The organism is Actinomadura chibensis NBRC 106107 (assembly GCF_001552135.1).
In the GTDB taxonomy this organism is placed as follows: Bacteria; Actinomycetota; Actinomycetes; order Streptosporangiales; family Streptosporangiaceae; genus Spirillospora; species Spirillospora chibensis.
On sequence record NZ_BCQP01000011.1, the window covers coordinates 1 to 56550 of the forward strand.

Annotated in this window: 54 protein-coding genes (1 of these 54 only partly in view); 23 read left to right on the forward strand and 31 right to left on the reverse strand. The window is 74.1% G+C overall.

Features of this window, described 5'->3' with window-relative positions:
* The 3 genes from ACH01S_RS44990 to ACH01S_RS06990 all read left to right on the forward strand — a co-directional run.
* Positions 1–385: hypothetical protein (locus ACH01S_RS44990; protein WP_218010173.1), on the forward strand; the 385-nt coding region annotated here is incomplete at its 5' end.
* A gap of 141 nt (positions 386–526) precedes the next feature.
* Positions 527–1429 carry a hypothetical protein gene (locus tag ACH01S_RS06985; protein WP_148344715.1) on the forward strand — a complete coding sequence of 301 codons (903 nt, stop codon included), beginning with the start codon at positions 527–529 and terminating at the stop codon, positions 1427–1429.
* Positions 1430–1435: 6 nt separating this feature from the next.
* Positions 1436–2341 (forward strand): hypothetical protein, encoded by a 906-nt coding sequence (locus ACH01S_RS06990; protein WP_083980410.1) that lies wholly within the window; start codon positions 1436–1438, stop codon positions 2339–2341.
* 4 nt (positions 2342–2345) lie between these two features.
* Here the strand turns inward: ACH01S_RS06990 and ACH01S_RS06995 are convergent, their stop codons facing one another.
* Together ACH01S_RS06995 and kdd are read right to left on the reverse strand one after the other, a co-directional pair.
* On the reverse strand, positions 2346–3677 hold the full coding sequence (locus ACH01S_RS06995; RefSeq protein ID WP_067886738.1) for a DUF2252 domain-containing protein: 1332 nt from the start codon (positions 3675–3677) through the stop codon (positions 2346–2348).
* Between the two features lie 53 nt (positions 3678–3730).
* Complete coding sequence (gene kdd, locus ACH01S_RS07000; protein ID WP_174564863.1) at positions 3731–4804, reverse strand: L-erythro-3,5-diaminohexanoate dehydrogenase; 1074 nt, start codon at positions 4802–4804, stop codon at positions 3731–3733.
* Between the two features lie 136 nt (positions 4805–4940).
* Between kdd and ACH01S_RS07005 the strand changes: the two genes are divergently transcribed.
* The 12 genes from ACH01S_RS07005 to ACH01S_RS07060 all read left to right on the forward strand — a co-directional run bounded on the left by ACH01S_RS07005 (position 4941) and on the right by ACH01S_RS07060 (position 18489).
* Entirely contained in the window at positions 4941–6326 is a 1386-nt protein-coding gene (locus tag ACH01S_RS07005) for a KamA family radical SAM protein (protein ID WP_067886653.1), read from the forward strand.
* 64 nt (positions 6327–6390) lie between these two features.
* Positions 6391–7575 (forward strand): cytochrome P450, encoded by a 1185-nt coding sequence (locus ACH01S_RS07010; RefSeq protein WP_067886743.1) that lies wholly within the window; start codon positions 6391–6393, stop codon positions 7573–7575.
* Positions 7576–7600: 25 nt separating this feature from the next.
* On the forward strand, positions 7601–8680 hold the full coding sequence (locus ACH01S_RS07015; protein WP_067886655.1) for a DUF3616 domain-containing protein: 1080 nt from the start codon (positions 7601–7603) through the stop codon (positions 8678–8680).
* Positions 8681–8742: 62 nt separating this feature from the next.
* Complete coding sequence (locus ACH01S_RS07020; protein ID WP_067886657.1) at positions 8743–9939, forward strand: acyl-CoA dehydrogenase family protein; 1197 nt, start codon at positions 8743–8745, stop codon at positions 9937–9939.
* Positions 9940–10118: 179 nt separating this feature from the next.
* Positions 10119–10658, forward strand: coding sequence for an FHA domain-containing protein (locus tag ACH01S_RS07025; RefSeq protein ID WP_067886659.1), 540 nt, complete (start codon positions 10119–10121; stop codon positions 10656–10658).
* Positions 10659–10787: 129 nt separating this feature from the next.
* On the forward strand, positions 10788–12014 hold the full coding sequence (locus tag ACH01S_RS07030) for an ROK family transcriptional regulator (protein WP_067886662.1): 1227 nt from the start codon (positions 10788–10790) through the stop codon (positions 12012–12014).
* 40 nt (positions 12015–12054) lie between these two features.
* Entirely contained in the window at positions 12055–13383 is a 1329-nt protein-coding gene (locus ACH01S_RS07035; protein WP_067886664.1) for an ABC transporter substrate-binding protein, read from the forward strand.
* A gap of 3 nt (positions 13384–13386) precedes the next feature.
* Entirely contained in the window at positions 13387–14364 is a 978-nt protein-coding gene (locus tag ACH01S_RS07040; RefSeq protein ID WP_246237146.1) for a carbohydrate ABC transporter permease, read from the forward strand.
* Positions 14361–15221, forward strand: coding sequence for a carbohydrate ABC transporter permease (locus tag ACH01S_RS07045; RefSeq protein ID WP_067886666.1), 861 nt, complete (start codon positions 14361–14363; stop codon positions 15219–15221). Before ACH01S_RS07040 ends, ACH01S_RS07045 begins: the two co-directional genes overlap by 4 nt.
* Positions 15218–16474 (forward strand): 6-phospho-beta-glucosidase, encoded by a 1257-nt coding sequence (locus tag ACH01S_RS07050; protein WP_067886668.1) that lies wholly within the window; start codon positions 15218–15220, stop codon positions 16472–16474. The genes ACH01S_RS07045 and ACH01S_RS07050 overlap by 4 nt, the downstream gene beginning before the upstream one ends.
* The gene (locus ACH01S_RS07055) at positions 16474–17481 is read left to right on the forward strand and encodes an N-acetylglucosamine kinase (protein WP_067886670.1); all 1008 of its coding nucleotides are present in this window, start codon (positions 16474–16476) and stop codon (positions 17479–17481) included. The genes ACH01S_RS07050 and ACH01S_RS07055 overlap by 1 nt, the downstream gene beginning before the upstream one ends.
* A gap of 99 nt (positions 17482–17580) precedes the next feature.
* Positions 17581–18489: a TIGR03619 family F420-dependent LLM class oxidoreductase gene (locus tag ACH01S_RS07060; protein WP_067886672.1), complete on the forward strand. Its 909-nt coding sequence runs from the start codon at positions 17581–17583 to the stop codon at positions 18487–18489.
* 36 nt (positions 18490–18525) lie between these two features.
* Here the strand turns inward: ACH01S_RS07060 and ACH01S_RS07065 are convergent, their stop codons facing one another.
* Positions 18526–18966 carry an Lrp/AsnC family transcriptional regulator gene (locus ACH01S_RS07065; protein ID WP_083980411.1) on the reverse strand — a complete coding sequence of 147 codons (441 nt, stop codon included), beginning with the start codon at positions 18964–18966 and terminating at the stop codon, positions 18526–18528.
* A gap of 97 nt (positions 18967–19063) precedes the next feature.
* A complete protein-coding gene (locus ACH01S_RS07070) occupies positions 19064–20086 on the reverse strand; it encodes a LacI family DNA-binding transcriptional regulator (protein WP_067886674.1) in 1023 nt (340 codons plus the stop codon).
* Positions 20087–20231: 145 nt separating this feature from the next.
* On the opposite strand from ACH01S_RS07070, the gene ACH01S_RS07075 reads away from it, so the two are divergent.
* Complete coding sequence (locus ACH01S_RS07075; protein ID WP_067886677.1) at positions 20232–21425, forward strand: ABC transporter ATP-binding protein; 1194 nt, start codon at positions 20232–20234, stop codon at positions 21423–21425.
* 48 nt (positions 21426–21473) lie between these two features.
* Here ACH01S_RS07075 and ACH01S_RS07080 read toward each other — a convergent pair whose 3' ends face one another.
* The 5 genes from ACH01S_RS07080 to ACH01S_RS07100 form a co-directional block, all read right to left on the reverse strand.
* Positions 21474–22394 carry a carbohydrate ABC transporter permease gene (locus ACH01S_RS07080; RefSeq protein ID WP_067886679.1) on the reverse strand — a complete coding sequence of 307 codons (921 nt, stop codon included), beginning with the start codon at positions 22392–22394 and terminating at the stop codon, positions 21474–21476.
* Positions 22391–23761, reverse strand: a complete 1371-nt coding sequence (locus ACH01S_RS07085; RefSeq protein ID WP_067886680.1) for a carbohydrate ABC transporter permease — start codon at positions 23759–23761, stop codon at positions 22391–22393. The genes ACH01S_RS07080 and ACH01S_RS07085 overlap by 4 nt, the downstream gene beginning before the upstream one ends.
* A 10-nt stretch (positions 23762–23771) precedes the next feature.
* The gene (locus ACH01S_RS07090; protein WP_067886682.1) at positions 23772–25097 is read right to left on the reverse strand and encodes an ABC transporter substrate-binding protein; all 1326 of its coding nucleotides are present in this window, start codon (positions 25095–25097) and stop codon (positions 23772–23774) included.
* Positions 25084–26322: an ABC transporter ATP-binding protein gene (locus ACH01S_RS07095; RefSeq protein ID WP_067886684.1), complete on the reverse strand. Its 1239-nt coding sequence runs from the start codon at positions 26320–26322 to the stop codon at positions 25084–25086. Before ACH01S_RS07095 ends, ACH01S_RS07090 begins: the two co-directional genes overlap by 14 nt.
* A gap of 312 nt (positions 26323–26634) precedes the next feature.
* Positions 26635–27744 (reverse strand): M24 family metallopeptidase, encoded by a 1110-nt coding sequence (locus ACH01S_RS07100; RefSeq protein ID WP_246237147.1) that lies wholly within the window; start codon positions 27742–27744, stop codon positions 26635–26637.
* Positions 27745–27854: 110 nt separating this feature from the next.
* On the opposite strand from ACH01S_RS07100, the gene ACH01S_RS07105 reads away from it, so the two are divergent.
* Positions 27855–28775 (forward strand): 5'-3' exonuclease, encoded by a 921-nt coding sequence (locus tag ACH01S_RS07105; protein WP_083980412.1) that lies wholly within the window; start codon positions 27855–27857, stop codon positions 28773–28775.
* Between the two features lie 258 nt (positions 28776–29033).
* A complete protein-coding gene (locus tag ACH01S_RS07110) occupies positions 29034–29822 on the forward strand; it encodes a Crp/Fnr family transcriptional regulator (RefSeq protein ID WP_067886690.1) in 789 nt (262 codons plus the stop codon).
* Positions 29823–29841: 19 nt separating this feature from the next.
* On the opposite strand, the gene ACH01S_RS07115 is transcribed toward ACH01S_RS07110, so the two are convergent.
* Together ACH01S_RS07115 and ACH01S_RS07120 are read right to left on the reverse strand one after the other, a co-directional pair.
* Entirely contained in the window at positions 29842–30501 is a 660-nt protein-coding gene (locus ACH01S_RS07115) for a biliverdin-producing heme oxygenase (RefSeq protein WP_067886692.1), read from the reverse strand.
* A 122-nt stretch (positions 30502–30623) separates the two neighbouring features.
* Entirely contained in the window at positions 30624–30917 is a 294-nt protein-coding gene (locus tag ACH01S_RS07120) for a DUF2470 domain-containing protein (protein ID WP_067886694.1), read from the reverse strand.
* Between the two features lie 150 nt (positions 30918–31067).
* Here ACH01S_RS07120 and ACH01S_RS07125 point away from each other — a divergent pair, with 150 nt between their 5' ends.
* A complete protein-coding gene (locus ACH01S_RS07125) occupies positions 31068–31925 on the forward strand; it encodes an NAD-dependent protein deacetylase (RefSeq protein ID WP_246237148.1) in 858 nt (285 codons plus the stop codon).
* A 14-nt stretch (positions 31926–31939) separates the two neighbouring features.
* On the opposite strand, the gene ACH01S_RS07130 is transcribed toward ACH01S_RS07125, so the two are convergent.
* Positions 31940–32671, reverse strand: a complete 732-nt coding sequence (locus tag ACH01S_RS07130) for a DUF4142 domain-containing protein (RefSeq protein WP_083980413.1) — start codon at positions 32669–32671, stop codon at positions 31940–31942.
* A 105-nt stretch (positions 32672–32776) separates the two neighbouring features.
* Entirely contained in the window at positions 32777–33283 is a 507-nt protein-coding gene (locus ACH01S_RS07135; protein WP_067886698.1) for a MarR family winged helix-turn-helix transcriptional regulator, read from the reverse strand.
* A gap of 166 nt (positions 33284–33449) precedes the next feature.
* On the opposite strand from ACH01S_RS07135, the gene ACH01S_RS07140 reads away from it, so the two are divergent.
* Positions 33450–35084, forward strand: a complete 1635-nt coding sequence (locus ACH01S_RS07140) for an MFS transporter (RefSeq protein WP_067886700.1) — start codon at positions 33450–33452, stop codon at positions 35082–35084.
* A 9-nt stretch (positions 35085–35093) separates the two neighbouring features.
* Here the strand turns inward: ACH01S_RS07140 and ACH01S_RS07145 are convergent, their stop codons facing one another.
* The 3 genes from ACH01S_RS07145 to ACH01S_RS07155 are packed head-to-tail and all read right to left on the reverse strand — an operon-like array spanning position 35094 to position 38816.
* A complete protein-coding gene (locus ACH01S_RS07145) occupies positions 35094–37463 on the reverse strand; it encodes an ABC transporter permease (RefSeq protein ID WP_083980415.1) in 2370 nt (789 codons plus the stop codon).
* Entirely contained in the window at positions 37460–38215 is a 756-nt protein-coding gene (locus ACH01S_RS07150; protein WP_246237149.1) for an ABC transporter ATP-binding protein, read from the reverse strand. Before ACH01S_RS07150 ends, ACH01S_RS07145 begins: the two co-directional genes overlap by 4 nt.
* Positions 38193–38816: a TetR/AcrR family transcriptional regulator gene (locus ACH01S_RS07155; protein ID WP_067886702.1), complete on the reverse strand. Its 624-nt coding sequence runs from the start codon at positions 38814–38816 to the stop codon at positions 38193–38195. The genes ACH01S_RS07150 and ACH01S_RS07155 overlap by 23 nt, the downstream gene beginning before the upstream one ends.
* Positions 38817–38953: 137 nt before the next feature.
* Between ACH01S_RS07155 and ACH01S_RS07160 the strand changes: the two genes are divergently transcribed.
* Positions 38954–39700, forward strand: coding sequence for a class I SAM-dependent methyltransferase (locus ACH01S_RS07160; RefSeq protein ID WP_246237150.1), 747 nt, complete (start codon positions 38954–38956; stop codon positions 39698–39700).
* A 70-nt stretch (positions 39701–39770) separates the two neighbouring features.
* Here the strand turns inward: ACH01S_RS07160 and ACH01S_RS07165 are convergent, their stop codons facing one another.
* From ACH01S_RS07165 to ACH01S_RS07175, 3 genes are all read right to left on the reverse strand, one after another.
* Positions 39771–40613, reverse strand: a complete 843-nt coding sequence (locus ACH01S_RS07165; protein WP_067886704.1) for an ABC transporter permease — start codon at positions 40611–40613, stop codon at positions 39771–39773.
* A complete protein-coding gene (locus ACH01S_RS07170; protein WP_067886706.1) occupies positions 40610–41617 on the reverse strand; it encodes an ABC transporter ATP-binding protein in 1008 nt (335 codons plus the stop codon). The genes ACH01S_RS07165 and ACH01S_RS07170 overlap by 4 nt, the downstream gene beginning before the upstream one ends.
* 191 nt (positions 41618–41808) lie before the next feature.
* Positions 41809–42168, reverse strand: coding sequence for a hypothetical protein (locus ACH01S_RS07175; RefSeq protein WP_067886709.1), 360 nt, complete (start codon positions 42166–42168; stop codon positions 41809–41811).
* Between the two features lie 249 nt (positions 42169–42417).
* Here ACH01S_RS07175 and ACH01S_RS07180 point away from each other — a divergent pair, with 249 nt between their 5' ends.
* Complete coding sequence (locus ACH01S_RS07180) at positions 42418–43329, forward strand: oxygenase MpaB family protein (RefSeq protein ID WP_169809219.1); 912 nt, start codon at positions 42418–42420, stop codon at positions 43327–43329.
* Here ACH01S_RS07180 and ACH01S_RS07185 read toward each other — a convergent pair.
* The 6 genes from ACH01S_RS07185 to ACH01S_RS44335 form a co-directional block, all read right to left on the reverse strand.
* A complete protein-coding gene (locus tag ACH01S_RS07185) occupies positions 43311–46103 on the reverse strand; it encodes a DEAD/DEAH box helicase (RefSeq protein WP_067886711.1) in 2793 nt (930 codons plus the stop codon). The two genes, ACH01S_RS07180 and ACH01S_RS07185, sit on opposite strands and share 19 nt — an antisense overlap.
* Before the next feature lie 84 nt (positions 46104–46187).
* A complete protein-coding gene (gene tatC, locus ACH01S_RS07190; protein WP_083980416.1) occupies positions 46188–47048 on the reverse strand; it encodes a twin-arginine translocase subunit TatC in 861 nt (286 codons plus the stop codon).
* 62 nt (positions 47049–47110) lie between these two features.
* Positions 47111–47476: a Sec-independent protein translocase subunit TatA gene (gene tatA, locus ACH01S_RS07195; protein WP_067886715.1), complete on the reverse strand. Its 366-nt coding sequence runs from the start codon at positions 47474–47476 to the stop codon at positions 47111–47113.
* 25 nt (positions 47477–47501) lie between these two features.
* The gene (locus ACH01S_RS41910) at positions 47502–47723 is read right to left on the reverse strand and encodes a hypothetical protein (RefSeq protein WP_083980417.1); all 222 of its coding nucleotides are present in this window, start codon (positions 47721–47723) and stop codon (positions 47502–47504) included.
* A gap of 96 nt (positions 47724–47819) precedes the next feature.
* A complete protein-coding gene (locus ACH01S_RS44330; RefSeq protein WP_083980418.1) occupies positions 47820–48857 on the reverse strand; it encodes a helix-turn-helix transcriptional regulator in 1038 nt (345 codons plus the stop codon).
* The gene (locus ACH01S_RS44335; protein WP_067886717.1) at positions 48854–49864 is read right to left on the reverse strand and encodes a helix-turn-helix transcriptional regulator; all 1011 of its coding nucleotides are present in this window, start codon (positions 49862–49864) and stop codon (positions 48854–48856) included. Before ACH01S_RS44335 ends, ACH01S_RS44330 begins: the two co-directional genes overlap by 4 nt.
* Positions 49865–49978: 114 nt before the next feature.
* On the opposite strand from ACH01S_RS44335, the gene ACH01S_RS07210 reads away from it, so the two are divergent.
* Entirely contained in the window at positions 49979–51091 is a 1113-nt protein-coding gene (locus tag ACH01S_RS07210) for a DUF3866 family protein (protein WP_083980419.1), read from the forward strand.
* Positions 51092–51102: 11 nt separating this feature from the next.
* Here the strand turns inward: ACH01S_RS07210 and ACH01S_RS07215 are convergent, their stop codons facing one another.
* The 6 genes from ACH01S_RS07215 to prcB all read right to left on the reverse strand — a co-directional run.
* Positions 51103–51618: a DUF3291 domain-containing protein gene (locus ACH01S_RS07215; RefSeq protein WP_067886719.1), complete on the reverse strand. Its 516-nt coding sequence runs from the start codon at positions 51616–51618 to the stop codon at positions 51103–51105.
* 32 nt (positions 51619–51650) lie between these two features.
* Entirely contained in the window at positions 51651–52325 is a 675-nt protein-coding gene (locus tag ACH01S_RS07220) for a helix-turn-helix transcriptional regulator (protein WP_067886721.1), read from the reverse strand.
* 63 nt (positions 52326–52388) lie between these two features.
* Positions 52389–53303 (reverse strand): FKBP-type peptidyl-prolyl cis-trans isomerase, encoded by a 915-nt coding sequence (locus ACH01S_RS07225; RefSeq protein WP_067886723.1) that lies wholly within the window; start codon positions 53301–53303, stop codon positions 52389–52391.
* A gap of 190 nt (positions 53304–53493) precedes the next feature.
* On the reverse strand, positions 53494–54852 hold the full coding sequence (gene pafA / locus ACH01S_RS07230; protein ID WP_021593623.1) for a Pup--protein ligase: 1359 nt from the start codon (positions 54850–54852) through the stop codon (positions 53494–53496).
* Between the two features lie 155 nt (positions 54853–55007).
* The gene (prcA, locus tag ACH01S_RS07235; RefSeq protein ID WP_067886725.1) at positions 55008–55778 is read right to left on the reverse strand and encodes a proteasome subunit alpha; all 771 of its coding nucleotides are present in this window, start codon (positions 55776–55778) and stop codon (positions 55008–55010) included.
* 21 nt (positions 55779–55799) lie between these two features.
* A protein-coding gene (prcB, locus tag ACH01S_RS07240; RefSeq protein WP_067886727.1) for a proteasome subunit beta crosses the window boundary here: on the reverse strand, positions 55800–56550 show its 3' portion. The gene runs 95 nt beyond the window's last position; 751 of the gene's 846 nt are visible here — the last part of the coding sequence; the start codon falls outside the window, past its right edge — the gene reads right to left on this strand; its stop codon occupies positions 55800–55802.

Genomic DNA, 56550 nt, shown 5'->3' on the forward strand with positions numbered 1-56550 from the left:
CCCGCCGCATCCCATCCCGCCGCACCCGATCCCCCCGCACCCGATCCCCCCGCACCCCACCCCGCCCGTGCCGACGCCGCCCCCGCCCACGGTCAAGCCGCCGCCCCCGCCGACCGTCGCGCCGCCCAAGCCGCCACCGCCGCCCGCGACGCCGCCACCCGCCAAACCCCGTCCCCAGACCGCGGCGCCCGTCCCGCCACCACCGCGCACACCGCCGCCGTCCAAACCGCGCCCGCCCGCGAAGGCCGCACCCGCCCCGGTCCACACGGCGGCCCGAGCGGTCCGCAAACCGCCCGAGCGCCCCGACCCGCTGAGCACCTCACTGGTCATCGCGGTCATCGCCGTCGTGATCAGCGCGGGCGCGGCGATCGCCTTCGCCCGCTGACCCCGTCCACCCCGTCCACCCCGTCCGCGCGGCGGCGTTTGCGCGTCGCGCGTGGCCGGGGCGACCGGAGGCGGACAAGACCGAGGACGGAACGGCCGCCGCTGTTACCGTACGGTCAACGAGGGATCACTCTGGGAGATCATGGTGCCGCATTTCCCGCGCCGATTAGGAATGGCGGCCGGAGCGCTCGCGATCGTCTCGGCGGCGGGTTTCGGCGCCGTCCATCTGACCGGTCTGGCAGGCAAGACCGGGAGCAGCGGGACGGAACGCGGCCGCCCCGCCCCCACGCGCAGCTCACCCACCGCGACGCCCGGCGGCCGCGCCCCCGAGCCCGGGTCCACGGGGCGGGCCAGGCCGACCGGCGCCGCGACCAAGAGCGGCACCCCCACGGGCAAGCCCAAGCACGGGACCGGCGGCGGACGGGGAGTACCGAGCCCGACGACGTCGGCGACCGGGTCGCCGCCGCCGCCCGAGATCGACCTCGGCTGGGGCGGGCCGTCGCTCGGCAACGCCAATCCCGACGCGGGCGGCTGCAAACTGTTCTGGGTGCGCGGGCGGGGAATCCGCGCGACGATCCAGTCGATCGGCTCCACGACCCGGTTCCAGCCGAGCGAAACCGAATCCGGGGACGGCCCGCCGGTCAACCCCCTCATCCCGAGACCCGCCTGCCTGCGGCCCCAGGCGGACGGCAGACCGCCCTCCTGGAGTTTCGACGGCGACGGCGACGGCGTGCCCGAGAAGCACAGCGCGTCCGGCCCCTGCGAACCCGCCGCCGTGGTGTCGGCGCAGCGCTGGTGCGGCGTCATCGTCAAGCCCGACCTGCCATCGCGTCCCGGCCACTACGGCGGACGGGTCACCTGGCGGCTGTCCACCTCCTGCGAGTCCCGCGACCAGGACCCGTGCTCGCGGCTCTCCGGCCGGAACCGGCCGTCGGCCGAGCGGCCCGTGAAGGTCATGTGGACGATGCCCTGCGACGTCTCCTTCGACGTCCGCCGCTCCGACGACGGCGCCTACTACCTCAGCGGCTACCGGCTGTCCTGCTGACCGCCGATGACCGAGCAGCCCGGCGGGGACGGCGGGGACGGCGGGGACGGTGGCCGGGAGGCCGCGCAGCCGCCGCCGCTCAGCGAACGCCTCGGGCTCCTCACCGTCATCGGCCCGCCGACCACGGTGATCGCGGCCGTCCTGTTCTGGTACGGCTACGTCGCCACCTACCAGCGGTTCCGCTACTTCGGCGTCTACCTCGAACTGGCCGACCTTTCCAACCAGGACCTGCTGCTCTACGGCACCGAGACGATGCTCCCGTTCGGCGCCGTCCTGCTCGGGTTCCTGCTCGCCCTGCTCGGCGCGCACCTCGGCGTCACCCGGCTGAGGACGGCGCGCCGCGCCTGGATCCCGCGCGCCGTGCTCGCCGCCTGCGCCCTCGCCGGCGTCTACCTGGCGTTCCGCGCGCTCGTCGGGATCCTCGTGTCCCGCGTGTCGGAGGAGGAGACGCCCGGCGTCACACCGCTGTCGCTGACGCTCGGCCCCTCGCTCCTCGTCTACGCGCTCTACCAGCGCGTCCGCCTGCACGGCCCGCGGCCCGCGCGGACCCGGCCCGAGATCGCCGCCATCGCGCTGGCCGCCGGGATCGCGGTCATCGGCCTGTTCTGGGCCGCCACCAGCTTCGCCGGCGCCTACGGCGAGAGCCGCGGCTACCGCGACGCGCTGCAACTGTCGCGGCGGCCCGAGGTCGTGCTGCGCGCCAAGACCCCGATCCTCGGACTGCAGGCCGAGGACCGGGGGAAGCGCGAGACGTTCCGCTACGAGTACCGGGACCTGCGCCTGCTCCTTGAGTCCAACGGGCGGCTGTTCCTCATCCCCGCCCGCTGGACGGCCGGCTCCAGCACGGTGATCGTGCCCTACGACGCGAACGTCCAGGTGCAGCTCATCCCCGCGCACCGGCCGCCGCGCTGACCGCCTACAGCCCCGGGATCTGGTGGTTGCGGAACGCGTCCACGAAGTACTCGTGGTCGTCGCGGACGATCTCGGCGTAGCTCGTCCCGAACGCGACCATCGCCTCGACGAACGCCGACTCGTCCGGGCCGATCACCGCGTCGATGGCGTCCTCGACCTGGAAGCCGACCAGGGTGTGGTCGGAGTCGGTGTCGGACACGCAGTGCACCTTCGCCGTGGCGCGGCCGAGGTCGTCCAGGACCGACAGCATCTCCTCCGGCTCGGTGAGGCCGCTCCAGTCCAGGTCCTCCTCGTAGGGCGACAGCTCCTGGACGACGAACCCCACCCCGTCGATCTGGGTGTGCCCGAGCCACGGGTCGCTGTTGGCCTGCAGCGCCCGCCGCGACACCGCCGTCCGGTGCCCGTGGTGCTTGAAGTACTCGCGGATCCGCGCGTCGTCGACGACGCGGCTCGGCGCGGCCACGTTGCCCTGCTTCATCGACAGGACGACGTCGTTCTCCAGCGCCTGCGTGTTGCCCTCGACCAGGATGTTGTACGCCGACAGCCCCGCCGACCCGATCCCGAACCCGGACGCGCCGACGATGTCCTTGACCTCGTAGGTGAGGCTGCCGAACCGCTTCTCCGCCGGGATCGTCGTCAGGTACTCGCGGTAGGCGGCCTCGACCTTGGCGCGCTCGGCCTCGTCCAGGCGGCGGACGCCGGAGCGGTCGCGGAACCGGCGCTCGGCGCCGTCCACGACCGTCATGCCCTGCAGCAGGCCGATGCGGGTGCCGCCCATCGCGGCGACCAGCACGTCCCGGACGTACCCGTCGGTCGTGTCGAGCGTCAGCGCGAACCGCTCGTCCCCGTCGTGCGCGGCGAACTTGCGGACCTGGTCGACGTAGGCGCGCACGTAGGTCTCGATCAGCCGCCGGATGTCGGCGTCGGAGATCGCCTTCTGCCAGGCCAGCAGCGCCAGGCTCGCGACGAGGCGCTTGACGTCCCAGGTGAAGTGCCCGACGTAGGCCTCGTCGTAGTCGTTGACGTCGAACACGAACACGCCGTCGTCGTTCATGTAGGTGCCGAAGTTCTGCGCGTGCAGGTCGCCCTGGATCCACACGCGGGACGTGCGCTCGTCGGCCCACGGGTCGTCGTCGTGGACGATGTCGGCGTAGAACAGGCACGCGCTGCCCCGGTAGAACGCGAACGGGTCGGAGGCCATCTTGCGGAACCGGCGGCGGAACTCGGCGGGGCTGCGCTCCATCAGGTCCGAGAACGCGTCGACCAGCACGTCGACGATCTGCGCCTGGCGTTCCTTCGCGTCCCGCCCGCGCAGCTCCTCGGTGATGCTCCCCATGCCGTCTCCCTCGATGTCCGGGTGCTCCCCGCCCGCTTCCGGGGCGTTCCCGGTCATTGTGCCGAATCGGCCCCCGTCCTGGCGGTGAACAGCGCGCGAATCGCGGGTTCGGAGCGCACCAGGTCGAGCGCCGCCTCGGCGTGGCCGGGCACGTACCCGTTCCCGATGAGCATCGTGACGTCCGCGGCGAGGCCCTCGGCGCCGAGCGCGGCGGCGGGGAACGACGTCGCCATCGAGAAGAACACCACGACGCCGCCCGGCGCGGTCGCGAGGATCGCGCCGTGCTCGCAGCCGGGGACGTCCACGCACACGACGGTGACGTCCACCGGCTCCCCGACGGCCGCGGCGACCGCGACGGGGTCGCGGGCGTCGGCGCGGACGACGGCGTCGGCGAGGCCGGTCCCGGCCAGCAGCTCCTCCTCCGCCCCGGTCGGCACCAGCCCGACCACCCGGGACGCCCCGGCCCGCCGCGCCGCCGCCAGCGCCAGGCTGCCGCTCTTCCCGGCCGCGCCGAGCACCGCCACCGCCGGCGCGCGCTCCCGCGACGCGACGACCCGGGCGGTCAGGGCCGGCGCGCCGCACACGTCCATGACGGCGAGGGCCAGCGGGACGGGCAGGTCGTCCGGCAGCACGGCGGCGATCGACCGGGCGAACAGGATCGCGTGCCCCTCGGCGGGCACCTGCTCCGACAGCCCGTCCCAGCGGGCGAGCCCGTCGGTGATCGCCAGCGGGGTCAGCGTGAGCGACACGAGCGTCGCGATCCGGTCGCCGGGCCTCAGCCCGAGCGGCGACTCCGGGCCCGCCTCGGCGACCGTGCCGACCAGCATGCCGCCCGACCCGGTGACCGGGTTGTGCATCTTGCCGCGCTCGGCGACGATCCGCAGCACCTCGGCGCGGACCGCGTCCGGGTCGCCGCCGTGCGCGGTCCGCAGCTGCCGGAAGGACGCGGCGTCCAGGTTGAGCCGCTCGACGGCGACGCGCACCTCGTCCGGGCGGATCCGCGGGTCGGCGTCCAGCCGCAGCGCCGCCTGCGGCAGCACCCCCGCGGGCTCCAGCACCCGGTGCAGCCCCACCGCCGTCCCCACGCCCGCGCCCGTGCCCGTGCCCGTCCCGTCGCCGTCGCTCATCGCGCCTCCCGCCCTCGAACGCATGTGTTTCCGGAAGATGTACCGGGTACCACTGGTTTCATCGAAAGTCTTCCCGTAACGTCGGCCCCGTACAAGAGTTTTATGCGAACACCGTGAGGCGAGGAGGCGGTCGACGATGACCACTGCCCTGCATCCGGAGCCGGGCCGCGGGCCCCGGTCCGCCGAGACCGCCCAGCCGTACGAGTACCGGCGCCGGCCCCTGGAGGAGCCGGACTGGCGGCGCCTGCCCGGCTGGCGCGACGTCACCCGCGCCGAGTGGGAGTCCGCGCAGTGGCAGCGCGCCCACTGCGTGAAGAACCTGCGCCAGCTCCGCTCCCTCATGGGCGACCTGCTGGACGAGTCCTTCTACGCCGACCTGGAACGCGACCAGGCCGAGCGCGCCACGATGTCGATGCTGCTGCCCCCGCAGATGCTCAACACGATGGACACCTCGTCCACCGAAGCCTTCTACGCCGACCCCGTGCGCCGCTACATGCTCCCGGTCTTCAGCGACCGGCGCGCCGACTGGCCGTCCCACCCGCTCGCCGAGCGCGACTCGCTGCACGAGGCCGAGATGTGGGCCGTCGAGGGCCTCACGCACCGCTACCCCACCAAGGTCCTGGCCGAGATCCTGCCGACCTGCCCGCAGTACTGCGGCCACTGCACCCGCATGGACCTCGTCGGCAACTCCACCCCGAACGTCGACAAGCACAAGTTCACCGTCAAGCCGCCGGACCGGCTCGGCGCCATGCTCGACTACCTGCGCCGCACGCCCGGCGTCCGCGACGTGGTCGTCTCCGGCGGCGACGTCGCCAACATGCCCTGGCCGAGGCTGGAGTCGTTCGTCGGCGACCTGCTCGACATCGACAACATCCGCGACATCCGCCTCGCCAGCAAGGCGCTCATGGGCCTGCCGCAGCACTGGCTCCAGGACGACGTCCGCGCGGGCATGGAGCGCCTCGCCGCCAAGGCCCGCGAGCGCGGCGCGCAGATCGCGATCCACACCCACGTCAACGCCGCCCGGTCGGTGACGCCGCTCGTCGCCAAGGCCGCGCGCGCGATGCTCGACACCGGCGTCCGCGACGTCCGCAACCAGGGCGTGCTGCTGCGCGGGGTGAACGACTCCCCCGCCGCGCTGCTCGACCTGTCGTTCGCGCTGCTCGACGAGGCCGGGATCATGCCCTACTACCTGTACATGTGCGACATGATCCCCTACAGCGAGCACTGGCGCCTCGCCGTCTGGGAGGCGCAGGACCTGCAGCACGCGATCATGGGCTACCTCCCCGGCTTCGCCACCCCGCGGATCGTCTGCGACGTCCCCTACGTCGGCAAGCGCTGGGTCCACCAGCTCGCCGACTACGACCGCGAGCGCGGGATCTCCTACTGGACGAAGAACTACCGCACCGCCCTGGAGGCGTCCGACCCCGACGCGCTGACCCGCCGGTACGAGTACCACGATCCGATCTACACGCTGCCGGAGCGGGGCCGGGAGTGGTGGCGGCGGCAGGCCGACGCCGCCTGACCGGTCGCACCGCCCACCGCCTTTACGTTGTAGATCATTAGCTCGGCGATCTATGCTCGGACGGATGACGACCGACCTGACCTCCCGTTTCCCGCTCGGCGCCGCCGTCACGACGGCGGAACTGGACGACGACCCGCACCCGGTCCTCGCGCGGCTGCGCGAGCGCGAGCCCGTCTCCTGGCTGCCCGCGCTCGGCGGCTGGCTGGTCACCGCCCGCGACCCGGCGCAGCGGGTGCTGCGCGACGCCGCCGCGTTCACCGTGGACGACCCGCGCTTCTCCACCGCGCAGGTCGTCGGGCCGAGCATGCTGTCGCTGGACGGCCCCGTCCACACCCGGCACCGCGACCCGTTCGCCCGGCCGTTCCGGCCCGCGCCGACGCGGGAGCGGTTCACCGCGTTCGTCGCGGCCGAGGTCGACCGGCTCGTCGCCGCGATCGCGCCCGCCGGGCGGGCCGAGCTGCGCGGCGACGTCGCCGGTCCGCTCGCCGTCGCGGTCGTCGCCGAGGCCCTCGGGCTGGACGGCGTGGACGCGGCGACCGTCCGCTCCTGGTACGGCGCGTTCGTCGACGCCGTGTCCGCGATCACGGCGGGCGGCGCCGCGCCGCCCGCGGCGGGCGAGGCCTACCGGCTGCTCACGGCGGCGGTCGAGGACGCGATCCGAGCGTCGCGGCCCGGCTCGCTGCTCGCCGGGGCCGCGCGGGACGAGGCCGGGCTCAGCACCGCCGAGGTCGTCGCGAACGCCGCGATCCTGATGTTCGGCGGCATCGACACCACCGAGGGCATGATCGCCAACGCGGCGCTGCACCTGCTCGGGCACCCCGACCAGCTCGCGCTCGTCCGCGCGGACCCCGGGCTGCTGGACGCCGCGATCGAGGAGTCGCTCCGGCTGGAGCCGTCCGCGTCGGTCGTCGACCGGTACGCCACCCGCGACACCGTCCTCGAAGCGGCGCGGATCCGCGAGGGCGACCTGGTGCGGGTGTCGATCGCGGGGGCCAACCGCGACCCGGCCGCCTTCCCCGACCCCGACCGCTTCGACGTGCGGCGGGGCAACGCCGCCGACCACCTGGCGTTCGCGCGCGGCCCGCACTTCTGCTTCGGCGCCCACCTCGCCCGGCTGGAGGCGCGCACCGCGCTCGCCGCGCTGCTGGAGCGGCTGCCGGGGCTGCGGCTCGACCCGTCGCGCCCCGCCCGGCCGCGCGGGCTCGTGTTCCGCAAGCCGTCCCGCCTGCACGTCCGGTGGGACGCCTGACCCCGGCATATGGGAACATCTCCCAATGATCGTGGAACGCGGGGTCGAGCTGCGCTTCGGGCGGGAGAGCCGTGAGGCCGAGACGCACACCAACCTGTCCGCCGTCCGCCAGGACGGACGCTGCCTGTGGGTCGCGGGGGACGAGACCGCCACCATCGAGCGGCTCACCGCGGAGCTCGACGGCGACGGCCGGGTGACCGGCTACGCGGCGCAGGAGACCGTCGCGCTCGCCGACCTCGTCCCGCTGCCCGCCGGGCCGGACGAGGAGGCCGACATCGAGGGCCTCGCCCGCGCCAACGGCTGGCTGTGGGCGATCGGCTCGCACAGCCTCAAGCGCAAGAAGATCAAGCCGGGGCAGCGCGACGCGAAGGCGCGCAAGCGGCTCGCGACCGTCGTCCGCGAGGACAACCGCTTCGTCCTCGTGCGGCTGCCGCTGGCGACCGGCCCGGACGGGCTGCCGCACGTCGTCCGCGCGGACGGCGGGCGCACCGCCGCCGTCCTCGGCCTCGACAAGGACTCGATCACCGACCTGCTCGCCGACGACCCGCACCTCGCGCCGTTCCTGTCCATCCCGAGCAAGGACAACGGCGTCGACATCGAGGGCGTCGCCGCGCACGGCGACCGGCTCTACATCGGGCTGCGCGGACCGGTGCTGCGCGGCTGGGCGGTGCTGGTCGAGATCCGCCCGGACACCCACCCCGACGACCCGCGCCGGCTGCGGCTGCTGCCCGTCGGCGACGGCGGCGACCGGTACCGCACCCACTTCCTCGACCTCGGCGGCCTCGGCATCCGCGACCTGTGCCCGCACGGCGAGGACCTGCTCGTCCTCACCGGGCCGAGCATGGACCTGGACGGCCCGGTGCGGCTCGTCCGCTGGCCGGGCGCGGCGAGGGCGGACGCGGCGGAGATCGTCACCGCGGACGAGCTGGAGGTGCTCGGCGAACTCCCCTACGGCGACGGCGACGACCACGCCGAGGGCATCGCCGTCCTGGACGAGCCCGGCGCGCCCGGCACCCGCCTGCTCGTCGTGTACGACAGCCCGTCCCCCGACCGGCTCACCGACCGGGGCGGGGTCGTCGCCGACGTCGTCCGGCTCCCCGAGTAAGCGCTCGCTTTCGTCTTCTGCTTGGATGGTCCCGCAGGCATCCGGCGGAGGGCGGGACGAGCATGATCGAGTGGTCCGACGAAGACCTGATGATCCGGGACGCGGTGCGCGGCTGGATCGACGCCCGGGTCAGGCCGAACCTGGACGCGCTGGAGTCCGGCGACCTTCCCCCGTACGGCCTGCTGCGCGACCTCTACACGACGTTCGGGATGGACGAGCTGGCCCGCTCGTCCTTCCGCGCCCGCACGCGCAAGGACGAGGACGCCGGCGCCGGGGACCGGCCCGGCGGCGGCAGCGCGGCGATGACGATGATCCCCGTCATCGAGCTGTGCCGGGTCGCGCCGGGGCTGGTCGCGGCAATGGGCGTCGGCCTCGGCCTCGCCGCCGGGACGATCATGAAGCGCGGCACGCCCGAGCAGAAGGAGCGCTGGGCGCTCCCGCTGCTCACCATGGAGAAGATCGGCGCGTGGGCGATCACCGAGCCGGACTCCGGGTCGGACGCCTTCGGCGGCATGCGGGCCACCGCGCGCAAGGACGGCGACGAGTACGTCATCAACGGCGCCAAGACGTTCATCACCAACGGCCCCTACGCCGACACCATCGTCTTCTACTGCAAGCTCGACGACGGGCGCGACCCGCGCGACCGGGAGATCCTCACCTTCGTCCTGGACAAGGGCATGCCCGGCCTGGAGCAGAGCGGGCCGCTGCGCAAGATGGGCCTGCACTCCTCCCCCACCGGCGAGCTGTCGCTCACCGACGTCCGCGCGGGCGCCGACCGGCTCCTCGCGGCGGGCGAGGGCGGCGGCCGGGAGTCGGCGCGGCAGAACTTCGTCACCGAGCGCGCGGGCGTCGCGGCGATGGCGCTCGGCGTCATCGAGGAGTGCCTGCACCTGTCGGTCGAGTACGCGAAGGCGCGGGAGCTGTGGGGGCGGCGGATCGGCGACTTCCAGCTCATCCAGCTCAAGCTCGCCAAGATGGAGGTCGCGCGGCTGAACGTCCAGAACCTCGTGTTCCGGCACATCGAGATGCAGCGGGCCGGGCGGACGCCCACGCTCGCCGAGGCGTCGGCGATGAAGCTGTACGCGGCGCAGGCCGCTAGCGAGGTCGCGCAGGAGGCCGTGCAGCTGTTCGGCGGCAACGGCTACATGAGCGAGTTCCGGGTCGAGCAGCTCGCCCGGGACGCGAAGTCGTTCCAGATCTACGCGGGCACCGACGAGATCCAGGTCACCCATATCGCCCGTGACCTGCTGTCGCGCTGAACCGTCCGGGAGCCGGATCCAGGAGCGCCGTCCGGGCGGGCGTTTCGCGGCGAACACGCCGCGAACTTCCGGCGGACGGACCGCATCGAAGAGGGGGAGGGTGGGTGAGGGCGATCGCCCACCCTCGCCTGACGGCCACCGATGGACAAGCCGACGATGGGGACTGGATACTCAACGACATGGACGGTCAGCCCTCATTCCCGGTGAGAGCGTCCGACACCGAGCGGGACCGCGTGCTGCGGGCCCTGAGCGACCGCGTGGCCGAGGGCCGCATGTCGCACGAGACCTTCGAGCGGCGCGTCGACCAGGTGCTGCGCGCGCGCAGCCGGGCCGAGCTGGCCGACATCGTGCACGACCTGCCGTCCGGGAACCGGGTGCTGAACCGGCTGACCGGCATCGTCTCCTCGGTCTCGCAGGCCACCGCGCGGTTCGAGGCGGCCTGGCGGGCGCCGCGGCTGCCGCGCTTCACGCTGCCGCCGAAGGACCTCGGGCGCATCGTCGTCGGCCGCGCCCCGGCCTGCCAGTTCATCCTCACCGACCTGACCGTGTCGCGGTTCCACGCCGAGATCTACCGCGCGGACGAGGGCTGGATGATCTCCGACCTCGGCTCCATGAACGGGACGCGGGTGAACGGCTGGCGGCTCACCGGGCCCGCCCGCGTCCGTCCGGGCGACGAGGTCGGCTTCGGCAACTCCAGCTTCATCGTCGCCGCCCCCTGAGAACCACCCCCTGAGACCCCCCGCGAACCGCTTCCTGCGAATCGCGCCCCCAGAGGTCTTGACGCATTCGTTAAGAGTCCTTACTTTCTCCTCCAAGTTAGGAAACCTTCTTAACGCGGAGGCGCCGCCGTGTCCACGCCCGTGCCCGGGACCCCGAGCCTGCTGCGGGCGATCAACGACCGCGCGGCGCTGGAGGCACTGCTCGACCGGGGGCCGCTGACCCGGCCGCAGATCTCCGACCTCACCGGCATCTCCAAGCCGACCGCGTCGCAGCTGCTCGCCCGGCTGGAGGACGCCGGGCTCGTCGTCCGGGACGGCATCCGCGAGGGCCTGCCGGGACGCACCGCCGAGCTGTACCGGATCAACGGGTCCGCCGCGCACGTCGCGGGCGCCGACGTCACCCCCGCCCGGATCCGGGTCAGCGTCGCCGACCTCGCCGGGACGGTCGTCGGCGAGCACACCCTCCCGACGCCCGCCCGCACCGGCGTCGACGTCGTCGCCCGCATGGCCGCCGCCCTCGACGGCGCCGCCGCGGCCGCCGGGCTGGACCGCGGCGCGCTCGGCCGCGCCGTCATCGGCATCCAGGGCGCCGTCGACCCCGCCACCGGGCGGCTCGGCTACGCCTCCCACATCCCCGGCTGGCACATCCCCGACCTCGTCGCGACGCTGAGCGACGGGCTCGGCGTGCGGGTCGCGATCGAGAACGACGTCAACCTCGCCGCGCTCGCCGAGCGCGCCGGCGGGCAGGCCGCGGGCGCGGGCGACTTCGTGCTGCTGTGGGTCGCCGACGGCGTCGGCATGGCCGTCGTGCTGAACGGCGCGCTGCACCGCGGCGCGACCGGCGGCGCCGGCGAGATCGGCTACATGCCCGCGGTCGGCGCGCCGCTGATGCGGGACGTGCGCCGCACCCACACCGGCGGCGTGCACAGCCTCGTCGGCGGCCTCGCCGTGCTGAAGCTGATGCGCGAGCACGGCTTCCGCGGCCGCGACGCCGTCACCGCGCTCGGCCGCGCCGCCGCCGACGTCGGCGCCGCGCGCACCGCCGGGTCCCGCAGCGCGACCGACGCGGGCGCCCGCGCCGAACGCGCCCTGACCGAGCTCGCGTCCCGGCTCGGCGTCACGCTCGCCACCGTGGTGGGCGTCCTCGACCCCGCCCTCGTCGTCCTGAACGGCGAGGTGCTGCGCGCCGGCGGGGAGCCGCTGCGCGCCCGCGTCGAGCAGCACCTGCACAGCCTGACGATCCCCCGTCCCGAGGTGCGGCTCAGCACCGTCGAGGGGAACCCGGTCCTGGCCGGGGCGCTCCAGCAGGCCCTCCGGGAGACCCGCGACGAGGTCTTCTCCAGCACCGTCCCCTGACGACCCCCGGAAACCCCCACCCCCCATAAGGAGAACCGGAGTGGCCACCATCATCAGCACGCGCCGGCTCGTGGCGGCCCTGACCGCCGCCGGGCTCGGCCTCACCGCCGCCTGCACGGCCGGCGGAGACAAGAGCGACGACGGCCCGAAGGCCGACGAGAAGCAGACGATCCAGGTCTGGCACGGGTGGAACGCCCCGCACGAGGTGAAGGCGTTCCAGGACGCCGTCGCCGGGTTCAACAAGCAGCACCCGAACATCACCGTCAAGCTCGTCGGGGGGCAGACCGACGACCGGATCACCAACGCCATCCGGGGCGGGAACCCGCCGGACGTGGTGTCGTCCTTCACCACCGACAGCGTCGGGCAGTGGTGCCAGAGCGGCGCCTGGCAGAACCTGTCGCCCTACATCACGAAGTCGAAGCTGGACCTGAACCAGTTCCCCGCGGCGGTCCGCAAGTACACCGAGTTCAAGGGCGTCCGCTGCGCGATGCCGCTGCTCGCCGACGCCTACGGCCTCTACTACAACAAGAAGCTGATGAAGGGCGAGCAGCCGCCGAAGACGATGAGCGAGCTGACCGCGCTCGCCAAGAAGCTCACCGTCCGCGACCCCGACGGCACCATCAAGGTCGCCGGGTTCATGCCGTCCGCGCAGTACTACGAGCACCAGGTGCAGCACCTCGCGCCGCAGTTCGGCGTGACATGGCTGACCGACGGCGGAAAGGCCAACTTCGCGGGCGACCCGCGGTTCCAGGCGTACCTGAAATGGAACAAAGAGCTGATCGACTGGTACGGCTACGACAACGTGAAGAAGTTCCTGCGGTCGCTCGGGCAGGAATTCGAGTCGTCCAACCCCTTCCAGAAGGGGAAGGTCGCGATGGCCATCGACGGTGAATGGCGCACCAAGTTCATCCAGGAGGAGGCGTCCGGCCTCGACTACGGCACCGCGCCCGCGCCGGTCTCCGACGACCGCGCGTCCTCCTACGGCGGCGGGTTCGTCACCGGCACCGTCATCGGCATCCCGCGCGGCGCCAAGCACGCGCAGGCCGCGTGGGAGTTCGTCCAGTACCTCACCACGAACACCGAGGCGCTGGTCACGTTCGCCAACGCGCTCGGCAACGTGCCGTCCACCATCCCGTCGCTGTCGTCGACGAGACTGACGCTGCCGCCGCAGTTCCGCACGTTCCTGGACGTCTTCAAGAACCCGGCCAGCAGCACCACGCCGCCCACCCCGAACGGCAACGACTACGTCGTCCGGTTCCAGAAGTTCGTGCAGGAGGAGTGGGAGCCCGGCAAGGTCCGCGACCCCGGCGCGGCGCTGAAGAAGCTCGACGGCGAGGTCGACGGCGCGCTGAAGCTCGCCGGAGGCTGACCCGTGGCACCCGGTTCACTGCGCGTCCCCTTCACCGGGGCGCGGACCGGGACGGCGGCGGCGCGGGCGCGCCGCCGCCGGCGCCTCCGGGTCCTCGCGTTCCTGTCCCCGTGGCTGGTCGGCTTCGCGCTGTTCTTCGCCTACCCCCTCGCCGCGACCGTCTACTTCTCCTTCACCCGCTACAACCTGTTCACGCTGGAGTACATCGGCCTGGACAACTACAAGTACCTGCTGCACGACGGCGAGGCGTGGACGGCCATGCGCAACACGCTGTGGCTGGTCGCCGTCCTCGTGCCGCTGAAGGTGCTGTTCGGGCTCGGCGCCGCCCAGCTCCTCACCAAGATCAAGCGGGGCGGGGGCGTGCTGCGGTCCGTCCTGTACGTGCCGTACCTGATCCCGCCGGTGTCGGCGACGGTCGCGTTCGTGTTCCTGATGAACCCGGGCACCGGGCCGTTCCACACCATCACCGACCGGCTCGGCTTCCCGCTGCCGGACTTCTTCAACGACGCCCCCTGGGCCAAGCCGGGACTGACCCTGCTCGGCCTGTGGGCGGTCGGCGACGTCATGATCATCATGCTGGCGGCGCTGCTGAACGTGCCGCAGTCGCTGTACGAGGCCGCCGCGATCGACGGCGCCGGGGCGTGGTCGCGGTTCCGGCACATCACGCTGCCGACGATCTCGCCCGTCCTCGCCTTCTCCGCCGTCACCGGGGTCATCGAGACGCTCCAGTACTTCACGCAGCCGATGGTGGCGGGAAAGGTCGCGTCCGGACGGGCCGACCTGCCCGGCACGCAGTACTCCCCCGGCTATCCCGACGGCTCCACGCTGACCTTCCCCCAATGGCTCTACGACCAGGGGTTCCGCCAGTTCAACATGGGATACGCCTGCGTCCTCGCGCTGGTCATGTTCGCCACCGCGATGGTGTTCACCCTGTTCCTGCTGCGCCAGTTCAAGGCGTTCGCCGGTGAGGAGGCGTCATGACGGCGGCCACTACGTCCCGGCGGATGCCGAAGTCCGGGAGCAGGGCGCGGCGGGCGCTGCTGTGGGTGGCGGTGCACGCGACCGCCGTCGCGATCGGCGTGATGTTCCTCGCGCCGCTGGCGTTCATGGCGCTGACCGCCGTGATGACCGACCGGCAGGCCCTCACCGGCGACCTGTGGCCGACGGACTGGGAGTTCGGCAACTTCGTGGACGTGTTCAGCGGCGACATGGTCCGCTGGACGGTCAACAGCGTCGTCTACGCGTCCCTGTCGACGGTGTTCATGCTGGTGTCGAGCGTCCCCGCGGCGTACGCGCTCGCCCGGTTCCGGTTCCGCGGCCGCAACGCCGCGCTGATCGTCGTGATCTCCGCAATGATGCTGCCGCCGCAGGTCACGATGGTGCCGCTGTACATCGTCTGGTCCCGGTTCGAGCTGACCGGGACGCTGTGGCCGCTGATCATCCCGCAGCTGTTCGGGGACGCGTTCTCCATCTTCCTGCTCCGCCAGTTCCTCGTGACGATCCCCCGCGAGTACGCCGACGCGGCCCGCGTCGACGGCTGCGGGGAACTGCGCACCATGCTGCGGGTCGTCCTGCCGATGGCGAAGCCGGCGCTGGCCGCGGTCGCGCTGTTCCAGTTCTTCTACTGCTGGAACGACTACTTCCGGCCGCTCGTCTACGCCGACCCCGACCACTGGACGCTCGCCATCGGCGTCGCCACGTTCCGCCAGGCGCACCGCGTCGAGTGGAACCTCACCATGGCGGCGACGCTGCTGACGATCCTGCCCGTGCTCATCGTGTTCTTCCTCGCCCAGCGCGTGTTCATCCAGGGTGTGACCTTGACGGGAGTGAAGGGTTGAAGCTGACTGTCATCGGGGGTGGGTCCACCTACACCCCGGAACTCGTCGACGGCCTCGCGCGGGCCCACGGCGCGCTGCCGGTGTCCGAGCTCGTCCTGCACGACCCGGACGCCGAGCGGCTCGACCTCGTCGGCGGGCTCGCCGCGCGGATGCTGTCGCGCGCCGGGCACCCCGCCACCGTGACGACGACCGCCGACCTCGACAAGGCGGTCGCCGACGCGACCGTCGTCCTGCTGCAGCTGCGCGTCGGCGGCCAGGCCGCGCGGCACCTCGACGAGACGATCCCGCTGGAGTGCGGCTGCGTCGGCCAGGAGACGACCGGCGCGGGCGGGCTCGCGAAGGCGCTGCGGACCGTCCCCGTCGTGCTGGACATCGCCGCCCGCGTCGCCGACCTCGCGCCCAACGCGTGGATCGTCGACTTCACCAACCCGGTCGGCATCGTCACCCGCGCGCTGCTGGACGCCGGGCACCGCGCCGTCGGCCTGTGCAACGTCGCGATCGGGGTGCAGCGGCGCGCCGCCGCGCTGCTGGACGTCCCGCCCGACCGGATCAGCCTCGGCCACGCCGGGCTGAACCACCTCACCTGGGTGCGGTCGGTGCTGCTGGACGGCCAGGAGGTGCTCCCCCGCCTGCTCGACGAGCACCCCGACGAGCTGGCGAAGGCGTCCGGGCTCCCGGCGTCGTTCGTCCGGCGGCTCGGCGCCGTCCCGTCGTACTACCTGCGGTACTTCTACCAGCACGACCGGGTCGTCGAGGAGCTGCGCGGGGCGGAGACCAGGGCGGAGCAGGTCGCGGCGCTCGAACGCGACCTCCTCGACCTCTACGCCGACCCGACGCTGGACACCAAGCCCGCCCGGCTGGAGGAGCGCGGCGGCGCGTTCTACTCCGAGGCCGCCGTGCAACTCGCCGCGTCGCTGCTGACCGGGCGCGGCGACGCGCAGGTCGTGAACGTCCGCAACCACGGCACGCTGCCGTTCCTGGACGACCGCGCCGTCATCGAGGTCCCCGCGCGGATCACCTCGGCGGGCGCGGTGCCGCTGCCCGTCCCGGCGTTCGAGCCGCTGTTCGCCGGGCTGATCGCGCACGTGTCCGCCTACGAGGAGCTCGCCCTCGACGCCGCGCTGCGCGGCGGCGTGGACCGCGTCGCGACCGCGCTGCTCGCCCACCCCCTGGTCGGGCAGGCCGACATCGCCGACCGGCTCGCCCGCGACCTGGTGGCCGCCAACCGCGCCCACCTCCCCTGGGCCGCGTGATGGCCGCTCCCGGGAACGTCCCCGCGCGGGAGGGCGGCCTGCTCGTCGCCGTCGACGGCGGCAACAGCAAGATCGACGCGGCCGTCGTCGGGACCGGCGGCGAGCTGCTCGCCACGGTCCGCGGCGACGGGTTCCGCCCGCACGCCGTGGGGCTGGACGCGGCCGTCGACTCCCTCACCGCCGTGATCGCCGAGGCGCTGCGCGGCGCGGGCGCCGCGCCCGGCCCGGTCGCCCACCTCGCCGTCTACACCGCCAACGTGGACCTGCCCGGCGAGGAGGAGCGGCTGGAGAAGCTCCTGCTCAACCGGGGCACGGCGGCGAGCGTCACCGCCGGGAACGACACGTTCGCGCTGCTGCGCAGCGCCGTCACCGCCGGGTGGGGCGTCGCCGTCGTGTGCGGCGCGGGCATCAACTGCGCGGGCGTCGGCCCGGACGGGCGGACCGCGCGGTTCCCCTCCCTCGGCCCCCACACCGGCGACTGGGGCGGCGGCTCCTCGCTCGGCCGCTCGGCGCTGTGGCACGGCATCCGCGGCGAGGACGGCCGGGGCCCCGAGACCGCGCTGTCGGCCGCGGTCGCCGCCCACTTCGGCGTGGCGCGGGCCCTGGACGTCGGCCTCGGCATCCACCACGGCGAGTTCTCCAAGGGCGACCTCACCGCGCTCGCGCCCGTCCTGCTGGACGTCGCGGAGGCGGGCGACGAGGTGGCCCGCGAGGTCGTGGCCCGGCTGGCGGAGGAGGTCGCGCTGCTCGGCTCGGTGGCGCTGCGCCGCCTCGACCTGCTGGACGCGCCCGCCGACGTCGTCCTCGGCGGCGGCGTGCTCGCCGCCCGGCGCCCCCTCCTCATGGACGCCGTCGCCGAACGCTACGCCGCGCTCGCCCCGCACGCGCGGCTCATCGTCCCCGAGGACCCGCCACTGCTCGGCGCCGCGCTGCTCGGGCTCGACCACCTCGGCGTCCCGGCCGCCGCCCACGACACCCTGCGCGCCGCGTTCCGCCGCCCCCGCTGACCGCTCCCGGCGGCGGATGGTTGGATGGATCATGGGGCGGCCGGCCGCCGGCCCTGACGTTGTAAGGTCGCGCTGGTCCGGGCCGGGAGGGAGCGGGCCGTGGAGATCGGGTTCGGCGTTCCGACGACGGGCGCGTGGGCGACCCCGGAGGCGCAGGCGCTCGTCGCGCGCCGCGCCGAGGAGCTCGGCTACCACTCGCTGTGGACGCTGCAGCGCGTCCTGAACCCGGCGGGGTCGTCCGACGCGACGTACCGCAGCGTCACCGACCCGTTCGTCACGCTCGCCTACCTCGCCGCGCACACCTCGCGCGCGCGGCTCGGCGTCGCCGTGGTCAACCTGCCGTTCTACGCGCCGCCGATCCTCGCCAAGCAGGCCGCCGCCCTGGACCGCGTCAGCGGCGGGCGGTTCGACCTCGGGCTCGGCCTCGGCTGGATGCGCGAGGAGTTCGCGGCGGTCGGCGCGCCGATGGAGCGGCGCGGGGCCCGGGCGGAGGAGTTCCTCGCCGTGCTGCGCGCGCTCTGGAGCGGCGGGCCCGCCGAGTTCCACGGCGAGTTCTACGACGTCCCGCCGGTCGTCATGGAGCCGCGGCCGGTGCGGGCGCCGGGGCCGCCGGTCCTGCTCGGCGGCGGCGCGGAGCCCGCGCTGCGCCGCGCCGGGCGGCTCGCCGACGGCTGGGTCAGCTCCAGCCGCGCCGACCTCGCCGCCATCGGGCGGTCGATCGGGATCGTCCGGGACGCGGCCGAGCGGGCCGGGCGCGACCCGGACGCGCTCCGGTTCGTGTGCCGGGGCGCCGTGCGCGTCAGGCCCGCCGGGGCGGCGGGGCGCCGCCCGCTCACCGGGTCGTTCGAGGAGATCCGCGCCGACCTGCGCGACCTCGCGGGGCAGGGGGTCACCGAGGTGTTCGCCGACCTGAACTTCGACCCCGAGATCACCGGGCCGGACGCCGACCCGCGCGCCTCGCTGGAGCGTGCCATGCAGGCCCTCGACGCCCTCGCCCCCGGCCGCTGACGCCGGGTCGCCGCGGGCCGGGTCGCCGCGGTCGGGTCACAGGGGCGGGCGGCGCGCCTCCCACGGCGTGCTCAGCACGACCGTCGTCCGCGTCGCGACGTTCGCGGCGGCGCGGATCGTCTGCAGCAGGTCCTCCAGCTCGTTCGGGGACGCGACCCGCACCTTGAGGATGTAGCTCTCGTCCCCCGCGACCGAGTGGCACGCCTCGATCGCCTGGAGATGGGCGAGCCGCTCGGGCGCGTCGTCCGGCGCGGCCGGGTCGATCGGTTTGATCGAGATGAACGCGGTCAGCGGCAGCCCGATCTCCCGGCTGTCGAGCTGGGCGGCGAACCCGGTGATGACCCCGCGCTTCTGCAGCCGCCGCACGCGCTGGTGCACGGCCGACACCGACAGGCCGGTCTCCTTGGCGAGGTCGGTGAAACTCATCCGCCCGTCGTCGGCGAGCAGCGCCAGGATCTGACGATCGATCTCCTCCACGCGGGAAATCTAGCGCGCCTGGACCCCGATCAGATCACCGATCGCCGCATTCCGCGCGATCCACCGCGATATCGGCCCCGCCGCCGGCGCCCGGCGATCAGCGGCGCTGGGTCCGCAGCGGGCCGCAGCTGCCCCGCACGACCAGCTCGGTCGGCAGCAGCACCGGCCCTCCCCTGCCGCGCCGCGCGGGCTCGCGCAGCAGCAGCTCGCAGGCCCGGTAGCCGATGTCGTGGCCGGGCCGCGCGACGGCGGTGAGCGGCGGGTCGCACAGCTCGGCCCACGCCACGTCGTCGACCATCGCGATCGACACGTCCGCGGGGACGCGCAGGTCCAGCTCGCGGGCCACGAGGACGGCCGCCTCGCCGAGCAGGTGCCCGGCGGCCAGCACGGCGGTGACGTCGGCGCGGCGCTGCAGCAGCCCGGCGGCGGCCGCGTAGGCGGCGTCGCGGGCCGGGCGCGCGGCGACGACGAGGTCCTCCTCGACCGGGACGCCGAGCCGTCCGAGCGTCCCGCGGAACGCCCGCTCCCGCACCCGGGACGGCCCGCCCGGCGTGGCTCCGAGGAACCCGATGCGGCGGTGCCCGAGCCCCGCCAGGTACTCGGTGAGGACGCGGACGCCGCCCGCGTCGTCGGCGAGGACGGACGGCACGTCCGGCATCCCCGGCAGGGTGCGGCCCGCGAACACGACGCTGGAGCACACCCGCGCGGCGCCGCGCCAGTCGGCCTCGTCCCCGGCGGGCAGGGCGATGATCCCGTCCACCCGCTGCTCGACGAGCCGCTCGACGATCTCGGCCTCGCGGGCCGGGTCGCCGCCCGCCGCGTCGACGATCACGTGCTCGCCGAGGGTGCGGGCGCAGGCGAGGACCCCGGCGACGAGCTCGGCGCAGAACGGGTCGGTGACGTCCGGGACGACCAGCCCGATGCCGCCGCTGCGGCGCAGCTTGAGGCCGCGGCCGAGGGCGCTCGGCCGGTAGTCCAGGGCGCGGGCGGCGGCGAGCACGCGCTCGCGGGTGGGGGCGCTGACCGAGCCCGCCCCGGAGAACACCCGCGACACGGTGGCGACGCCGACGCCCGCCGAGGCCGCCACGTCCTTGACCGTGGCCGGTCGCCGCTCCGCCATCCGTTCCACCCCATTCGCCCGGTTCCGATCATCTTCTCACGATCTCCCCTCCCCTGGAAACGTTTCCATGGGGTTTACTCCAGTTTGTATCGAAAACCCCTGCTCGGCAGGGGGTCATGGAAACGTTTCCAACAAGGGGGCCGGGATGGCGAAGATCGTTCTCGACAAGGTCGACAAGGTGTACTCCGGCGGGGTCAAGGCCGTCGACGGCCTCGACCTGGAGATCCACGACGGCGAGTTCATGGTGCTGGTCGGGCCGTCCGGCTGCGGCAAGTCCACCGCGCTGCGGATGATCGCCGGCCTTGAGGAGATCTCCGCCGGGAAGATCTCCATCGGCGACCAGGTCGTCAACGACCTCGCGCCCAAGGACCGCGACATCGCGATGGTCTTCCAGAACTACGCGCTGTACCCGCACATGACCGTCGAGCAGAACCTCGCGTTCGGCCTCAAGCTGCGCGGCACGCCGAAGGCGGAGATCAAGCAGAAGGTCCGCGAGGCGGCGAAGATGCTCGGCCTCGAGCAGTTCCTGTCCCGCAAGCCCGCCGCCCTGTCCGGCGGCCAGCGGCAGCGGGTCGCGATGGGCCGCGCGATCGTCCGCCAGCCGCAGGCGTTCCTGATGGACGAGCCGCTGTCCAACCTCGACGCCAAGCTCCGCGTCTCCATGCGCGCCTCCCTCAGCCAGCTCCACGAGCGGCTCGGCGTCACCACCGTCTACGTCACCCACGACCAGGTCGAGGCCATGACCCTCGGGTCGCGGGTGTGCGTCCTGCGCGAGGGCAGGCTCCAGCAGGTCGACACGCCGCAGCGGCTGTTCGACCACCCCGTCAACCTGTTCGTGGCGGGCTTCATCGGCTCGCCCTCGATGAACTTCGTGTCCGCCGAGCTGTCGGCCGGCGACGGCGGCGCGCGGGTGTCGTTCGCCGGATACTCGCTGCCCGTCCCGGCCACGACGCTGAACGAGCGGCCGAACCTGCAGAACTACATCGGCCGCCAGGTGATCCTCGGCATCCGCCCGTCCGACTTCGAGGACGCCGCCCACGCCCAGCCCGACTGGGCGCCGATGTCGGTCCGCAGCACCGTGACCGAGGAGCTCGGCAGCGAGATCAACGTCATCTTCACCATCGACGCCCCGCCGGTCGAGCACAAGGACACCGCCGACCTCGCCGAGGACGCCGCCGAGGGCGACGGCGACATGACGATCCCGCTCACCGACAACCGCGCCCTGTGGACGGCCCGCGTCAACTCCCGCTCCCACGTCCGCCCGGGCCAGCAGGTGGAACTGGCAGTGGACACCCGCCGCCTCCACTTCTTCGACCCAGCGAGCGGTCTAGCTGTGTGATACGACGACGGGCCGTGGCGCACGCCACGGCCCGTCGTTCGTCTGCTGTCACTTCACGGAGCCCGCTAGGACGCCTTCTACGAAGTAGCGCTGGAAGGCGAAGAAGACGGCCAGGGGGACGATCAGGGACAGGAACGCGCCGGGGGCCAGGATGTCGATGTTGCCGGTGAACTGGCGCATCTGCGACTGGAGCCACTTGGTCATCGGCTGGGACTCGGTGTCGGCGAACACCAGCGCGACAAGCAGGTCGTTCCACACCCAGAGGAACTGGAAGATGCCGAGCGAGGCGATCGCCGGGCCGCCCAGCGGGAAGATCACCCGGCGGAAGATCGTCCACTCGGAGCCGCCGTCCATCCGCGCCGCTTCGAGGAGGTCGCGCGGGATCGCGGCGAAGAAGTTGCGCAGCAGGAAGATCGCGAACGGCAGGCCGAACGCGACGTGGAACAGCACCACCCCGGTGATCGACCCGAACATGTGGAAGCCGCCGACCTCGACGTACCCGTACAGCTTGGCGACCGGGATCAGCGCCACCTGGACGGGCACCACCAGCAGCGCGACCACGGCGAGGAACAGCCAGTCCCGGCCCGGGAACTCCATCCACGCGAACGCGTAGGCGGCGAGCGAGGCGATCACCACGACCAGCACCGTCGCGGGGACGGTGATCAGCACGGTGTTCCAGAACGAGTCGACGAAGTCGCCCTTGTCGAGCAGGGCGGAGTACGAGCCCGCGGTGAGCTGGGCGGGCTCGGTGAAGACCGTCCACCAGCCGCTGGCGTTGTTGTCGGCGTTGGAGCGCAGCGACGCGACCAGCAGCCCGAAGGTCGGCACCAGCCAGAACAGCGCGACCAGGACCAGCAGCGCCTGCGCGGCGCCGCCGCCGAGCCGTCCGACGACGCGGGCGGCGAGGTTGCGGCGGGGCGCCCCCGCCGCGCCGTTGCGGGCCGGGGCGGCCTCTTCCGCGGTGCTCATGAGCGCTCCTGCCGGATTCGCCGGACGTTGAACAGCATGGCGGGCAGCACCAGGACGAACAGCAGCACCGCGATCGCGCTGCCCGCGCCCTGGTCGTCGCCGCCGCCGAACGACTCGGTCCACATCTGGAGGGCGAGGACGCTCGCGTCCGGGTCGCCGCCGCCGATGATGTAGACGAGGTCGAACACCTTCAGCACGTTGATGACGAGCGTCACCAGCACCACCACGAGGACGGGCGCGAGCAGCGGGATCGTCACCCGCCGGAACACCTGCCACTCGGTGGCGCCGTCCACGCGGGCCGCCTCCAGCGCGTCCCGGGGGATCGCGGCGAGCCCCGCGGCGATCAGCACCATCGCGAACCCGGCCCACACCCACAGGTACGACCCGATGATCGCGGGCGTGATCAGCGTCCCGCCGAGCCATTCGGCGCCGTTGTAGGCGGCGGTGAAGTTCGCGGCGGGCAGCCGGATCGTGTAGCCGCCGTCCGGGACCTTCTTCATCGTGAACGTGCCGTCGGCCTCGGTGGTGGCCTTCGCGACGACCTTGCCGTCCTTGACCGCCTCGACCTTGATGCCGGGCAGGCCGTACTCGCCCGCGTTCGGGGCGTTCGGCTGTCCGCCGCCGCCCTTGGTGAAGTCGAACCAGACCGTCCCGGTGAGGCGGCCCGGCCTCGGCGGCGGCGCCTGCGCGGCGGGTTTCGCGTCCTTCGGCAGGTACTCCGGCTTGACCTTCAGCAGCGGGACCAGCGCGCTCCGCCCCGCCGCGACCTGGTTCACCGTGACCACGCCGCCGCCCTCCGCGCGGACGGGCTGGTTCCCGCCGCTGCGCGGCCCGGCGCCCGGGTAGGTCGTGCCCTGCGCGAACGTGTCGTGGATCGCGACGAGCGCGGCGTTGGCGACGCCCTTGTCCGGGTCCTGCTGGTACACCAGCCGGAAGATCACGCCGGAGGCGAGGAACGAGATCGCCATCGGCATGAACACGACGAGCTTGAACACCGTCCCCCACCGGATCCGCTCGGTGAGGACGGCGAACACCAGCCCGACGATCGTCACCACGGTCGGCGCCACCACCACCCAGATGGCGGTGTTGCGGACGGCGACGAGGTTGTCGTGCCCCTTGAAGACCCCGGTGTAGTTGTCGACGCCGACGAACCCGTCGCCGGAGGCGTCGAAGAAGCTGCGGATCACCGAGTAGACGATCGGGTAGACCACCAGGAAGCCGAGCAGCAGCAGCGCGGGCAGCAGGAACGTCATCGCCAGCCAGGACGGCGGGTTCAGCCGCTCCCGGGCCGGTCGCCCGCGCGGCGCGGGGACGGGGGCGGCGCCGCCCGCGGTCGCGGGCGGCGCCTCCTCGTTCGGAGCCTTCATGCGGGGTCTCCTACTTGTACGCCTTGGCGGCCTCGGCCTCCAGCTTGGCCTGCGTGCCCTTCACGTCCGTCGGGTGCTGCACGAACGCGCGCAGCGCCTCCCACTCGCCCTTGCCGGGCGTCGCGCCGAACGCGGCGGGCGCGAGGTCGGACATGTCGTAGCGGGCGGCGTCGCCGGACTTCTGGATCTGCTCGATGAGCTGCTTGGCGATCGGGTCGGAGTACGCGCTGGACGGGACGTTCTTGTTCGGCGTCAGGTAGCCGCCGAGCCCCGCCCACACCTTCCCGGCCTCCGGGGACGCGAGGAACTTCATCAGCTCCTGCGCGCCCTTGCCGTCCTTGAGCGCGACGGCGACGTCGCCGCCGAGGATCGCCGGCGGGGTGGTCCCGGCCGCCGGGAACGCGAAGACCTGCGCGTCCGTGCCGACCTTGGCCTTGGTGGTGGCGATGTTCGCGGCCGCGAAGTCGCCGCCGTACACCATCGCGGCCTTCTCCTGCCCGAACACCTGCGTGACCGACTCGTCGAACTTGGTCTTGGTCGCGGTCGCGACGCCGCCGTTGAGGAAGTCGCCCTTGCCCCAGATCTGCGCGAGGGTCTCCAGCGCCTTCCCGACGGTCGGATCGGTCCACTTGATCTCGTGCTTGGCGAGCTTGTCGTAGTTGTCCGGCCCGGCCTGCGACAGGTAGACGTTCTCGAACCAGTCGGTGAGCGTCCAGGAGTCCTGCGGGCCCGCGGCCAGCGTGAACGGGGTGGTGCCCGCGTCCTGGAGGGTGCCCGCGGCCTTGACGAGGTCCGCCCACGAGGCGGGGGGCTGGACGCCCGCGTCGGAGAACACCTGCGGCCGGTACCACAGGATCGACTTGTAGGCGGCCTTGACCATGACGCCGTAGGGCTTGCCGTCGGCGGAGCCGAGCTCCTTCCAGTACGGCGAGAAGTTGGCGCCGACCTCCGTCACGACGTCGGGGGCGAGGGGCTTCAGCGCGCCCTTCTTCGCGTACTGCTGCATGAGGCCGGGCTGCGGCAGCAGCGCCACGTCCGGCGGGTTCTTCGCCTCGATGCGCGGGCCGAGGTAGGCGTCGGTGTTCTCGCCGGTGGACGCGTAGGTGACCTTCGCGCCCGTCTTCTTCTCGAACGCCTGGAGCACCTTGCGGAAGTTGGCCTCCTCGGGGCCGGTCCACTTGGCGGCGACCTCGATCGTGGTGCCCTTCAGCGCTCCCCCGCCGGCGGGCGTCGAACCGCCGTCGCCGCCGTCGTCGTCCCCGCCGCACGCGGCGGCGCCGGACACCACCAGCCCGGCCGCCACGGCCGCGCTGAGCACACGCCTACTGACCCTCATTCTCATCCTCCCTGGACGGCCCGGCGGCGTCCGATCCCCAGATCGCCGCGCCGGACTCGATATCGAAGAAGTGCAGGCGGCCGGTGTCGACGCGGACCGTCACCGGGTCGCCGACCTTCACGCGGGTGCGCGGGCTGAACCGCGCGACGAGGTCCGTGCGGGGCCGCTCCAGATGCCCCAGCACGTCGGTGCCCGCGTCGCGGGCGAGCTCCTTGGTGTCCTCGGTGACGACCTGGTCGGCCTCCAGCGCGAAGTGGACCAGGACGTCCGAGCCCATCGCCTCGACCAGGTCGGCGGTGGAGGCGAGCGCGGAGCCGGCGGGGGCCTCGACGAGGTCGGCGTCCTCCATGTCCTCGGGGCGGATCCCGACGACGACCTCGCCGCCGAGCCGGGACGCGAGGCCCGGCCGCTCGGCCAGCACCCCGGGCGGGAGCGCCAGCGTCTGCCCGCCGATCTCCAGCCGCGCGTCGCCCGCGTCCCCGGCCAGGGTCGCCTTCAGCAGGTTCATGGCGGGCGAGCCGATGAAGCCGGCGACGAACAGGTTCGCCGGCCGGTCGTAGAGCTCCTGCGGCGGCGCGACCTGCTGCAGCTCGCCCTTCTTCATCACCGCGACGCGGTCGCCGAGCGTCATCGCCTCGGTCTGGTCGTGCGTGACGTAGATCGTCGTGACGCCGAGGTCGCGCTGGATGCGGGCGATCTCGGCGCGCATCTGGACGCGCAGCTTGGCGTCGAGGTTGGACAGCGGCTCGTCCATCAGGAACGCCTGCGGCTCCCGGACGATCGCGCGGCCCATCGCGACCCGCTGCCGCTGCCCGCCCGACAGGTTGCGCGGCTTGCGCGACAGGTGCTCGGTCAGCCCGAGGATCTCCGCCGCCCGGTCGACCTTCTCCTTGATCTCGGCCTTCGGGAGCTTGCGCAGCGACAGCCCGAACCCGATGTTGTCGCGGACGGACAGGTGCGGGTAGAGCGCGTAGCTCTGGAACACCATGGCGACGTCGCGGTCCCGGGCGGGGACGCGGTTGACGACCCGCCCGCCGATCGCGACCTCGCCCTCGGAGATCTCCTCCAGCCCGGCGACCATCCGCAGCGCGGTCGTCTTCCCGCAGCCGGACGGCCCGACGAGCACGAGGAACTCCCCGTCGGCGATGTGCAGGCTCAGGTCGGTCACGGCCCGCGTGCCGTCGGGATAGACCTTCCCGACGCTGGTCAGGTCGACCTCTGCCACGGCGTCCCCTCTTTCCCCTCGCGTCCACGTCAGGCCCTCGTCGCGGGCGCGCGCCTCCGCCCCGCCGGGGACGGGCCCCGCGATGCGGAGGAAGCGTGACTTACTCCCGCGTAACTATGACTAGCTACAGGGCGGATCGGCCGCGTTGCAATACGCGGGGAGAACACTGACGGTTTTGGTGCAGAGATCGTTACCGGGCCGTTTTTCACCCGCATTCCGCGCGATTTTCAGGCGTCCGAAAATAGGCGAGGGCGCGGACGGAAATCCGTCCGCGCCCTCGTCCACGCGCCATTCCCGGCGCGGCCTGCGAATTCAGCCGACGATCACCAGGCCGCGCTCGGTGACGTTCAGCGGGTCGAAGCCGTCCTCGGTGCAGACGACGATGTCCTCGATGCGGGCGCCGTGCGGGCCGGGGTAGATGCCCGGCTCGATCGAGAACGCCATGCCGGGTTCGAGGGGCTCCCGGTTGCCCGAGACGATGTAGGGGTCCTCGTGCGACTCCAGGCCGATGCCGTGGCCGGTGCGGTGGAAGAAGTGCTCGCCGTACCCGGCGGCGGCGATCACCTCGCGCCCGGCGGCGTCGACGGCCTCGGGCGTCGTCCCCGGCCGGACGGCCGCGCACGACGCGCGCTGCGCCTCCTCCAGCACCGCGTAGTACGCCAGGTACTCGGCGGGCGGCTCGCCGACGCAGTAGTTGCGGGTGGAGTCGGAGCAGTAGCCGCTCGGCATCGTCCCGCCGATGTCGACCACGACCGGCTCGCCCGCGCGGATCACCCGGTCGGACGGCTCGGCGTGCGGGTTCGCGCCGTTCGGGCCCGCCCCGACGATCACGAAGTCGACGCGGGAGTGGCCCTCGGCGACGATCGCGTCCGCGATGTCGCGGGCGACCTCCCGCTCCGTGCGCCCGGCGGCGAGCAACTCGGGCACGCGGCGGTGCACCCGGTCGATCGCCTCGCCCGCCTCGCGCAGCGCCGCGACCTCGGCGGCGCTCTTGCGGATCCGCAGCCCGCGCAGCACTCCCCCGGCGGCGACCTGCTCGGCGGCGGGCATCGCGGCGCGGAACCGCAGCGCCATCACCGCCCACATCCGGTCGGCCACGCCGACCTTCGGCAGGCCCGCCGGGAGCCGCCGCGCCACGAGCGCGTACGGGTCGTCGGTCTCGTCCCAGGGCACCAGCTCGACGCCGAGCGACCCGGCCGGCGACACCTGGGCGGCGGGCAGCTCCAGGCGCGGGACGACCAGGAACGCCTCCCCCTCGGCGGGCACGACGAGGCAGGTGAGCCGCTCCAGCTCCTTGGCGTCGTAGCCGGTCACGTAGCGCAGATCCGGGCCGGGCGTCAGCAGCACCGCCCCGAGGTCCGCCTCCGCGGCGGCCTCCCGCACCAGGCCGACGCGCTCGCGCGGATACAACTCCGTTGTCACACCCGTCTCCATTCTCCGGTCGTCCGCGGCGGACCGCTCGTCCGCACGGGTACCAGGATCGCAGAGCGGCGGCGCGCCGACGACGCCGCCCGCGTGGCACGATGTGCCCCATGAGCGGGCTGATGCTGCTGGACACGCCGTCGTTGTACTTCCGCGCCTTCTTCGGCGTGCCCGAGTCCGTCACCGCCGACGACGGGACGCCGGTGAACGCGGTGCGCGGCCTCATCGACATGATCGCGCGGCTGGTCCAGGACCGCTCGCCCGACCGGCTCGTCTGCTGCATGGACGCCGACTGGCGGCCCGCCTTCCGGGTGGCGGCGCTGCCGTCCTACAAGGCGCACCGGGTGGCCGACGACGGCGGCGACCAGACGCCCGACGCGCTGGAGGCGCAGCTCCCGATCATCGACGAGGTCCTGGACGCGTTCGGCCTCGCCCGCGCGGGCGTCCCCGGCTACGAGGCCGACGACGTCATCGGCACCCTCGCGGTGCGGGGCGCGGCGGACGGCCCGGTCGACATCGTGACCGGCGACCGCGACCTGTTCCAGCTCGTCGACGACACCGGCCCGGTGAGCGTCCTGTACACGGCGCGGGGCATCCGGAACCTGCAGGTCATGGGCGAGAAGGAGGTCGCGGCCAAGTACGGCATCCCGGGCCGCGGCTACGGCGACTACGCGACGCTGCGCGGCGACCCGAGCGACGGGCTGCCCGGCGTCCCCGGCGTCGGCGACAAGACCGCGGCGGCGCTGGTCACCCGGTTCGGGTCGGTCGAGGGGATCCTCGCCGCGCTCGACGCCGGGACCGACGAGGGGTTCCCGGCGGGCGCGCGGCGCCGGATGGAGGCGGCCCGCGAGTACCTCGCCGCCGCCGAGACGGTGGTGCGGGTCGTCACCGACATCGACGCGCCGGAGCTCGCGGCGCTGGACGACCGGCTCCCCGCGGGCGCCCGCGACCCGGAGGCGCTCGTCGCGCTGGCCGACCGCTGGAACCTCGGCGGCCCGGTCAACCGGCTGCTGAACGCCCTCACCCGCTGAGGGGCCATACCGCTGCAATTTTCGGCAAAAGTGTCGGATGACGCAGACCGCCGGTTCCCCCGCGTGCAGCATCGGGATCAGTGCGGCGCTCTCATAGGGGTGGAAGGCGGCGCACCGCCGCGGGACGGACGGGGACGGACGTCCGGGCGGCGCCCGCGTGAGCGACCGGTACCCGGGGCACTGGGCCTCAACGCCCCACTCCCCCCATCTGCCGCGGGTACCGGTTCACCCGACCCCCGGAAGCGGAGACTCGCACCCGTGAGCCACCAACCGCAGGTCAGGAGGAGCGCGCCGCGCGCCGCGCCCGCCCCGGACCCCGACTCCGATCCCGACCCCGATCCCGGCGCCGGCTTCTGGGACGCGCTCCGCCCGGCCGAGCGGGCGGCGCTGCGCGCGGTGGCGCGGCCCCGCCGGTTCCCGCCCCGGACGCCGCTGTGCTACCAGGGCGACGACTCCGACCACATCATCGTCATGGAGTCGGGCTGGGCGAAGGTGACGTCCACCAGCGAGGAGGGCCGCGAGGTCGTGCTCGCCGTGCGCGGGCCCGGCGACCTCGTCTGCGAGAGCGCGGTGCTCGGCCGCCGGGAGCGGTCGGCGACGGTCGCGGCGCTCACCCCGGTCCCCGCGCTGGTCGTGCCCGCCGCCCGGTTCACCGGGTTCCTCGACGCGCACCCCCGCGTGTGGCTGCTGGTCAGCGAGACGTTCGTGCACCGCCTGGACGACGCGGACCGGCGGCTGCGGGCGCACGTGTCCGCGCACGGCGCGCGGCGCCTCGCGATCCTGCTGACCGAGCTCGCCGAGGTGTCCGCCCGGCACGGCGCGCCCGGCCCCGGCGGCGGCGTCGCGATCGGCCCGCCGCTCTCCCAGGAGGAGCTCGGCAGCTGGATGGACGCCTCCCGCGAGACCGTCGCGCGGGCGCTCGGCGCGCTCCGCGCGGAGGGCCTCGTGCGCACCGGCCGGCGGCGGATCACCGTGGTGGACGTGGCGCGGCTGCGCGAGTTCGCGCGGACGCCGGAGCGGCCGCGGCCCAGCGCCTTTACAATGTAGATCACGATCAGGGCCGGGGTCAGGCGGCGGGCCGCAGGACCTCGCCGAGCTCCTCGGCGAGGGCGGCGTTGAGCGCGTAGGCGGTCCTCACCTCGCCGACGACGCGGAGCCGCTCGCCGCCGTCCCAGGGGGCGGCGTCCAGGAGGGCGCGGTAGCGGTCCTTGTACGCCTTGGGCCTGCCCGGGAAGCGGTAGAAGCGGACGCCGTCGTCCTCGGCGGCGAGGCCCAGCGCCTTGCGGACCTGGAGGCCGATGTACTGGCCGCCCGACAGGTCGCCCAGGTAGCGGGTGTAGCCGTGCGCGACGAAGCCGCCCGCCCAGTCGAAGCACACCTCGCGGAGCCGGTCGCAGTACCGGGACGCGGCCTCCCCCGGCTCGGCCCTTGCCCGCCAGCGCGGGCCGTAGAAGTAGGCGAGGTCGGCCTCAAGCGCCTCGCGGCGGCGCAGGCCGGGAAGGTCGAACGGCCCGGCGACCGGGTCGGCCGCCATCCGGTCGGCGGCCTCTTCGAGGAGCGCGTAGACGGGGTGGAGCTGCGCCACGAGGACGGCGTACTCGTCGCGGCCGAGGCGTCCCTCGACGAGCGCGCTCATGTAGGCCGAGGTCTCGTTGGCGCCGTGGTCGCTCCGGGTGGCGGCCCGCAGCCGGGCGGAGAACGGCTCGTCCGTCGGGGTGCTGTCCATTACGGCCCTCCTTTATCCAGGGGACTTAGGCTAGCCTTACCTAAATCACCCGGGAAGACGGGCCGGGAGGTTCCCGACGTGACGTCGGTTACTTTTCCGACGCCACGTCGGGAAGAGCCGGGTCAGGCGCTGAGCGCCGCGCGGGCCTCCTCGGTCATCCGCACGACCTCCCGCCGCACCTGCGGCCGCTCGGTGAGCCGCTCGCTGAAGGGGATCCGGACGTCGCGCTCGGCGCCGCCGTCCATCACGGCGAAGTCGATGCCGTCGGCGTCCAGGCCGGTCACGCGGGCGGCGGTCGCGCCGGGACGGCCGCCGAGCGCGCGGCAGATCGTGAGGCAGTCGGCGGCGTGGTCGTCGTTCATGTGGCGCGCGATCTGGCGCACGACGTCCTCGGTGAAGGGGCCCGCGTCGGTCATGGGAACGTTCCTTTCGATCGGGGCGCCGGTCCCGGCGTGAGGTTCGCGAAGCTCCGCGGGACGTCGCGCGCGAGGCGTCCGTCCGGCGTGGACGCCGACACTACCCGGCGCCCCGCACGGGCATCGCGGCACGTCGTGCACCATGGAGGGGTGACGCAGGTGGCTGAAGACCGGTCCGCGGACGCGGGCGCCCGGCTGCGGGCGCTCGCCGCCCTCGTCGCGGACGGCGGCGTGGTGGTGCTGAGCGGCGCGGGGCTGTCGACCGAGTCGGGCATCCCCGACTACCGCGGCGAGACGGGACGGCGCCGGCGCGCCGACCCGATGACCTACCAGGCGTTCACCGGGTCGGCGGCGGCGCGGCGCCGGTACTGGGCGCGCAGCCACCTCGGCTGGCGGCACATCGCGGCGGCCCGGCCGAACGCCGGGCACCGCGCGGTCGCCGAGCTGCGGCGGCGCGGCCTGGTCACCGGGATCATCACCCAGAACGTGGACGGCCTGCACCAGGCCGCCGGCGCGGACGGCGTGATCGAGCTGCACGGCGCGCTCGACCGGGTCGTCTGCCTCGGGTGCGGCGAGCGGACGCCGCGCGCCCGGCTGGACGCGCGGCTGCGCGCCGCGAACCCGGGCTTCGACGCCCGCGCCGCCGCGGTCAACCCGGACGGCGACGCCGTCCTCGCCGACGCGGACGTCGCGGCGTTCCGCGTCGTGGACTGCGAGCGCTGCGGCGGCGTCCTCAAACCCGACGTGATCTTCTTCGGGGAGAACGTGCCGCCGCCGCGCGTCCGGGACTGCTACGCGCTGACCGAGGGCGCGGGCGCGCTGCTGGTGCTCGGGTCGTCGCTGACGGTGCTGTCGGGGTACCGGTTCGTCCGGCACGCCGACCGGCACGGGGTGCCGGTCGCGATCGTCAACCACGGCGCGACCAGGGGCGACGAGCACGCCCTCGTCACGCTGGACGCGCCGCTCGGCGCGACCCTCCAGGCGCTCCTCGCCGAACTGCCCGCGTAGCCCGGCCGGGCGCGTCAGCCCTGCACGAGGGACGTCGCGGCGGGCGCGGGCGAGTGGCCGTGGTCCGGCCCGCCGGGCGCGGGCGCGCCGGTCACCGACGGCGGGTCGGGCAGGGTGTCGCCGGTGACGAAGCCCGTCCCCTCCAGCAGGCGCATGTGGGTCCTGACGAACGTCTCGCACCGCTCCGCGAAGTCGCGGACCAGGGTGTTGCGGGTGCTGGCGCGGACGGCGGCGATCTGCGGGTAGATCTGCCCGTGCGCCATCCGCAGCCGCGCGACGGCCGTCTTGTCGTAGTCGGTGCCGGACTTGCCGGTGATCTCCGACATCCAGCTCTGCTGCTCCGCGGTCGGCTGATCCGGCAGCGGGACGCCGAGCTGCGCGGCGATCCGGCGGTCCAGGTCGTCGAGCCGCTCGTGCTGGCGGGCGATCTCGGCGAGGTTCCGCCGGGTCGCGGGCCGGGACGCGCGCGTGGCCGCCTCCCGCCCGACGGGGATCTCCCACAGCCCGGCCTGGCGGACCTTGACGACGAGCAGGCGGTCGGCGGGGCCGAGCGGGCCCCACTGGGTGGGCACGGTGGCCTGGGCGGCGTTCTCCGCCGCGACGCGCGAGGGCTGCGCGGCTCCGTCCGCGGCCTGGCGGCCCATCGGCGCGCAGCCGCCGAGCGGGACGCCGAGGAGGAGGGCGGCGGCCAGCGCGGCCGCCCTCCTCGCGGGTGCCGGTGCGGAGGCCGGTCGGGGTGTTCGCATCCTCCGCCGTCCTTTCCGTGAGGGGTGGGCGCTGCCAGGCGGTACGCAGCCGCGGGCCGCGCGGTTCGCCCCGGCGGGGGGGGTTTCGGACGACGTTCCGGGCGGTCAGCTCCAGCCGAGCGGGACGAGCGTCGGCACCGGCGGCTCGCCGCCCGCGTCGGTGAAGGCGCGCAGCGCGGCGACGAGGGCGCGCCGCTCCCCGGCGGGCATCCGCGCGACGATCTCGGCGATCCCGGCCCGGCGGCGGGCGGTGACGTCGTCGACGAGGCCGCGCCCGGCGGCGGTGAGCTGGATCCGGACCTCGCGGCCGCTGTCGGGGCTGGCCCGCCGGTCGACGAGCCCGGCGGCGGCGAGCCGGTCCACCATCCGCAGCGCGGTGGACGGGTTGACCCCGAGCAGCCCCGCGAGCGTGACGAGCTTGGCCGGGCCCTGCGCGGACAGCACGACGAGCAGCCGGAACTGCGGCGGCGTGACGGCGTCCTCGACGGCGGCGAGGGACCGCACGGAGATCGCCACCAGCAGCCGGGACGCGGTCAGCACCGCCGAGGTGACCTCGTCGACGTCGTCGCCCGGACCGGCGGCGTCGGCGCAGGACCCGGCGTGCTCGCTCATGACGACTTTCTACCGCGCGCGGAGCCGCCCACGCCAACGTCGGCGAGCCGGTGTCAGTGAGCCGGTACCAGTGGGCCGATGTCAGCAACACGGCGGTTGCGGGGGCGGCGGGCGCGCGGGTGGAGTCGTAGCCGATGGTCCGACGTCGCTCCCCGGGAGGAAGCCCATGCGAACACGGCACGCCGGCGGCATCGCCTTCGCCCGTCCCGCCGCCTTCTGGACCGGGTTCGCCGCCTGCGTCGCCGGGGTGGCGCTGCACCTGCCGATGTACGTCCGGTCCGGCGACATGCACTACCGGATGCGCGGCATGGCGATGGACGCGCCGATGATCACCGGGATGGCGCTGATCGTGCTGGGGCTCGCGGCGACGGCGTACGGGCTCGTCCCGCGCGGGCTCGCGGCGGCGCGGCCGGCGGACGGGGCCCGGGTCCGGGCGGCGCGGGACGCGCCGTTCCGCCGCGCGCACGTCGGGCTGGTCGCCGTCATGACGACGGCCGTGACGATCGACGCGATGAAGCCGATCACGCTGTCGTTCGTGGCGCCGGGGATGGGCCGCGAGTACGGCCTGAAGTCGGCGCTCAACCCGCACGGCGGCCTGCCGGTGGCGCTGCTGCCGCTGTCCGGCCTGACCGGGACGGTGCTCGGGTCGCTGCTGTGGGGCTGGCTCGGCGACCGCGTCGGGCGGCGCGCGTCCATCCTGCTGGCCGGGGTGATGTTCGTGACGACGGCGATCTGCGGCGCGATGCCGTCGTTCGGCTGGAACCTCGCGATGTGCTTCATGATGGGCCTCGCGGCGGGCGGGATGCTGCCGATCACGTTCTCGCTGCTCGCCGAGACGATCCCGGGACGGCACCGGGGCTGGGTGATGGTGCTGATCGGCGGGGACCTGGCGCTCGCCTACGTCCTCACGAGCTCGCTGTCGGAGGCGCTCGTCCCGCACTTCTCGTGGCGGATCCTGTGGCTGGTCGGGCTGCCGACCGGCGTCCTGCTGATCGCGCTGAACCGGTGGATCCCGGAGTCGCCCGGCTTCCTGCTGGCGCACGGCCGCGAGGCGGAGGCGCGGGAGATCATGGCCCGGTACGGCGCGGTCGCGCGCGGCCCGGAGACCGCGCCCGCCGAGGAGCGGCCGGACGGGGCGGACGGGGCGGACGGGGCGGGCTTCGGGCCGCTGTTCCGGCCGCCGTTCGCCGGGCTGAGCGCGGCGGTGCTGGTCCTCGGGCTCGGGATCGGGCTGGTGACGTACGGGTTCCAGCTGTGGATCCCGTCCAACCTGCAGAGCCTCGGCCTGGACCAGCGGACGGCGGACCGGGCGCTGCGCGACTCCGCGCTGCTCGGCCTGCCGCTGGTGTTCGCCGCCGCCGCCATGTACGGGCTGTGGAGCGCCAAGCGGACGATCATCGTGCTGACCGGGCTGACGGCCGCCGCGCTGGTGGCGTTCGCGGTGGCGGGCGAGTCGCTCGCGCACCGCGAGGGCTGGCTGTACGTGGTGCTCGCGGGGCCGATCGTCGGGACGGCGACGATCGCGGCGGTGCTCGCCGCCTACAGCTCGGAGATCTACCCGACGCCGATCAGGTCGCGCGGCTCCGGCCTGTCGGCGGGAGTCGGCAAGCTCGGCGGCGTGGTGGTGACGGCGGTGCTGGTCGCGGGCGCGTCGGTGCCGTCGATCGGGCAGACGGCGCTGCTCGGCGCGGTGCCGCTGCTGGCGGCGGTGCTGGTCGTCGGGCTGTGGGGGGTGGAGACGCGGCCCCGCCGGGCGGGCGGCGCCGCGCCGGGCCCGGAGGTCTCCCCCGCCGACGCCTGACCCGGCGGGTCAGCCGGACCGCTCGCGGACGAGGGCGCCGAGGTCGGCGCGGGCGAGCGCGCGCAGGCCGGGGCGCTGCGCCGGCCACGCGACGGCGAGCACGGCGAGCGCGGACCAGGCGAACGTCGCGGGCCGGACCTCGGTGTGGAACGCCATCAGGTCGCTGTCGAACGCGCCGAGGAACGCGCCCGCGGCGAGCCGTCCGAGGACGAGGCCGGGGACGGTCCCGGCGGCCACGACGAGGAGGTTCTCGGCGGTGACGAGCCGGGCGAGCCGCCGCCGGCCGACGCCGGACGCGCGCAGCGTGGCGAGTTCGGTGCCGCGTTCGGCGAGGTTGACCGAGAGCGTCGCGAACAGGACGGTGAAGGCCAGCAGCCCGCCGAACCCGAGCATGACCGCGACGAACACGTAGAAGAGGTCCATGTAGTCGTCCATGGTCTTCTTCAGCGCCTGCGCGTCGGTGTAGGCGACGACGCCGGGCAGGGACGACAGGGACCGTCCGACGGCGGCGCGGTCCGCGCCGGGGTCGAACCGGACGAGGACGTCGCCGGGACGCGCGCCGGGGTCCCAGGCGGCGACCTGGCCGAGGGTGGCGTAGGCGTAGGTGCCGAGGGGCTCGTCCACGAACCCGGCGACGGTGGTGGCGGCGGACCGCCCGCCGGGCAGGCGCAGGGTGACGGGGTCTCCGGGGCGCAGGCCGAGCCGGTCGCGCAGCGCCGCGCCGAGCAGCGCGCCGCGGGCGGGCAGCGCGCGTTCGCCGCCGCCGGGCGTGAGGAACCGGTGCATGCGGGTGCGGGCGGGCAGCCCGACGACCGCGGTGGAGTAGGACGCGCCCCCGGCGGTGATCGTGACGGGCAGCCGCGCGGACGGCTCGGCGGCGCGCACCCCGGGCGCGTCCGACACCGCGCGCAGCGCCGCGGCGTCGCCGGGCCGGGCGAGGGTCAGCTCGGCGTCCTGCCGCTGCACCACGTCGAACTGCCGGGACACGGTGGCGCGCGACGAGTCGAGCATCCCCCAGGACACGAGGATCAGCACGAGCGCGAGGACCACGCCGGTCATGGTGTAGAGGGTGCGGCCGAGCCGGCGGGTGGGGCCGCGCAGGACGAGCCACGTCCCGGCGGGGAGCCGTCCGGCGGCGGGCGCGGCGCGGCCGAGCCGGGCGCGGAGCCCGCCGCCGCGCGCGGCCGGGACGCTCCCGCGCATCGCCTCGGCGGGCGGGACGCGGGCGGCGGCGACGGCCGGCGCGAGCGCGGCCAGGCCGCCCGCGACCAGGCCGAACGCGAGCCCGGCGAGGACGGTCGTCGCGCGGGCGGACACGGTCGTGTCGGGCAACCCGATCGCGTCGCCGTACAGGCGGGTGACGGTCCCGGCGAGCGGGAGACCGGCGGCGGCGCCGAGCGCCGACCCGGCGAGGCCGGTCGCGAGGCCGGTGGCGAGGTAGTGCGCGACGACGGCGCGGCGGCGGAAACCGCTGGCGCGCAGCGTCCCGATGACGACGCGGTCGCGGGCGACGCGGCGGGTCAGCACGACGTAGACGGCGACCCCGGCGGCGGCGAGGAACAGCAGCGGGAACACCACGGCCAGCTCGGAGAAGCCCTTGATGTCCTCGGAGAGGGCGGCGTTGCTCGGCTGGTCGGCGCGGGTCTCGGCGCTCGCGGCGCCGTGCGCGCGGGCGGCGGCGGTGAGGGCCGCGTCCAGGCGCGCGGCGCGGCCGCGTCCGGCGGCGGTGTAGTAGACGTTCACCTCGTTGGGCCCCTGCGTTCCGGCGAGCCGCCGGGCGAGCGGCTCCGGGACGAACAGGACGCCGAACGAGCCGGGCGCGGGCAGCGCGTCCTGGCGGCTGGCCGCGGGCCACAGGTACTCCGGCGACGACGCGGTGCCGCGCACGGTGACGGGGCGCCAGGCGCGGCCGTCCCAGACCGAGACGGCCGAGCCGGGCCGCAGGCGGGCGTGGTCGGCGATGTGCCTCTCGGCGAGGACGCCCGCCGGGGCGGCGGCGTCGAGGTAGCCGCCGCGCAGGACCTTCACCCGGTTCACGGCGGGCTGCGCCCCGGCGGGGAGGCCGACGACGCGGCCGACGAGGGTGTCGCCGTCCGGCATGCGCAGCGGGATGTCGGCGACGGTGCGGGCGGTGGCGGCGGCGACGCCGGGCCGCGTCCGCGCGTCGGCGGCGATCGCGGCGGCGTCGCCGCCGCGCAGCGTCAGGTCCGCGAACCGGTACCGCGCGAACGCGGCCCGGTAGCCCTGGTCGAGGTTCTCGTAGGCGTCGTGGGACGCGCCGAACAGCGCGACGCCGAGCATGACCAGCGCGACCGCCGCGACGAGCTGCGCGGGACGCCGCCGCAGGTCGCGACGCAGCTTCACGGTGAGGACGCTCACCAGGTCACCTCGTCGGCGGAGGCGGGCGCGGTGTTCTCGGCGACCTCGACGACGCGTCCGGACCGCATCCGCACCACGCGGTGCGCGACGGCCGCGATCGCGGCGTTGTGCGTGACGACGAGGACGGTCCGGCCGCGCGCGTTGAGGTCCTGCAGGACGCGCAGCACGCCGCGCCCGGTCTCCAGGTCGAGCGCGCCGGTCGGCTCGTCGCACAGCAGGAGCTCGGGGTCCTTGGCGATGGCGCGGGCGATCGCGACGCGCTGCTGCTCCCCACCGGACAGCTGTGCCGGGAAGTGCCCGCCGCGCCCGGCGAGCCCGACGGCGGCGAGCGCGGCCGCGGACCGCTCCCGGTCGCCGCGCCCGGTCAGCTCGGCGACCAGCCGGACGTTCTCCAGCGCGGTCAGCGTCGGGACGAGGTTGAAGAACTGGAACACGAACCCGACGGCGTCGCGGCGGTAGGCGGTGCGGGCGTCCTCGCCCAGGCCGGCGAGGTCGCGGCCGCAGGACACCACGCTCCCGGCGGTGGCGGGCTCGATCCCGCCGATCAGGTTGAGCAGCGTCGTCTTGCCCGACCCGGACGGGCCGAGCAGCACGGCGAACTCGCCGCGCCGCACCTCCAGGTCGGCGTCGCGCAGCGCGTGCACCGCCGCGGGCCCGGAGCCGTAGGTCTTGGCGGCGCCGCGCAGCAGCACCGCCGCGTCCCCGGTGTCGACGGCGCCGGGGGCGCGGTCACGGCCGTGGCGGATCATCATCGTCGTCTCCTCGGTCCTGCGGGGCGGTGGCGGTGCGGAGCAGGCCGAGCAGCCCGTCCGCGGCTCCGGCGGCGTCGGTGCCCTCGTCGAGCAGGACGTGCAGGAGCAGGCCGTCCATGAGCGCGGCGAGCAGGACGGCGAGGCCCTCGGGGTCGGCGTCCGCGCGCAGCCGCCCGGCGTCCCGGTTCTCGGTGAGGCGGGCGGCGAGCAGCTCGCGGAACGTGCGGATCTGCCGGGCGGAGTCCGCGCGCAGTCCGGGGTCGCGGAGGCCGTGCAGGAGCGCCTCCGCCATGACCCGCTGCCCGGCGGTGCCGGTCCCCCGGTCGACGAGGCCGCGGATCGCGGCGGAGACGCCGTCGAGCGCGTCCTCGGCCTGCAGGATCGCCGTGACCGGGCCCTCCAGCTCCATCTCGACCGCGTGGGTCACGGCGGCGCGGCGCAGGGCGTCGACGGAGCCGAAGTAGTAGTGCACGAGCGCGTTGTTGGCGCGCGCCCGCTCGGCGACGGCCCGGGACGTGACGGCGGACCACCCGCCCTCGGACATCACCGCGACGGCCGCCTCCAGCAGCCGGACCCGGGTGGGCACCTCCTCGCCCGCCATCCCGCCCCCTCCCCCACTCTTGGTCGAATGCCTTAAGCACTTGCTTAAAACTGTAGCGCGGGATCATTGCACGATGCAACGTTCGGCCGGGGGCGGCGGGGCGGGGGCCTTGACGGGCGAGGACGTCCCGTCCGACGATGCGCTTGATCATGGACGCGCGGGACGGGGAGGCGGGGCCGGTGGCGGGCACGGGACGGAACCGGGAGGGCACCGCCGGGAGCGGGCCCGGCGCGATCGCGCCGGACGGCTCGGCCGTCGAGTTCTACGCGGCCATGGCGCCGGACGAGGCGAGCGCCGCGCTGGTGCACGCGGCCGTCCCGGCGGGCACGCCGGTGCTGGAGCTCGGCGCGGGCGCGGGCCGGGTCACCCGCGCGCTGCTCGCCCTCGGCCACCCGGTGACGGCGGTGGACGACTCGGCGGAGATGCTCGCCCGGATCGAGGACGCGCGGACCGAGGGAGTGCGGACCGTCCGCTCCGCCATCCAGGACCTGGACCTCGGCGAGCGGTTCGGCTGCGTGCTGCTGATGTCGTTCCTGGTCAACTACGGCGACCGGGCGGCGCTGCTGGACGCCTGCCGCCGGCACGCCGCGCCCGGCGGCCTCGTCCTGCTGCAGCGGGAGACGCGGCCCTGGCTCGGCCCGGACGCGCCGCGCGCGTGGTCGCACGACGGCGTCGACTTCGAGGTCGTGCGGGCCGAGCCCGCCGGGCCGGACGCCGCCGCGGTGACGATCGGGTACTCGACGGGCGGGCGGCGCTGGACGCACTCGTTCACGTCCCGGCGGCTCGGCGACGACGAGCTGCCTGCCGTGCTCGCCGCGTCCGGGCTGCGCCTGGACCGGTTCCTCGACGGCGACCGCGCGTGGGTCGCCGCCCGCCCCGCCTGACCTGCCCGGACACGAAAACGCCCGCCCGCGCGCCGGAGCGCGGGGGCGGGCGCGTCGCGCGCGGCGGGCGTCAGGCGTCGCGGCGCTTGAGCAGGAACGCGGCGACCCCGAGGAGCGCGGCCGTCCAGAGGGCGAACACGCCGTACCCCTGCCAGGGGGTGAGCAGGTCGTCGTCCCCCTGGTGGGCCTTGGCGATCAGGACGCCCGCCTCGGACGGCAGGTAGGCGTGCACGTGGTCGCCGATGCTGCCGGGCAGCAGCGCGGCGAGCGGCGCGAGGACGAGCACGAACCCGATCACGCCGGTGATGCCGCCCGCCGGGTGCCGGACGATCGCGCCGACGGCCAGCGCGAACAGGCCGAGCATCGCGAGGTACAGGCCGCCGCCGACGACGGCGCGCAGCACGCCCTCGTCGCCGAGCGACACATGCACCTTGTCGCCCATGATCGCCACGCCGATGAAGTAGGACGCGAACGACACCGCGATGCCGAGGACCAGCACGATGATCGCGAACACGAGGGCCTTGGCCCACAGCATCGGCAGCCGCCGCGGCACGGCGAGCAGGCTCGCGCGGATCATGCCGGTGGAGTACTCGGAGGCGATCACGAGGACGCCGAGCACGCAGATCGTGAGCTGGCTGAGGAAGAACCCGCTGCCGAGGATGAAGCTGACCGGGTCGGCGGCGACCTGGGCGCGGTCGCCGGGGTCCATGTCCTTCCAGGTCCCGGCGGTCAGCCCGACGAACAGGGCGGTGAACCCGATGCTGAGGACGATGAGCAGGATCAGCGACCACAGCGTCGACCGGACGGTGCGGATCTTCGTCCACTCGGCGAGCATCAGCCGGGTGAAGCCGGGCCGCTCGTGGGCGGCGGGCGCGCCCGCCGGACGCGCGGCGGGCTCGGTGGCGGCGGTCATCGGTTCTCCCCCTCTCCGGCGGGACCCGCGGCGGGCCCGGCGGGCGGCACCGCCACCGGCGGCGCGGCCCCGGGCGGCGCCCCCGGCGGGGCGGCGGGCGCGTCGCCCGCGCCGTACTCGACGCTCTCGCGGGTCAGTTCCATGAACGCGGCCTCCAGCGAGCCGCGCTTCGGGGTCAGCTCGTGCAGCACGACCCCCTCGGCGGCGGCGAGCTCCCCGACCCGCGGCGCCTCCATGTGGGTGACAGTGAGCAGCCCGTCCGGGGACGGGGCGACCTTCGCGCCCTCGGCGGTGAGGACGGCGGCGAGCCGGTCGGCCTCGGGGCTGCGGACGGCGACCATCTTCTCGGTGCTGCGCTCGATGAACTCCTCGGTGGAGCAGTCGGCGATCAGCCGCCCGCGGCCGATGACGATGAGGTGCTCGGCGGTGACGGCCATCTCGTTCATGAGGTGGCTGGAGACGAACACCGTCCGACCCTCGCGGGCGAGGTGCTGCATCAGGGTGCGGATCCAGACGATGCCTTCCGGGTCGAGGCCGTTGACGGGCTCGTCCAGGATCAGCACGGCCGGGTCGCCGAGCAGCGCGGCGGCGATGCCGAGCCGCTGCCCCATGCCGAGCGAGAAGCCGCCCGCGCGCCGGCGCGCGACGCCGGTGAGCCCGACCAGCTCGATGACCTCGTCGACGCGCTTCCTGCCGATGCCCTGCGTCTGGGCGAGGCTCAGCAGGTGGTTGTAGGCGCTGCGGCCGGTGTGCACGGCGCGGGCCTCCAGCAGGGCCCCGACGACGCGCAGCGGCGCGGGCAGGTCGGTGTAGTGGACGCCGGCGATCCGGGCGTCGCCGCGGTTCGGCCGGTCGAGGCCGAGCAGCAGCCGCATCGTGGTCGACTTCCCGGCGCCGTTCGGGCCGAGGAACCCGGTCACCCGGCCGGGCTGGACCGTGAAGGTCAGGTCGTCGACGGCGGTCTTGTCGCCGTAGCGCTTGGTGAGGTTCTCCGCCTCGATCATGCACACATCCTGCGGTTTCGTCGTCAGCCGTGATCGTGATCACACTAGTGCCCGCGCGGGGGCGCCCGGATCCTCCGCAATGCGGAGACGCCTCCGACCTCCGTAGGGTGCCGGGCACGTCCGAAAGGGGGCGGAACGCGCGGAGAGGGGCCCCGGTCGCGTGCGCGGCGGGGCCCCTCTCCGGACGGTCGTCAGGCGGTGACGCCGTCGGCGGCGTTCACGTCCTTGTGGAACCGCTTGTGGACGTAGAGCTTCTCGCCGAGCGTCTCGCACCGCCACCACAGGCCGCTCGGCGGGCCGATGCGGGTGCCGCGCGGCAGTTCCCGCAGCACCTCGTTGACCGGGGTCATCCGCATCCGCCCGGACCGGCACACGAGGATGCGCCGGTCGGTCACGACGACGACGCGGTAGGCGTTGGAGAAGATGATGATCCAGATGGACAGCAGCGCGAAGTACTGGCTGGTCGTCTGGGCGCCGAACACCGCCTGGATGTTCTCGCCCGGCTGCAGGACGTGGGCCGCGTTGGCGCGCATCTTGTCGCGGATGGCCACGGTCGGGACCTTTCTCGTGTGAGACGTGGGCGGCCGGGGGTCTCCTCACCCGGCCCGGGGGGCGCCGCTCGTGCACCGTGCTTCCCACGGCCCTGATCGGTTTAGGGCCTCCCGATTGTGGCACCTCAGCGCGCTGTTCACGGTGTTTTTCGCCACCATCGGTGCATTTCCGCTCACCGACGCTTATTGACCATCTGCCAATAAAGGCGGAGGATGTCCGGGCAGGACCCCGACCGGCCGGGAGGCGCCATGCCCGCCACGTCCATGCCCGCCACGTCCACGACCGCAGCGCGGCTCGCCGACCGGCTCGCCGACCGGCTCGCCGACCGGGAGGCGCTCCGCGCGCTGGCGGCCGAGCCGCTCGTCGGCCTCGGCGCGGGGCGGGCCCTGCTGATGCAGCTCGCGCACCCGGCCGTCGCGCGCGGCGTCGCCGAGCACAGCGACTTCGCCGACCGCCCGCTGGCCCGCCTGTTCGGCACGCTCGATTTTCTGCTCGTCGTGACGTTCGGGACGCCGGAGCAGGTCGCGCGGATCGCCGCGAAGGTCCGCGGCGTCCACGCCGCCGTCCGCGGCGACGGCTACTCCGGCGCCGACCCGGACCTGCAGATGTGGGTGAACGCGACCCTCATCGACACCGCCCTGCACATGTACGAGCAGGTGATGCCGCCGTGCGGCGACGACCGGGCCCTCGCCGAGGAGTACTACCGGCAGGCCCGGGTCGTCGCCGAGGTCCTCGGCTGCCCCCTCGACGCGCAGCCGCCCGACCTCGCCGCGTTCCGCGCCTACATGGCCAAGGCGCTCGCCGCGCTGGAGGTCACCGACACCGCCCGCGAGGTCGCGGCGGCCGTGCTGTGGCCGCGCGGGCTCCGCGTCCTGTTCCCGGCCCTCGCGGTGTTCCGGCTGGTCACGACCGCGCTGCTGCCCGACGAGCTGCGCGCCCAGTACGGGCTGCCGTGGGACGAGCGGCGGCGGCGCACCGCGGCCGCGGTGCTGCGGACGGCGGGCGCCATGCACCGCGCGACGCCGCGGCCGCTGCGCCGCCCGCCGGAGTCCGTCCTGGTCAGGCTGGCGGCGCACCGGGTCGACCGGACCCTGTCGTCCCGCCGCACCCGCCGCGCCCGAGGCGGCCGGGCGCGGGCGGGTCAGGCGACGGAGGAGTAGGCGACGACGCCGCGGCGCATCGCGTCCATGGCGCGGCGCGCGGTCTTGCGGATATGGCCGTTGCGCGGCGCGGCGTCGGCGACCTGGCCGAGCAGGTCCAGGAGCTGCTTCACGGCGCGGACGAAGTCGCCCGCGGTGAGGTCGCTCTCCAGCAGGACCTCGTCGAGGTCGTCGCCGCGCGCCCACCGGTAGGCCGTCCACGCGAACCCGAGGTCGGGCTCGCGCAGGAACGACACCCGGTTGTCGCGCTCGACGGCCTCCAGCTCGCCCCACAGCCGCACCATCGCGGCGAGGGCGTCCTGCGCGGGCCCCGCCGGGGTGCGCGGCGGGGTCGCGTCGTCGGGCTGCCGCGACTCGTAGACCAGCGCCGACACGCACGCGGCCAGCTCGGCGTGGCCGAGCTTGTCCCACAGCCCCTCGCGCAGGCTCTCCGCGGTGAGCAGGTCCAGCTCGTTGTAGATGCGGCCGAGGCGGCGGCCCTCCTCGGTGACGGACCCGTCCGCGAGGTAGCCGAGCTGCTCGAGGACGCCGCACACCCGGTCGAAGGTGCGGGCGATCACCTGCGAGCGGCCCTCGACGCGGCGGCGCAGCTGCTCGGTCTCGCGGTCCAGGCGGTGGTACCGCTCGGCCCAGCGGGCGTGCTCCTCGCGCTTGTCGCAGCCGTGCACGGGGTGGCGGCGCAGCTCGGCGCGCAGCTCGGCGATCTCGGCGTCGTCGGGGGCGGCGGAGTCGCCGCGGGTCCGCTTGCGCGCCCGGACGTCGTCGGGGACCTTGTTGCGCAGCGTCGCGGCGAGGTCGCGGCGGTCCTGCGGGTTGCGAGGGCTGAACGACTTCGGGATCCGGATCCGCTCGACCGGCTCCACGGCGCGCGGGAAGTCCTGGATCGACAGGCGCTGCACCGACCGGTTCACGGTGAGGACGAGCGGCGCTGGCCCGTCGGAGCGGCGGCCGAGCCCCGGGTCGAGGACGACGGCGAGCCCGGACCGCCGCCCGGACGGCACGACCACGACGTCCCCCGGCCGCAGGTGCTCCAGCGACCGCGCGGCCTCGGCGCGGCGCGCGCCCGCCCGCTCCCGGGACAGCTCGGCCTCCCGGTCCGACAGCCGCCGCCGCATCGCCGCGTACTCCATGAAGTCGCCGAGATGGCACTCGGCGGCCTTGGCGTACCCGTCGAGCGCCTCCTCGTTCTTGTGCACCTGCCGGGCCAGGCCGACGACGGCGCGGTCGGCCTGGAACTGCGCGAACGACTCCTCCAGCAGCGTCCGGGCCCGTTCGGCGCCGACCGCGCCGACCAGGTTCACCGCCATGTTGTAGGACGGCCGGAAGCTGGAGTTCAGCGGGTAGGTGCGGGCCCCGGCGAGCCCCGCGACCGACGCGGGCTCCACGTTCGGCCCCCACACCACGACGGCGTGCCCCTCCACGTCGATGCCGCGCCGCCCGGCGCGCCCGGTGAGCTGCGTGTACTCGCCGGGGGTGAGATCGACGTGGGCCTCGCCGTTCCACTTGTCGAGCTTCTCGATCACGACGGTGCGGGCCGGCATGTTGATGCCGAGCGCGAGCGTCTCCGTCGCGAACACCGCCTTGATCATCCCGCGGGTGAACAGCTCCTCGACGATCTCCTTGAACGTCGGCAGCATCCCGGCGTGGTGGGCGGCGACGCCGCGCTCCAGCGCGGCGAGGAAGTCGGCGTAGCCGAGGACGCGCAGGTCGTCCGGGGAGATGTCGGCGGTGCGCAGCTCGGCGTGCGCGCGGATCTCCTCCGCCTCCTCCTTGGACGTCAGCCGGATCCCGGCGTGCAGGCACTGCAGGACGGCCGCGTCGCACCCGGCCCGGGAGAAGATGAACGTGATCGCCGGGAGCAGCCCGGCGCGGTCGAGGCGCTCGATCACGTCGGGCCGGGCGGGCGGCCGGAACCGCTGCGGGCGCGGCGCGCGGCGCCGCCCGGTGCGCCGGCCCTGGTTGACCTTGGCGCGCCGGACCTCGTCCACCGCCATCCGGGTGAGCTGCGGGTTGAGCCGGGCCTGCCGGTCCTTGCCCTTGCCGGTGTCGACGAACAGGTCGTACAGGCGGGTGCCGACCAGCATGTGCTGGAACAGCGGGACGGGACGGTGCTCGTCCACGATCACCGCGGTCTCGCCGCGCACCTCCTGCAGCCACTCCCCGAACTCCTCGGCGTTGCTGACCGTCGCGGACAGCGCGACGATCCGCACCGAGTCGGGGACGTGGATGATCACCTCTTCCCAGACGGCGCCGCGGAACCGGTCGGCGAGGTAGTGGACCTCGTCCATCACGACGAACGCGAGCCCGGTGAGGGTCTGCGACCCCGCGTACAGCATGTTGCGGAGCACCTCGGTCGTCATGACGACGATCGGGGCCTCGCCGTTGACGCTGTTGTCGCCGGTGAGGAGCCCGACCTTCTCCGCGCCGTAGCGGCGGACGAGGTCGGCGTACTTCTGGTTCGACAGCGCCTTGATCGGCGTGGTGTAGAAGCACTTGCCGCCGCCGGTGAGGGCGAGGTGGACGGCGAACTCCCCCACCACCGTCTTGCCGGACCCGGTCGGCGCGGCGACGAGGACGCCGCTGCCCGCCTCCAGCGCCCGGCACGCCTCGATCTGGAACGCGTCCAGCTCGAAGTCGTACAGGGTGCGGAAGTCCAGCAGGGCGGGGCCGTTCCCGGCGGTGCGCGCGCGGTAGGCCGCGTACCGCTGGGCCGGCGTCTGCCCGGCCGGTCCGGTGTCGGCGCCTGCGCCGGTGTCGGTGTCGGGGGTGGTCATGTCTTCGAGCCTACGGTTTCGACCGGCCCGATTCCCAATCCGGGGACGATCGCCGCCCGGGGCCCGGCGGGGCGGGGCGGCGGGTCAGCGGGCGCGGTCGCCCTTCTCCAGCTCGGCGTCCATCGCTTCGAGGTCGAGCGGGGACGCCTCGTCGTCCGACAGCCCCTCGTACGGGTCGGGCCGGCGGGTCCGGCGCCGGTCGTGGAAGAACGCGATCAGCTCGGCGATCTCGAACAGCACGATCGTGGGGAGCGCGAGCGCCAGCATGGTGAACGGGTCCTGGCTGGGGGTGGCGACCGCCGCGAACACGAACACGCCGAAGATCAGGAGCCGGCGGGACTTGCGGATCCGCTGGTGGGTGAGGACGCCGATCATGTTCAGCATGACGACGAACAGCGGCAGCTCGAACGTCAGCCCGAAGATGAACAGCATCGCCTGCGCATAGCCGAGGTAGTCCTGGACGCCGACCAGGACGGTCGTGTCGCCCGGCGCGAGCCCGATGAAGATCTTCAGGCCCTTGTCCATCGTCACGTACGCCAGCGCGCCGCCGAGCAGGAACAGCGGCACGGCCGCCGCCATGAACGAGTACGTCCAGCGGCGCTCGCGCCGGTACAGGCCGGGCGCGACGAACGCCCAGATCTGGTACAGCCAGATCGGCGACGACAGGAGCGCCCCGACGATCAGGGCGACCTTCAGGTGGATGAAGAACCCGTCGAAGATCCCGTGCACCACCAGGTCGCACTTGCCGGCCAGGCAGTGCTCGGGCGGGATCCGCGTGTACGGCTGCTTCAGGAAGTCCCAGATCGGGGGGAAGAAGATCCACCCGACGAGCGCGCCGAGCACCAGTCCGAGGATCGCCTTGATCAACCGGTTCCGCAGCTCACGGAGGTGTTCCATGAGGGGCATGCGTCCGTCGGAGGCGGCGGCGCGGCTGCTCAGCTTCATCGTGGGCATTCAGGCTAGGGGGCGGGGGATGGTGGCCGGTCGGGACCGGGTCGCGGCGGCGGTCAGCCCTTGTGGACCTTGGACGGGTCCGACACCGGCACGCCCTGGATCGGCTCGCCCGCGCCGATCGCGCCGCGCGGGCGCTGCGCGCCGTCGGCGGCCTCGCGCTCCAGCCTGGCGGCCTCCTCGCGCAGGCGGGCGGCCTTCTCACGCGCGTCCTCGGCACCCTGACCGGCGTCCTGACGCGGCGTCTCGGCCTGCGCCTTCGCGGTGGTGCTCTCGCCGTCGTGCAGGCCCTGGGTCTCGGCCTTCAGGATCCGCGCCGACTTGCCCAGGGACCGCGCGAGCTGCGGAAGCTTCGCCGACCCGAACAGGAGCAAGACGACCGCAAGGATGATCAGAATCTCGGTCGTGCCAAGTCCAGCCATGACAATCCTCTTCAGCAGGGGTCCATCAGGACGATCGTACGCCGTCCCGGGGCCGTTGTGACGCACGCGTTTCTTCGAGCCGGGACAGTTCACTGCGCAGCGCCGAGTGTTTCGGCCCGAGCCGCCGCCGCGTGCGCTCCAGTTCACGACCGAAACGCCGCACGCCGAGCCACACCTTGAACGCGCAGAAGGCGAGCACGGCGAGGCCGGCGAAACCCAGACACACCGACACCGCGACCCACGCCATCCCGCCACGGTAGCCGATCCGATCAACCCCCGTCTGTGCGGGCCGTGCCGGAACCTGCGCGCAGCGCGCCATATTCGGCCCGTCCCCGGGCCGGGCTCAGCCCATCCCGTACAGCGACAGCGCCCGCGCCGCGTCGTCGCGGACCCCGGACGCGAGATGCTCGGGCGCGACGACCCGGCCCTGGTCGCCGAGCCGCATCGCGAGGCCCCGCACCCACCGGGTGTCCGGCGTCCGCAGCACGACCCGCAGCCGCCCCTCCCCGAGCTCCTCCACCGACTCGCACGGGTAGTAGTCGGCGACCCACCGGCCGCGCGCCGTCAGCTCCAGCGTGACGGCCTCGTCCTGCGGCGACGGGCGGAACAGGCCCGCGTCCACGTCGATCGGCTCGGCGTCGTCGGGGACCTCGGCCGCGACGTCCAGCACGGCGAGGTCGGCGATCCGGTCCAGCTTGAACAGCCGCACCGCCTCCGCGCGGCGGCACCACCCCTCCAGGTAGGTGTTGCCCTCCACGACCAGCAGGCGCATCGGGTCGACGTCGCGCTCGGTGTTCTCGTCCCGCGCGGGCACGTAGTACGTCAGGTGGACGCGGCGGCCCGCCGCGATCGCCTCCCGCAGCAGCTCCACGGCCGAGCGGTCCGGGTCCGGGGACCGGCCCCACGCGTCGACCTCCACCGACACCTGGCTCGACACCGCCGCGGCCGCCGCGCCCGCCGCGCCCTCCAGCTTCGCGATGACGCGGCTGAGCGCGTCGCGGTCGTCCAGCCCGGGGATTCCGGCGAGCATCCGCAGCGCCACGAGCAGCGCGGACGCCTCGTCCACCTTCAGCCGCAGCGGCCGCGCGATCGACTCCGCCTCCGCCACCGTGATCTCCCCGCCCTCGTAGGACAGGTCGATCGGGCAGTAGGGGTCGGGGGCGCGCAGCTCCACGCACCACAGCAGGTTCAGGTCGTCGATCAGCTGCTTCTCGGTCACCCCGAACGCGGCGGCGGCCTCGCCGAGCGCCACCGAGTCGCGGTTCACCACGTACGGGACGAGCGCCAGCAGCCGCCCCAGCCGGTCGGTGGACGTCGTCGCGGCCTTTGCCGCCTTGGCCGTTCTGGGGGCGGGGCGGGAGCCGCCGGTCCGCTCGGTCATCGGGCGCTCACCGGTCCCTTCTCGCCCTCCGGGCGCCCGGCGCACGCCAGCACCGACTTCAGGTGCTGGATCACCGCCTCCCGCAGGTCGGGCGGATCGAGCACCACGACGTCGGCGGCGAACCGCGCCAGGTACGGGGCGAACCGGTCGGCGTCGCGGAACGTCAGGACCGCCTCGTCCCAGGCCCCGTCGCCCCCTTCGGCGGGGCGCACGTCGCGGGCCCAGCGGCGCGGGCCCTGCGCCGCGCCGCGCCGCAGCCGCACCGTCGCCGGGCGCGGCTCGCTCGGCGGGTCGCCCCAGTCGAACGCGATGCGCCGCACGTCCACCCCGTCCGGGACGGTCACCGACCCGGACGGGCCGTCCGGCCGCACGTCCCCGACGATCCGGCTCAGCCGGAACACCCGCTGCTCGTCGCGGTCGCGGTCGAACCCGACCACGTACCAGCGGCCCCGGCGGCTCACCACGCCCCACGGCTCCAGGTGCCGCCGCGCCACCGACGTCCGCCCGATCCCCTGGTAGTCGAACGCCACCGGACGGCCGTCGCGCACCGCCTCCCACAGCGCCGGGAACGCCGGGTCCTGGGTGTTGACGCGCGGCTCGATCCCGACCGCGGTCGGCGCGTCGGTCTCCACCCCGGCCGCGCGCAGCTTCAGCAGCGCGCCCGACGCCGCCTCCGCCATGCTCGCCCGCTGCCACACCCGCGCCGCGAGGCCGAGCACCGCCGCCTCGTCCGGCGTCAGGTGGATGTCGGGCAGCTCGTAGGCCTGCGGCGGGATCCGGTAGCCGATCTCCTCGCCGCCGCCGCCCCGCTGGTCGCTGCCGACCTCCAGCGGGACGCCGAGCTCGCGCAGCTCCTCCTTGTCCCGCTCGAACATCCGCTTGAACGCCTCGTCGGAGTCGGGGTAGCCGGGCACCGCCCGGCGGATCTGCTCGGCCGTCAGATAACGCCGGGTGGCGAGCAGGCAGACCACCAGGTTGAGCAGACGCTCGGTCTTGCGCCGCGACACTTCGCCATCACCTCTTCGCTCCGTCGGCCCCCGGACCGCCGCCCCGTCCCGGCCGTCCCCGCGCGGACCCGAACACGCCCGCGCCCGCCGCTCAGGACGCTACCGTTTCCCGGTGTGATCCGATGGCGCAAAGGCACAGTCGAGGGCATCCGACGCGAATGGCCCGGGGCGGTCGAGCTGGACGTCTCGATCGGGGACGCCTCGGCCGGGGGCGTCCCGGCCGAGGACGGCGGCACCTGCCGCGCCCTCGCCTATCCCGCCCTGGTGGGACGGCCCGAGCCGGGGGACGCCGTCCTGCTCAACACTACGGCCTTGGCGATGGGCCTCGGCACCGGCGGCTACGCCATGGTCGTCGCCGTCCCCGACCGGCTGCCGCCCGACCCGTCCGGCCCCGGGCACCTCGTCAAGGCCCGCTACACGCCGCTGCAGGCGACCGTCCTCGGCGCCGACGAGCAGGACTCCCCCCACCACGGCGTCCTCCGCGACGCCGACTCCCTCGGCGGCATGCCCGTCGTCGTCGCCGACCTGCACTCCGCGCTCCCGCCGATCCTCGCCGCGCTGCTCGCCGACCGGCCGTCCGCGCGGGTCGTGTACGTCATGCCGGACGGCGGGGCGCTCCCCGCGTGGTTCTCCATGTCCATCGCCCGGCTCAAGGACGCGGGCGCCCTCGCCGCCACCGTCACCGTCGGGCAGGCGTTCGGCGGCGACCTGGAGGCCGTCACCGTCCACACCGGGTTGCTCGCCGCCCGGCTCGTCCTCGGCGCGGACGCCGTCGTCCTCGCCCAGGGCCCCGGCAACCTCGGCACCGGCACCCGGTGGGGCTTCTCCGGCGTGTCGGCGGGCGAGGCGGTGAACGCCGCGGGCGTGCTCGCCGGACGCCCCGTCGGGTCGCTCCGGGTCAGCGAGGGCGACCTGCGCGAACGCCACCTCGGCGTCTCCCACCACTCCCTCACCGCCTACGGGCGCGTCGCCCTCGCCGCCGCGGACGTCCCCGTCCCCGAACTCGGCGGCGAGTTCGGCGCCCGCGTCGCCGCCGGGGCCGCGCCGCTCGGCGAGCGGCACCGGCTCGTCCCCGTCGCCGTCGACGGCCTCCACGAGACCCTCCGGGCCGCGGAGAAGGAGTGGGGCGTCCGGCTGTCCACCATGGGGCGCCGCCTCGACGAGGACCTCGCCTACTTCCTCACCGCCGCCGCCGCGGGCCGCCACACCGCCACCCTCCTCGCCTAGACCCGGCGCGCCTACGCGCGCTGGACGGCCGCCTCCTCCGCTTCGGCCCTCTCGGCCGCGTCGGCCTCATCGGCGGTGAAGGCGGAGTTGAACGTGAACGCGCGGGGCGTCGGGCCCTGCGCGCGGAGCAGGGCGAGGCGCTCCAGCGCCTCGTCCACCGTCGGGACGTGCCCGGCCGGGATCCACCACATGACGAGGTGCGCCTCCGCGTGCCGCCGGAACCACTCGCGCCGCCGCCGCATCGTCTCCAGGTGCGCGCTGCGGTAGACGAAGTCCCACAGCGACTCCGCCGACTCCCACACCGAGAAGTTGACCACCACGTCGGCGCCCGCGGGCCGCATCCCGGTCGCGTCCGGCCGCCCCTCCTCGACCAGCCGCCACACGAAGCCGGGCGCGGCGTCGGCGAGCGCGTTCACCGGGTCGAGCAGCGCGACGAAGTCCGCCATGCGCGCGTCGTCCAGCGGGTGGACGAGGGTGGCGACGTTGAACTGGGCCAGGTGCCGTCCGGGGGCGTTCTGATCGGTCATGGGATCAGCTCACCACGCCGCCTTCTTCTATGTCAATCTTCATTGTTTTTAGAATCGGAGGCGGTGCCGGACGGCGCCGCCGCGACGCAGCACCAGCCGGGCCGCGGGTCCATCCGCACCCGCACCGCCGAACCCTCCGTCAGCCCCTCCAGCAGCGCCAGGTTCATCCCGCACACCAGCGGCGGGAACATCTCCGCCACCGCGTGGAACGGGCAGTTCCGCATCCGCAGGACGCCCTCACCGTCGTCCACGACCGGCTCGTACCCCCGGGACCTCAAGAGGTCCGCGAGGTCGTCGAGGCCGCCGCAGGACTCCGCCGGGCCGCGCAGCGCCCGGCCCCGGCGGCGCGCCGCGTCCTGCACCTCCCGGTCCAGGCCCGCCGCCTCCGCCGCCTCCGCCAGCAGGCCCGCCGCCGTCCGGTAGTCCCGCGCCGGGACCGACACGCCGCGCTCCCCCGCCGCCCGCCGGTACACCTTCGCCGGACGGCCCGCCCCCGGCCCCGACCGCCCCGACAGCCGGCGGCTGCCCGCCTCCAGCAGGCCCGCCTCCACCAGCCGGTCCAGATGGAACGCCGCCAGCGTCCGCGTCACGCCCGCCGCCTCCGCGGCCTCGCCCCGCCCCACCTCGCGGCCCCGCGCCGCCACGAACTCATACAGCCGCCGCCGCACCGGATCCTGCAGCAGCGCGACCGCCTCGATGTCCTCCACCCCGCCATTCTAAGAACAACGGAGATCGGAGTTAGAAACGGGCGGCCAGCGGACGCCGGGGAGTCAGTGGGCGCCGAGGAGGTCGACGACGAAGACCAGCGTGTCCGTGCCCTTGATGCCGGACTGCGCCAGCCCCTTCGGCCCGTACCCGAGCGACGGCGGCACCACCAGCAGCACCCGGCTCCCCACCCGCTGCCCGACGAGGCCCTGGTCCCAGCCCCTGATCACCTGACCGGTGCCGATCACCACGCCGAACGGATGCCCCGCCGACCAGGACGAGTCGAACGCCCTCCCGTCCCGCCAGAAGAACCCGCCGTACTGCAACGCCAGCAACTGACCCTTCCGGACGGGCGGGCCGTCGCCGCGCGTCAGCGTCCGCACCTGAAGGCGCTTCGGCGGCGCCGCGCGCGGCACCGTCACCCGCGGGGCCACGCCCGCCGGGGCGTCCCCGACCCTCGGCAGCCCCGGATCGTCCAACGGCGCCTCACGCCTGCCGTGCGGGCCCGACGTCCGCGCGTACACCGCCCGCACGTCCAGGACGTACACCAGCGTGTCCTCCGACCCCACCTGGTGCTTCGGGTCGCCCTTCTCCCCGAAACCGTCCCGCGGCGGGATCCGCGCCACCACCCGCGACCCCGGACGCGCCCCGTCCAGCGCCCGCGTCAGCCCCGGCACCAGCTGCCCCGTCGGGAACGCGCCCGGCTGGCCCTTCGCGTAACTGCTCGCCAGCAGCTTCCGGCCGTCGCCGCTCCACCGGTAACCGACATAGTCGGCCACCACCAGGTCGCCCTTCCGCGCCGCCGGGCCCTTCCCCTGGCGCAGCGTCTTCACCGCCAGCGAACCGGACGGCCCGCCCTTCGGGAACCGCACCTCAGGCAGCTTCCCGAAATCACCGCGCACCGTCACGTCCACGCCGTCCCCGCCCGAACACGCCACGGACGACGCCGCCACCGCCACCACCACCGCGACCAGCGGCACAACCCGCGCCCGGCGGCTCACAGGACGGCGCGCACGGCGACACACACGGCGGCGCACACGAAGACGCATACGACGACGCAACGGGGACCTCCGGGGGTGGCTCAGCGCTCCTGGCCGCTCACCCTACCGCCCAGGTGACCCGCCGGTAGCCCCCGCCGCGCGTGTCGCCGCCGCGGCGCTCACACCCCCGTCACATCCCCGCGATCAGCTTGTCGACCCGCTCGTCCACCGAACGGAACGGGTCCTTGCACAGCACCGTCCGCTGCGCCTGGTCGTTCAACTTCAAATGCACCCAGTCGACCGTGAAATCGCGGCGCTTCTCCTGCGCCTTCCGGATGAACTCGCCCCGCAACCGCGCCCGCGTCGTCTGCGGCGGCACCGACTTCGCCTCGAAGATGTCCAGATCCCGCGACACCCGGTCGACCGAACCCCGCTTCTCCAACAGGTAGTACAGCCCCCGGTCACGGTGCACGTCGTGATACGTCAGATCGAGCTGCGCCACCCGCGGCGACGACAACGGCAGATCGTACTTCCGCCGGTACCGCTCGATCAGCTTGTACTTCGTCACCCAGTCGATCTCACGCGACACCAGGTCCAGATCGCCCGTCTCCACCGCCCGCAGCGTCCGCTCCCACAGCTCCAGCACCCGCTTCGCCGTCGCGTCCCCGCCGCGCGCGTCCACGAAGTCGCGCGCCTTCCCGAAGTACTCCTTCTGGATCTCCAGCGAACTCGCCTCCCGGCCGTTCGCCAACCGCACCTTCCGGCGGCCCGTCATGTCATGGCTCACCTCGCGGATCGCCCGGATCGGGTTCTCCAGCGTCAGATCGCGCATCACCACCCCGGCCTCGATCATCCGCAGCACCAGGTCGGTCGCCCCGACCTTCAGCAGCATCGTCGTCTCACTCATGTTCGAGTCGCCGACGATCACATGCAGCCGCCGGAACCGCTCCGCGTCCGCGTGCGGCTCGTCCCGCGTGTTGATGATCGGACGCGACCGCGTCGTCGCCGACGACACGCCCTCCCAGATGTGCTCCGCCCGCTGCGACACGCAGTACACCGCGCCCCGCGGCGTCTGCAGCACCTTCCCCGCACCGCAGATGATCTGCCGCGTCACCAGGTACGGGATCAGCACGTCCGCCAGCCGCCCGAACTCCCCGTGCCGCCCCACCAGGTAGTTCTCATGACAGCCGTAGGAGTTGCCCGCCGAGTCGGTGTTGTTCTTGAACAGGTAGATGTCGCCCGCGATGCCCTCCTCGCGAAGCCGCCGCTCGGCGTCGACCAGCAGACCCTCCAGGATCCGCTCCCCCGCCTTGTCATGCGTCACCAGGTCCACGACACTGTCGCACTCCGGCGTCGCGTACTCCGGGTGGCTCCCCACGTCCAGGTAGAGCCGCGCCCCGTTGCGCAGGAACACATTGCTGCTACGGCCCCACGACACCACCCGCCGGAACAGATAGCGCGCCACCTCGTCCGGTGACAACCGCCGCTGACCGCGGAAGGTACAGGTGACGCCGTACTCGTTCTCAAGCCCGAAGATGCGCCTGTCCACACCCTGACCCTATGCGGCGCGGACCCCACTTGGCAGTCTCTCCACCCGACCACTTCCCACGAACCGGACAACCCCCGCACACGCCGCAGGCCCGCCACCGCGGGGCCTTCCACCGGCACCCGCGGCGACGGGCCCGACCCGTCCCGTCCTTCCCGCTACGACTCGCCGTCGTCCGCGGCCGACGCGTCCTCAGCCTCCGCGGCCGCCCCGCCACCGGACGCGCCACCGGACGCGGCGCCGCCGTCCGCCGCCGACAGCAGCTCGGCGATCCGCGCCGCCGTCAACCGCTTGAACAGCCGATGCTCACGATTGCGGTCCAGGACCGCGACCTCCAGCGACTTCGCCTCCAGCCGCCGCTCCGCGTCCTGCGCCTCCAACGCCCGGACCGCCGTCCGCAACGCCGCCGCCAGCGACGACCCCTCCCGGTAGCCGTCCTTCAACGACTGCGCCACCGCCTCGGCCTGCCCGCCCATCGCCACGAAGCCGTGCTCGTCCGACACCGACCCGTCGAACGTCAACCGGTAGATCTGGTCCGTCTCCGCGTCATCGCCCACCTCCGCGACGACCAGCTCCACCTCGTACGGCTTCGCCGTCTCCGTGAAGATCGTCCCCAGCGACTGCGCGTACACGTTCGCCAGCCCCCGCGCCGTCACATCACGACGGTCGTACTGGTAGCCGTTGATGTCCGCGTACCGGACGCCCCCCAACCGCAGATTCTCGAACTCGTTGTACTTCCCCACCGCCGCGAACGCGATCCGGTCATAGATCTCACTGATCTTGTGCAGCGCCCGCGACGGGTTCTCCGCCACGAACAGGATCCCGTCGTCGTACTGCAGCACGACCACGCTGCGGCCACGCGCGATCCCCTTGCGCGCGTAGTCCGCCTTGTCCTTCATCTGCTGTTCGGGCGACACGTAGAACGGCATGGACACCGATCTGGATCCCTTCTAACGCAGCGGGGCGGTCGGACCGCCCGGCGACTCGTAACGACCATCGACGACGGCCCGCGCCAGCGCGCCCACCTCGTCCTCGCCCAACCGGCGGTACCCGTCCGACGTCACCGACGCCACCACCGGGAAGATCCCCCGCGTCAGGTCGGGACCGCCCGTCGCCGAATCGTCGTCGGCCGCGTCGTACAACGACTGCACGCACACCAGAGCCGCGTCCTCCGCCGACAGGTCCGCCCGGTACAGCTTCTTCAGCGCGCCCCGCGCGAACACCGAACCCGAACCCACCGAGTAGAAGTCCCGCTCCTCGTACCGGCCGCCCGCCGGATCGTAGGAGAAGATGCGGCCCTCGTCGCGCTCCTCGTCATACCCCGCGAACAGCGGCACCACGGCCAGCCCCTGCATCGCCATGCCCAGGTTCTGCCGCACCATCGTCGCCAGCCGGTTCGCCTTGCCCTCCACCGACAGCGTCCGGCCCTCGCGCTTCTCGTAATGCTCCAGCTCCACCTGGAACAACCGGACCATCTCGATCCCGATGCCCGCCGTCCCCGCGATCGCGATCGCCGAGAACTCGTCCGCCCGGAACACCTTCTCGATGTCACGCTGCGCGATCACGTTGCCCGCCGTCGCCCGCCGGTCCCCCGCCATCACCACCCCGCCGGGGAAGCTCACGGCGACGATCGTCGTCCCGTGCGGGATCTCGTCCCCCGCCCGCGACGCCGGGGGCGTCCGCCTGCCGGGCAGCGACTCC

Coding starts and splice junctions, on each gene's coding strand:
- ACH01S_RS06985 (WP_148344715.1), top strand. CDS start 527: ATGGTGCCGCATTTCCCGCGCCGATTAGGAATGGCGGCCGGAGCGCTC.
- ACH01S_RS07020 (WP_067886657.1), top strand. CDS start 8,743: ATGATCGAGTGGTCCGACGAAGACCTGATGATCCGGGACGCGGTGCGC.
- ACH01S_RS07105 (WP_083980412.1), top strand. CDS start 27,855: ATGAGCGGGCTGATGCTGCTGGACACGCCGTCGTTGTACTTCCGCGCC.
- ACH01S_RS07005 (WP_067886653.1), top strand. CDS start 4,941: ATGACCACTGCCCTGCATCCGGAGCCGGGCCGCGGGCCCCGGTCCGCC.
- ACH01S_RS07140 (WP_067886700.1), top strand. CDS start 33,450: ATGCGAACACGGCACGCCGGCGGCATCGCCTTCGCCCGTCCCGCCGCC.
- prcA (WP_067886725.1), bottom strand. CDS start 55,778: ATGCCGTTCTACGTGTCGCCCGAACAGCAGATGAAGGACAAGGCGGAC.
- ACH01S_RS07075 (WP_067886677.1), top strand. CDS start 20,232: ATGGCGAAGATCGTTCTCGACAAGGTCGACAAGGTGTACTCCGGCGGG.
- ACH01S_RS07185 (WP_067886711.1), bottom strand. CDS start 46,103: ATGACCACCCCCGACACCGACACCGGCGCAGGCGCCGACACCGGACCG.
- ACH01S_RS07135 (WP_067886698.1), bottom strand. CDS start 33,283: ATGAGCGAGCACGCCGGGTCCTGCGCCGACGCCGCCGGTCCGGGCGAC.
- ACH01S_RS07115 (WP_067886692.1), bottom strand. CDS start 30,501: ATGGACAGCACCCCGACGGACGAGCCGTTCTCCGCCCGGCTGCGGGCC.
- ACH01S_RS07170 (WP_067886706.1), bottom strand. CDS start 41,617: ATGATCGAGGCGGAGAACCTCACCAAGCGCTACGGCGACAAGACCGCC.
- ACH01S_RS07045 (WP_067886666.1), top strand. CDS start 14,361: ATGACGGCGGCCACTACGTCCCGGCGGATGCCGAAGTCCGGGAGCAGG.
- ACH01S_RS41910 (WP_083980417.1), bottom strand. CDS start 47,723: ATGGCGTGGGTCGCGGTGTCGGTGTGTCTGGGTTTCGCCGGCCTCGCC.
- ACH01S_RS06990 (WP_083980410.1), top strand. CDS start 1,436: ATGACCGAGCAGCCCGGCGGGGACGGCGGGGACGGCGGGGACGGTGGC.
- ACH01S_RS06995 (WP_067886738.1), bottom strand. CDS start 3,677: ATGGGGAGCATCACCGAGGAGCTGCGCGGGCGGGACGCGAAGGAACGC.
- ACH01S_RS07215 (WP_067886719.1), bottom strand. CDS start 51,618: ATGACCGATCAGAACGCCCCCGGACGGCACCTGGCCCAGTTCAACGTC.
- ACH01S_RS07155 (WP_067886702.1), bottom strand. CDS start 38,816: ATGGCGGGCGAGGAGGTGCCCACCCGGGTCCGGCTGCTGGAGGCGGCC.
- kdd (WP_174564863.1), bottom strand. CDS start 4,804: ATGAGCGACGGCGACGGGACGGGCACGGGCACGGGCGCGGGCGTGGGG.
- ACH01S_RS07085 (WP_067886680.1), bottom strand. CDS start 23,761: ATGAAGGCTCCGAACGAGGAGGCGCCGCCCGCGACCGCGGGCGGCGCC.
- tatA (WP_067886715.1), bottom strand. CDS start 47,476: ATGGCTGGACTTGGCACGACCGAGATTCTGATCATCCTTGCGGTCGTC.
- tatC (WP_083980416.1), bottom strand. CDS start 47,048: ATGAAGCTGAGCAGCCGCGCCGCCGCCTCCGACGGACGCATGCCCCTC.
- ACH01S_RS07015 (WP_067886655.1), top strand. CDS start 7,601: ATGATCGTGGAACGCGGGGTCGAGCTGCGCTTCGGGCGGGAGAGCCGT.
- ACH01S_RS07090 (WP_067886682.1), bottom strand. CDS start 25,097: ATGAGGGTCAGTAGGCGTGTGCTCAGCGCGGCCGTGGCGGCCGGGCTG.
- ACH01S_RS07130 (WP_083980413.1), bottom strand. CDS start 32,671: ATGCGAACACCCCGACCGGCCTCCGCACCGGCACCCGCGAGGAGGGCG.
- ACH01S_RS07165 (WP_067886704.1), bottom strand. CDS start 40,613: ATGACCGCCGCCACCGAGCCCGCCGCGCGTCCGGCGGGCGCGCCCGCC.
- ACH01S_RS07180 (WP_169809219.1), top strand. CDS start 42,418: ATGCCCGCCACGTCCATGCCCGCCACGTCCACGACCGCAGCGCGGCTC.
- ACH01S_RS07160 (WP_246237150.1), top strand. CDS start 38,954: ATGCGCTTGATCATGGACGCGCGGGACGGGGAGGCGGGGCCGGTGGCG.
- ACH01S_RS07150 (WP_246237149.1), bottom strand. CDS start 38,215: ATGATGATCCGCCACGGCCGTGACCGCGCCCCCGGCGCCGTCGACACC.
- ACH01S_RS07120 (WP_067886694.1), bottom strand. CDS start 30,917: ATGACCGACGCGGGCCCCTTCACCGAGGACGTCGTGCGCCAGATCGCG.
- ACH01S_RS07010 (WP_067886743.1), top strand. CDS start 6,391: ATGACGACCGACCTGACCTCCCGTTTCCCGCTCGGCGCCGCCGTCACG.
- ACH01S_RS07070 (WP_067886674.1), bottom strand. CDS start 20,086: ATGGCGGAGCGGCGACCGGCCACGGTCAAGGACGTGGCGGCCTCGGCG.
- ACH01S_RS07055 (WP_067886670.1), top strand. CDS start 16,474: ATGGCCGCTCCCGGGAACGTCCCCGCGCGGGAGGGCGGCCTGCTCGTC.
- ACH01S_RS44330 (WP_083980418.1), bottom strand. CDS start 48,857: ATGACCGAGCGGACCGGCGGCTCCCGCCCCGCCCCCAGAACGGCCAAG.
- ACH01S_RS07025 (WP_067886659.1), top strand. CDS start 10,119: ATGGACGGTCAGCCCTCATTCCCGGTGAGAGCGTCCGACACCGAGCGG.
- ACH01S_RS07080 (WP_067886679.1), bottom strand. CDS start 22,394: ATGAGCACCGCGGAAGAGGCCGCCCCGGCCCGCAACGGCGCGGCGGGG.